Here is a 54,740-nt window from a genome sequence, read left to right as displayed (position 1 = left end):
CGCCGATGATGTGCACCTTGGTGCGCTGCTTTTGCGGCGTGCGGCTGCGCAGCGCCTCCAGTTTGGCGCTGTCGTCCCAGTCGGGTCGGCGGGGGCGTCCTGCTGCACCAGCGGGCGTGGGGGCCCGGAAGCCAGGCCGCCGCGGTGCGGCCGGTGGGGTGGCGCTGGGGCGCACCAGATCGGGCGTGCCCGGGCTTGACGGTGCGCCGGCTTCGGTTCGATCCCCGGGGCGCCGTGGCGGTGGAGCAGTGGGTCGGCCGGAGGGCTTCTGGAGCTGCATCAGCTCGCCAGGGGCCATCGGCTTGCGCATGCCGGCGGGCATGCCTGGGCGGCCCGGGGCGGCGGGGCGCCCAGGGGCTCCGGGGGCGGCGCTATCGCGGCGAATCGGTTTGCCGACCAGCTCGAGAGGGGTTGGGCCGGGACGACCTGGTGCCCCTGGCTTGCCGGGGCGAACAGGGGCCGGAGCTCCAGCCCGCTGGGGTGGTGCCGGCCGCTGGCTCAGTGGCGGGCGGCCCGCCGGAGAGGCGGGGCGGCTGCTGGTGCCGCTGCCAGCGCCGGCGGGGGCGCTGGTGGGGGCGCTGGTGGGACGTCCCACCAGTTGAGGCTTGCTGGGGGCAGGTCGAACGGGCAGCTCAGGTTTCCGACTTGGCGTGGGAGCTGCCGCTGCTGGGCGGGCTGGGGGTGGGGTGCCGGGGCGAGCGGGTTTGGAGGCAATCACAACCGGCTTGCTCGGTGCGGCCGCCGCAGGCCGGGCCGGTGCTGCGGGCTTGCTGGGTGCGGGGGGCTTGCTTGCCGCCGCAGGCTTGCTGACCACGGTTGGTTTGCTAACCACTGCAGGCTTGCTGGGAGCGGCCGGTTTGCTTGAGGAAGGCGGTTGGTTGGCTGGCTTGGCCGCCACGGGCCGGGCCGGGGGCATGGCTGGCTTCGCGGCCATGGGCGGTGCTGCGGCCGTTTGGGTTGGGGTCGCTGGCCGTGGGCCGGCGGCAGGCTTGGACGCCTCGGCAGCATCATTGGCGGCCTTCTTGACCGAGAGAATCGCCTTCGTCGGGGCGGTGGGGGCAGCGGCAGCCGCCCGGTTGCCGTTGCTGCCCGCCTCGATCAGGGAGCGGATCCGGGACGCTTCGTCGTCGCTGATCGAGCTGCTGTGGCTCTTGGCCGCAACCCCCAACTTCTCGGCGGCATCGAGCACGTCCTTGTTCTCCAGGCCCATGTCCCGGGACAGCTCATAAATTCTGACTTTGCCGCTGCTGGTCATTCAGGTCTCCATGGATCGGGGCCCAGGGGCCGCCAAGCGGGGCCAAGGGGCACACCAGGCCGCACGCACACTCTGCGGCCAATGTTCATCTTGCCTTAGAGGCGAGATCAGCGCCGGGTGTTAGGCGCTTTTGCAGGGTTTCAACGATGGAATCTGAAACCTGACAGCGCAGGGCCCGTTGCAGACGCTTGCGTCGTCTGGCCTCTTCCAGGCACACCGGATTGGGGCAGAGGTAAGCCGAGCGGCCCATGCCCTGGTCCAATCCGATTCCTCCTTCGGCCAGCCGGATCACCCGCCAGAGCTGCTGGCGATCCAGCAGCGCACGACAGGCCACACAGCGCCGAAGCACGATCCGGGGCGTCACCGGGCCTCATCCTCTGCGACGGTCTCCTGTGCGACGGCCTCCTCGGCAGCAAAATCTTGGCCGTCTTCGCCAAGGTCCTCCTCGTCTTCGGGCAGGGGGTAGAGCTCCCGCAGGCGGGCGTCTTCCTCGGCCCGGGCCGCCTGCTCGATCTCCAGACGGGCTTCGGCTTCGGCCTGGAGAGCCTCCTCCTCCTGGCGCTGGGCGATCAGCTCAGACACCACGGCATCTTCGGCGGACTGGTCGTATTCGCTGGCGTTCTTGATGTCGATCTTCCAGCCCGTGAGGCGGGCCGCCAGACGCACGTTTTGCCCTTCGCGGCCGATGGCGAGGCTGAGTTGGTCAGGGGGCACCAGCACGTGGGCGTGCTGGCCTTCCGGGTCCACCAGTCGCACCATCTCCACTCGCGCCGGGCTGAGGGAGTTGGCGATGTATTGGCCCGGGTCGGGCGACCAGCGGATCACGTCGATCTTCTCGCCGCGCAGCTCGTTGACCACCTGCTGGATGCGGGAACCGCGGGCGCCGATGCAGGCACCCACTGGGTCGACTTCGCGCTCCACGGAATCCACGGCCACCTTGGTGCGCGGCCCCACTGAGCGGGAGGGGGGATTGGCTTCCCGCGCCACAGCCACGATCCGTACCGAGCCCTCCTGGATCTCGGGCACCTCGTTCTCAAACAGGTACACAACCAGGCCGGCGTTGGAGCGGCTCACAAACAGTTGGGGGCCTCGCCGGGCCACCTCGCTCACTTCCTTGAGGAACACCTTGAAGGTGGCGTTGGCGCGGTAGTTGTCGTTGGGTAGTTGGTCGCGGCGGGGGAGCTCAGCCTCCACCTCGGGCCGGCCCAAGCCACTGCTCACAGCCATGATCACGCTCTGGCGCTCGAAGCGGATCACCCGGGCCGTGAGCACGGGGTCTTCGAGGTCGGCGAATTCCTCCTGAATCATGCGGCGCTGTTGGTCACGCAGCTTCTGGGCCAGCACCTGCTTGGTGGTGGCGGCGGCCATGCGGCCGAACTCTTCTTTTTCGGGGGTGACGTCGAGCACCACGGTGTCGCCGATCTGGGCGTCATCGGCGACCTGTTGCACCTCGGCCAGGGAAATCTGGTGGTCTTCGCTCTCCACCTCCTCGACAATGATTTTCGAGGCCAGCACCCGGTAGCCCTCCTCTTCCAGGTCGAGGCCGACGTCGAAGTTGGAGAAGTAGTCCTCCTCAAAAGGGTCTTCGCTGATTCCCAAATACAGGGTGCGGCGATAGCGCTCGTAGCCCTTGAGCAGGGCTTCACGCAGGGCGGCCTCCACAACGGCGGGTGGCAATTTCTTCTCGTCGCTGATGTCCTCGATCAGGTTGTTCAGACCGGGGAGCAAAACCAGGGCCATGGATCAGGGGTGAGAAATGGTCAGGGAGCGGTGAAGAGGCGGATCAGGTGGGCTGGGTCGGGGTGGCCAGGCAGACGCTGATCACCGAGTCCCGCGGGATGCGCTGGGTGCGGCCGCGGATGTTGAGGTGCACATCCGTTGCATCGCGCCCTAGCAGGAGCCCTTCGCGCCGCACTTCAAGGCCCTTGCTATCGCGGCAGTGCACGGCCACTGGAAATCCGCGAAAGCTGCGGAAATCCCGGTCGTCGTGCAGATCGTCGCTGACGCCAGGGCTGCTGACCTCCAGAACATAGGCGTCGCCGAGGAGCTCGGCTGCTTCAATCGCCTCGCCGAGGGGCGCGCTCAGGGAGGCGCACTCATCGAGGCTGATGTCGCTGCCATCGGCGCGTTGCACCAGCACCTGCACCGTCATGGGGATGCGGTGGGTGAACAGATGCACGCCCTTGAGCGCGAAGCCGGATTGCGCCACAGCCGCTTGGGCCAGGCGCTCCAGATCGGGCAGGAGGGGGTGGGGCAACGCTGCAGTGGGGCTGGGGGCAGGAGGCCCGCCGGCTTTTGCAGTCTGGAAAACTGCCCATCTGCACGGTCTGTTGCATGCGCCCTTGGGCGCAAAGCTGAACCGTGACGATTGGGATTGCCCGCCGGGCAAGCCATCACCCTAGGGGATGGTCCGTCCCAGGCCCCATGCCGCCCAAGGGAGGCATCTCAATCACCGGGGCTTCGGCGAAGTAGTCGCTGGGCTGCACGGTGCCGCGCTGGCCGGCGTCCTGGTTGAGGCACTGGCCCTTCTGCTCGGCGGTGCGCAGGTATTGGCAAACCCTGGCCCAGAGCTTGGCGCGCGTGCCCGGGGCGCCCTGGCTGAAATGCACCAGGTCGTTGCCGCCAACCATGCCCTGGATCTCCACCTGGCAGAGCGTGCAGCGCTGGCGGGTGCCGGGGGGGATTGCTGCCATGGCCGCCTATGCGATCAAACGCCAACTTAGGCGGATGGGCCTGGCTCAGTTCACTCTGCTGTGTTGGCGGCGTCCCTAGCCTTGGAGCCGCGATTGCAGGGCTCCTGCCCCTTTTCCGTGAATGGGTTGTCGATGAAGTGGGTGAGGGTTTGCTCCGTGCTGCTGGTTCCCCTGCTCTGGCTGGGCTCGGCAGTTGGCCTGATGGTTGCCTGGGAGGCCGGTTGGGGGGGTGGCGAGTCTGCAGCCCTGGCCCTGGAGATGCCCGCCACTGCCGTGGTGCCAACCAGTCCCGTGGTTCCAACCAGTCCCTTGGTGCCCACCAGTCCCCATAGCTTTGTGGCTGATGCGGCCCGGGCCGTGGCCCCCGCGGTGGTGCGCATCGACACCGAGCGGGAGGTGGCCCGCCAGCCCTTTGATCCCGCCCTGCTGGATCCGTTGTTGCGCGACCTGTTTGGCGATCCCTCCGGCAGCATGCGCGAGCGGGGTCAGGGCTCCGGGGTGGTGATCGATGCCGGCAAGGGCTTGGTGCTCACCAATGCCCACGTGGTCGACCAGGTGGACAGCGTTGAGGTGACCCTGGCCGATGGCCTGCACGTGGATGGGGCTGTGGTGGGGGCCGACTCGGTCACCGATCTGGCCGTGGTCAAAATTCCTGGCTCCCGGGATCTGCGCGCCGCGCCCCTGGGGGATTCCGAAGCCCTGGAAGTGGGCGACTGGGCCATTGCCATGGGCAGTCCTTACGGACTTGAGCGCACGGTGACGCTGGGGATCGTGTCAAGCCTGCACCGCAACATCAACAGCCTCGGTTTCGCCGATAAGCGCCTCGACCTGATCCAGACCGACGCCGCGATCAACCCCGGCAACTCCGGGGGGCCGCTGATCAATGCCACTGGTGAAGTGATCGGCATCAACACCCTCGTCCGCTCAGGCCCTGGTGCTGGCCTCGGCTTTGCGATTCCGATCAACCTGGCCCGAGGGGTGGCCGCCCAGCTCAGCACCGGCGGCCAGGTGGTGCACCCCTATCTCGGGTTGCAGCTGGTGCCGCTCACCGCCCGTCGGGCCCGCGACAACAACCGCGACCCCGACGCCCTGTTGCAGCTTCCGGAGCGGGATGGGGCGCTGGTGCAGCGGGTGCTGCCCGCCAGTCCGGCGGAAACGGCGGGCTTGCGTCGCGGCGATCTGGTGGTGGGCGTCGCCGACCAGCCGGTGCCCGATCCGGCCAGCCTGCTTGAGCGGGTGGAACGCAGCAGTGTTGGAGAGCCCCTGCCGCTGACCGTGGTCCGCGGCCAGCGGGAGCTCAGCCTCACGATCAAGCCGGCGGCGTTGCCCCACACCGGATGAACGCTGCTACGGTCGCGGCCCGAGAGAGGAGCACTGGATGTCGGACCTGCAGGACCGGATGAAGCAGGCCGTGGCAACCGCTGCCACCGAGCAGATCCGCAGCGGCATGGTGGTGGGCCTGGGCTCCGGCTCCACCGCGGCCCTGATGATTCAGGCCCTCGGGGCGAAGCTCAACAGCGGCGAACTCACCGATGTGGTGGGGGTCACCACATCGTTTCAGGGGGAGGTGCTGGCCGCCGAGCTGGGCATTCCGCTCAAGAGCCTCAATGCGATCGAGCGCATCGATCTCGCCATCGACGGGGCCGATGAGGTCGATCCCTCCTTCCAGCTGATCAAGGGCGGTGGCGCCTGCCACGTGCAGGAGAAGCTGGTGGCCCGCCGCGCCGAGCGCTTTGTGGTGGTGGTGGATGCCACCAAGCTTGTCGACACGCTCAACCTGGGCTTTCTGCTGCCGGTGGAGGTGCTTCCCGGCGCCTGGCGTCAGGTGCAGGCTGAGCTCGCCGCCATGGGCGGTGATGCCCAGCTGCGCATGGCTGTGAAGAAGGCCGGCCCGGTGGTGACCGACCAGGGCAACCTGGTGCTGGATGTGAAATTTGCCGGCGGGATCAGCGATCCGGCGGGCCTGGAAGCGGCGATCAATAACCTGCCCGGCGTGCTGGAGAACGGTCTGTTCGTCAACATCACCGACCAGGTGCTGGTGGGTGAAATCGTTGATGGCCAGCCGCGGGTGCGTGATCTGGTGAAGCGCTAGGCCAGCCCGCTCACGTCAGCCGGCGCCGCACCGATTCGGCGTGGCTGTGGAGTCCTTCACTCTCCGCCAGGCTGATGACGGCAGCCCCGGTGGCCTCCAGGGCCTCCCGGTTGAACCGGATCAAACTGGTGTGGCGCAGAAAGGTCTCCACGCTCAGGGCGCCGGCAAACCGTGCCGTGCCTGAGGTGGGCAGGGTGTGGTTGGGGCCGGCGAGATAGTCGCCCACGGCCTCGGGTGTGTAGGGCCCCATGAAGATGGCGCCGGCGTGCTGGATCTGCTCGGCCAGGCGCTCCGGGTCTTCGACCAGCAACTCCAGGTGCTCGGGCGCAAAACAGTCGCTGAGCCGGGCCGCCTGGGTGAGGCTGTCGCACACCACGATCAGGCCCCAGTCGTTCAGGGCCGTGCGGGTGATCTCGGCCCTGGGGTGGTTTTCAAGCTGGGCCTCCAGCGCTGCGGGTAGGGCCGCAGCCAGCGCTTCGCTGGTGGTGAGCAGGATGGCTGCGGCCAGGGGGTCGTGTTCGGCCTGGGCCAGCAGGTCGGCTGCCACTTGGTCGACGCGGGCTGTGTGGTCGGCGATCACCAGCACCTCGCTCGGGCCGGCGAGGGAATCAATCGCCACCCGGCCAAATACAGCCTTTTTCGCCAGGGTCACGTAGAGGTTGCCCGGGCCGCTGATCACGTCCACCTGGGGAATGGTTTCGGTGCCGTAGGCCAGGGCGCCGATTGCCTGGGCACCCCCCACCCGGTACACCTCCTCCACACCGGCCAGATGGGCGGCCGCCAGCACGGTGGCGTTGGGTTCGCCCCCGGGGCCGGGGGGCGTCACCATCACCAGCCGTTGCACCCCTGCCACCCGCGCCGGCACGGCGTTCATCAGCACGGTGCTGGGGTAGGAGGCCCGCCCCCCCGGCACGTAGAGGCCAGCCCGCTCCACCGGTCGCCAGCGCCGACCCAGCTGTTCGCCGTGGGGACCGGTGATGGCGAGGTCGGCGGGGAGTTGCTGCTGGTGGAAGGCCAGGATTCGCTGGTGAGCCAGGCGCAGGGCTTCCTGCAGTGGCACGGGGGTGGCCTGCCATGCCGCCGCCAGCCGTTCGCGCGGAATGCGCAGCGGATCGGGTCGCACGCCATCAAACCGTTCGGTGAGCTCCAGCAGGGCCTGATCCCCCTGGGTCTGCACCTGGGTGAGGATCGCCTCCACACGGGCCATCTCCTCCTGCATGCGGCCGCCGCTAGTGCGTTCGGCGATGGCGGCTAGGCGTTCGGCCGCTGGGCTGCCACCGGCCGAGGGCCTGGCAACGGACGAGGCGTCATCCCGCAGGCAGGTGATCGACAGAGCGGTAGGCGACGCGACCACGGGTCAGGACTGGCGGCAACACGTCGACAAGCTAGTGCGGCACTGCCTTGGCAAGGTTTTGGGGGTTGCTGGGCAGCCTGGCGGTAGGATCCGCGTTTGCCGATCCAGCGTCCGTCCGCCTGTGGCTAATAACAAGTCGTCGAAGAAGCGCATTGAAGTTGCCGAGCGCAATCGCCTCCGCAACCGCAACTACAAGTCGGCCCTGCGCACCTTGATGAAGCGCTGCTTCACCGCCTGCACCGCCTACAGCCAGGAGCCTGGCGAAACCGCCAAAACGGCCGTTCAGACCAGCATGAACGCCGCTTTCAGCAAGATTGATAAGGCCGTGAAGGTGGGTGTGCTGCACAGCAACACCGGTGCTAACCAGAAGTCGCGCCTCAGCGCGGCCGTGAAAAAAGTGATCGAGCCGGCGGTGGCCGCCAAGGCCTGAGCTCCTGCCTCGACACCTTGAGCCTCCGGTGCCCACCGAGGCAGCAGATCCTGGGAATGGCCACAATGGTTGCCATTCCCAGGATTTTGTTGTGCCATGGCTCTGAGCCCAGCCACAGCTCTGAGCCCAGCCACAGCCGTGACTCCAGCGGCGCTGGTCGACAGCCACTGTCACATCGTGTTCCGCAATTTCGACGAGGACCTCGAGGAGGTGGCCCAGCGCTGGCGGGATGCCGGCGTGCAGGCTCTGGTTCATGCCTGCGTGGAGCCTTCGGAGATTCCAGCGATCCGGGCCCTGGCCGATCGCTTTCCCGAGCTGCGCTATTCCGTGGGAGTCCATCCCCTCGATACCGAGCACTGGCGCGACGACACCGCTGGCGTGCTGCGCCAGGCCGCCCAGGCCGATTCCCGCGTGGTGGCCATTGGTGAGCTGGGCCTCGATCTGTTTCGTGACCACAACCTCGAGCAGCAGCTCGCCATGCTGGAGCCCCAGCTGGATCTGGCGGTGGAGCTGGATCTGCCGGTGATCGTGCACTGCCGCGATGCGGCCGAACCGATGTTGGCCCTGCTGCGCCAGCGGGCTGCGCGCGGTGCTTGCCCCCGCGGCGTGATGCATTGCTGGGGGGGCAACCCCAAGGAAATGGAGGGGTTTCTGGAGCTGGGTTTTTACATCAGCTTCAGCGGCACCGTCACGTTTCCCAAAGCGGAGGCCACCCATGCCTGTGCCCGGCAGGTGCCCGCGGATCGCTACCTGGTGGAAACCGACTGCCCCTTTCTGGCGCCGGTCCCCCGGCGGGGCAAACGCAATGAGCCGGCGTTCGTGGCGTCGGTGGCGGCGCGGGTGGCCGAGCTGCGTGGGGAAACCCTCACGCAAGTGGCCAATACCAGCACTTCCAATGCGGCCGAGCTGTTCCGCCTGCCGCTTCACAATGTATGATATTTCATTGGCCTGGAAGCGGAAGCGCTCCTTGTTGTCGACGTCTGCAGTCTTGAAGCAATCCCGTTGAGCAAGCCCCCTCGGGCAGCCGTTCCCCGCTCGGGGGGCGGCTGTTTGTGTGGGCGGCTGCGGGCCGTCAAGACTGCAGCGCCCGCCATGGGGTGCCCCACCGGCCAGTCCTTTCCCACCCGTTCCTGCAGGTTCACCGCATGAGCAGCGCGATCCAGGTCGCTAAGACCGTTACTTACCTGCCCGATTTGGTGGAGGTGCAGCGCGCCAGCTTCAAATGGTTCCTGGAGAAGGGGTTGATCGAAGAGCTCGAGAGCTTTTCGCCGATCACCGACTACACCGGCAAGCTTGAGCTGCACTTCATCGGTAGCGAGTACCGCCTGAAGCGCCCCCGCCACGATGTGGAAGAGGCCAAGCGCCGTGACGCGACCTTCGCGTCCCAGATGTATGTCACCTGCCGCCTGGTCAACAAGGAGACCGGCGAAATCAAGGAGCAGGAGGTGTTCATCGGCGAACTGCCGCTGATGACCGAACGCGGCACGTTCATCATCAATGGCGCCGAGCGCGTGATCGTCAACCAGATCGTCCGCTCGCCCGGCGTCTACTTCAAGGACGAGCAGGACAAGAACGGCCGCAAGACCTTCAACGCTAGCCTGATCCCCAATCGCGGTGCCTGGCTGAAGTTCGAGACTGACAAGAACGACCTGCTGCACGTTCGCGTCGACAAGACCCGCAAGATCAACGCCCACGTGCTGATGCGGGCCATTGGTCTGTCGGACAACGATGTGCTCGACAAGCTGCGGCACCCCGAGTACTACCAGAAGTCGATCGAGGCGGCCAACGACGAGGGCATTTCCTCGGAAGACCAGGCCCTGCTGGAGCTCTACAAGAAGCTGCGTCCCGGTGAGCCCCCCTCCGTCAGCGGCGGCCAGACCCTGCTGCACAGCCGCTTCTTCGACCCCAAGCGCTACGACCTGGGTCGGGTGGGCCGCTACAAGATCAACAAAAAGCTGCGCCTCACCATTCCCGATGCGGTGCGCACCCTCACCCCTGAGGACGTGCTGAGCACGATCGACTACCTGATCAACCTTGAGCTCGATGTGGGCGGTGCCTGCCTCGATGACATCGACCACCTCGGCAATCGCCGCGTCCGCTCCGTCGGCGAGCTGCTGCAGAACCAGGTGCGCGTCGGCCTGAATCGCCTCGAGCGGATCATCAAGGAGCGGATGACGGTTGGTGAGACCGAGAGCCTTACCCCCGCCCAGCTGGTGAACCCCAAGCCCCTGGTGGCGGCGATCAAGGAGTTCTTCGGCTCCAGCCAGCTGAGCCAGTTCATGGATCAGACCAACCCCCTGGCGGAGCTCACCCACAAGCGCCGCATCAGTGCCCTCGGCCCAGGCGGTCTGACCCGCGAGCGGGCCGGCTTTGCCGTGCGCGACATCCACCCCTCCCATTACGGCCGCATCTGCCCGATCGAAACGCCGGAAGGTCCGAACGCCGGTCTGATCGGTTCGCTGGCCACCCACGCCCGGGTGAATGAGTACGGCTTCATCGAAACCCCGTTCTGGAAGGTGGAGAACGGCATCGTCCACAAGAGTGGCGATCCCATCTACCTCTCCGCCGACCTGGAGGACGAGTGCCGCGTCGCCCCCGGTGACGTGCCGACCGACGCGGACGGCCGAATCACCGCCGAGCTGGTGCCGGTGCGCTATCGCCAGGACTTTGAGAAGGTGCCGCCCGAGCAGGTGGACTACGTGCAGCTTTCACCGGTGCAGGTGATTTCGGTGGCCACCTCCCTGATCCCCTTCCTGGAGCACGACGACGCCAACCGGGCCCTGATGGGCTCCAACATGCAACGTCAGGCGGTGCCCCTGCTCCGCCCCGAGCGTCCCCTGGTGGGCACGGGCCTGGAAACCCAGGTCGCCCGCGACTCCGGCATGGTGCCGATCACCCGGGTCAACGGCACGGTCACCTTTGTGGATGCCACCGCCATCGTCATCCGCGATGAGCAGGGCACCGACCATGTGCACCACCTGCAGAAGTACCAGCGCTCCAACCAGGACACCTGCCTGAACCAGCGCCCGATCGTCCGCCAGGGCGACACGGTGATTGCCGGCCAGGTGCTGGCGGATGGCTCGGCCTGCGAGGGCGGCGAGATCGCCCTTGGCCAGAACGTGCTGATCGCCTACATGCCCTGGGAGGGCTACAACTACGAGGACGCCATCCTGCTCAGCGATCGGCTGGTGCACGACGACCTCTACACCTCGGTGCACATCGAGAAGTACGAGATCGAGGCCCGTCAGACCAAGCTTGGACCCGAGGAAATCACCCGGGAAATCCCGAACGTGGCCGAGGAGAGCCTGGGTCATCTCGACGAGATGGGCATCATCCGCATCGGCGCCTATGTCGAAAGCGGCGACATCCTGGTGGGCAAGGTGACCCCCAAGGGTGAATCCGACCAGCCCCCCGAAGAGAAGCTGCTGCGCGCAATCTTCGGTGAGAAAGCCCGCGATGTGCGCGACAACTCCCTGCGGGTTCCCAGCACCGAGCGGGGTCGCGTGGTGGACGTGCGCATCTACACCCGCGAGCAGGGCGACGAGCTGCCGCCGGGCGCGAACATGGTGGTGCGGGTCTATGTGGCCCAGCGCCGCAAGATCCAGGTGGGCGACAAGATGGCCGGCCGCCACGGCAACAAGGGCATCATCAGCCGGATCCTGCCCCAGCAGGACATGCCCTACCTGCCCGATGGCACCCCGATCGACATCGTGCTCAACCCCCTGGGTGTGCCGAGCCGCATGAACGTGGGCCAGGTGTTCGAGTGCCTGATGGGCTGGGCCTCATCGCACCTCGACTGCCGCGTCAAGGTGGTGCCCTTTGACGAGATGCACGGTGCCGAGAAGAGCAAGCAGACGGTGCAGGCCTACCTGGAAGAGGCGGCCAAGCTGCCTGGCAAGGATTGGGTCTACGACCCGGAAAACCCTGGCAAAATCCAGCTGATCGATGGCCGCAGCGGCGAACCGTTCGACCAGCCGGTGACCGTGGGTTATGCCCACATCCTCAAGCTGGTGCACCTGGTGGACGACAAGATCCACGCCCGCTCCACCGGCCCCTACTCGCTGGTGACCCAGCAGCCCCTGGGCGGTAAGGCCCAGCAGGGCGGCCAGCGCCTGGGTGAGATGGAGGTGTGGGCCCTCGAGGCCTACGGCGCCGCCTACACCCTGCAGGAACTGCTCACCGTCAAGTCCGACGACATGCAGGGCCGCAACGAGGCGCTCAACGCCATCGTCAAGGGCAAGCCGATTCCCCGCCCCGGCACTCCCGAGTCGTTCAAGGTGCTGATGCGCGAGCTGCAGTCGCTTGGTCTCGATATCGCCGTGTACACCGATGCCGGCGAAGAAGTGGATCTGATGCAGGACGTCAACCCCCGCCGCAGCACCCCCAGCCGGCCCACCTACGAATCCCTCGGCGTCGCGGACTATGACGACGACTGATCGCTGATTGATCGCGGACCGCTCCTCTGGGCGTTGCCGTGCCACTCCTTCCTCTCTCGATCTCCGCGAGCTCCAAGCCGATGTCCAACAGCAACCTCCGCACCGAAAACCACTTCGACTACGTCAAGATCACCTTGGCGTCGCCTGAGCGGATCATGCAGTGGGGGCAGCGCACGCTGCCCAATGGTCAGGTGGTGGGTGAAGTCACCAAGCCCGAAACCATCAACTACCGCACGCTGAAGCCCGAGATGGACGGGCTGTTCTGCGAGAAGATCTTTGGCCCGTCCAAGGATTGGGAATGCCACTGCGGCAAATACAAACGGGTGCGTCACCGCGGCATCGTGTGTGAGCGCTGCGGTGTGGAGGTGACCGAGAGCCGGGTGCGGCGCCACCGCATGGGCTTCATCAAGCTGGCGGCACCCGTGTCCCACGTTTGGTATCTCAAGGGCATTCCCAGCTACGTGGCGATCCTGCTGGATATGCCCCTGCGCGATGTCGAGCAGATCGTCTATTTCAACTGCTATGTGGTGCTCGATCCGGGCGACCACAAGGACCTCACCTACAAGCAGCTGCTCACCGAAGATGAGTGGCTGGAGATTGAAGATCAGATCTACGCCGAGGATTCGGAGATCGAGAATGAGCCCATGGTGGGCATCGGCGCCGAAGCGCTGAAGCAACTGTTGGAAGATCTCGAGCTCAACGAAACCGCTGAGCAGCTGCGGGAGGACATCGCGGCCAGCAAAGGCCAGAAGCGGGCCAAGCTGATCAAGCGCCTGCGCGTGATCGACAACTTCATCGCCACCGGGGCCCGGCCCGAATGGATGGTGCTGGATGTGATCCCGGTGATCCCCCCGGATCTCCGCCCGATGGTGCAGCTCGACGGCGGTCGCTTCGCCACTTCCGACCTCAACGATCTCTACCGCCGCGTCATCAACCGGAACAACCGCCTGGCGCGTCTGCAGGATATCCTGGCTCCAGAAATCATCGTCCGCAACGAGAAGCGGATGCTGCAGGAGGCTGTCGACGCCTTGATCGACAACGGTCGCCGCGGTCGCACCGTGGTGGGTGCGAATAATCGGGCGCTGAAGTCACTCAGCGACATCATTGAAGGCAAGCAGGGTCGCTTCCGTCAGAACCTGCTCGGCAAGCGGGTCGATTACTCGGGTCGGTCCGTGATCGTGGTGGGTCCGAAGCTGAAGATGCACCAGTGCGGTCTGCCCAAGGAGATGGCGATCGAGCTGTTCCAGCCGTTCGTGATCCATCGCCTGATCCGCCAGAACATCGTCAACAACATCAAGGCGGCCAAGAAGCTGATCCAGCGCGCCGACGATGAGGTGATGCAGGTGCTGCAGGAGGTGATCGAAGGCCATCCGATCCTGCTCAACCGCGCTCCGACCCTGCACCGCCTCGGCATCCAGGCCTTTGAGCCGAAGCTGGTCGATGGCCGCGCCATTCAGCTGCACCCGCTGGTGTGCCCCGCCTTCAACGCCGACTTCGACGGTGACCAGATGGCTGTGCACGTGCCCCTGGCCATTGAGGCGCAGACCGAAGCCCGCATGTTGATGCTGGCCAGCAACAACATCCTGTCGCCCGCTACCGGTGAGCCGATCATCACTCCGTCCCAGGACATGGTGCTCGGCGCCTACTACCTCACGGCGGAGCAGCCCGGCTCGGTGAAGCCCGAGTTTGGCGATCGCGCCAAAACCTTCGCCAGCCTCGATGACGTCATCGACGCCTTTGAAGAAAAGCACCTGTCGCTGCACGATTGGGTGTGGGTGCGCTTCAGCGGCGAGGTTGAGAGCGACGACGAAGACAACCAGCCCCAGAAGGAAGAGACCCTCAGCGATGGCACCCGCATCGAGCAGTGGCTGTACCGCCGCGACCGTTTCGATGAAGACGGAGCGCTGATCAGCCGTTATCTGCTCACCACGGTGGGCCGCGTGGTGATCAACCACACGATCATCGACGCCGTGGCTGCGACCTGACGGCCGTTGCGAATCCAGGGTCTGGGTTCCCGTTTTTCGTTTCTCCTTTCGTCTTTCCTCCGCGCGCAGCCATGACCGCCACCCCCGCCAAGAAAACCACCAAGAAGAGCGCCAAAAAGGCCGCCGAGGCTGCTGCCCTGGAAACTGCCGCCATCGCCGCGGTAGCCGCCAGCAAAGCCCTCAGCAAGCAGGCGCCGCCGTTCCGCAATCGCGTGATCGACAAGAAGGCCCTGCGCAACCTCGTGGCCTGGGCGTACAAGCACCACGGCACCGCCGCCACGGCCTCGATGGCCGACGAGCTGAAGGACCTGGGTTTCCACTACGCCACCCAGGCGGCCGTGTCGATTTCCGTCGACGACCTGCGCATCCCCGGTGATAAGGCGGCGTTGCTGGCAGAAGCCGAAGAGCAGATCACCGAAACCGAAGAGCGCTACCGCCTCGGCGAGATCACCGAGGTGGAGCGTCACACCAAGGTGATCGACACCTGGACCGAAACGAACGAACGTCTCGTGGCGGCCGTGCGCCGCAATTTCAACGACAACGATCCACTCAACTCGGTGTGGATGATGGCCAACTCCGGCGCCCGGGGCAACATGTCCCAGGTGCGCCAGCTGGTGGGCATGCGCGGCCTGATGGCCAACCCGCAAGGGGAAATCATCGACTTGCCGATCCGCACCAACTTCCGTGAGGGCCTCACCGTCACGGAATACGTGATCTCCTCCTACGGCGCCCGCAAGGGCCTCGTTGACACGGCTCTGCGCACCGCCGACTCGGGCTACCTCACCCGGCGTCTGGTGGACGTGGCTCAGGACGTGATCGTGCGCGAGGACGACTGCGGCACCACCCGCAGCATCCCGATCGACGCCGATGAGAAGGGCGCTTTCGGCAGCAAGCTGATCGGCCGTCTAGCGGCCGAGCCGGTGGTGGCTGAAGACGGCGAAACCCTGGTGGAGCGCGATGGTGAGATCGACGCCCCCCTGTCGCGGCGGATCGAAGCCGGTGGCGTGAAAACCGTAAAGGTGCGCTCCCCGCTCACCTGTGAAGCCTCCCGTTCGGTGTGCCGCAAGTGCTACGGCTGGGCCCTGGCCCACAACCAGTTGGTGGATCTGGGCGAGGCTGTCGGCATCGTCGCCGCCCAGTCGATCGGTGAGCCTGGAACCCAGCTCACCATGCGGACCTTCCACACCGGTGGTGTGTCCACGGCTGAAACCGGTGTGGTGCGCTCCCTGGTGGATGGCACAGTTGAATTCGGTCCCAAGGCCCGGGTGCGCCCCTTCCGGACCCCCCACGGCGTGGAGGCCCAGCTCGCAGAAACCGATTTCACCCTCACCGTTAAACCCACCGGCAAGGGCAAGATCCAGAAGCTCGACATCGTCAACGGCTCGATCCTGTTTGTGGCCGACGGCGACACCGTTCCCGGTGACACGATCCTGGCCCAGATTGCGGCTGGTGTGACGGTCAAGAAGAGCGTTGAGAAGGCCACCAAGGATGTGATCTGCGACCTGGCTGGCCAGGTGCGCTATGAGGACGCGATTCAGCCCAAGGAGGTCACCGACCGCCAGGGCAACATCACCCTCAAGGCCCAGCGCCTGGGCCGGATGTGGGTGTTCAGCGGCGATGTCTACAACCTGCCCCCCAATGCCTTGCCCGTGGTAGAGGGCAACAAGGCCGTCACCACCGGTGAGATGTTGGCGGAAAGCCGCCTGGTGAGCGAATACGGCGGTGCCGTGCGCCTGCGGGAGAGCGCCGGCGACTCCCGCGAAGTGCAGATCGTTACCGCCAGCCTCACCCTCAAGGACTGCAAGTTGGTGGGCGAATCCACCCACTCCGGTGAGATCTGGCACCTGGAGGGTAAGGACAACATCCGCTACCGCCTCAACACGGCCCCCGGCAGCAAGATCGCCAATGGCGAAGTAATCGCTGAGCTGGCCGACGACCGTTTCCGCACCCAAACCGGTGGCACCGTCAAATTTGCGCCCGGCCTAGCGATCAAGAAAGCCCGCAGCGCCAAGAACGGCTACGAGGTGAGCAAGGGCGGCACCCTGCTGTGGATCCCCCAGGAAACCCACGAGATCAACAAGGACATCTCCCTGTTGATGATCGAGGACGGTCAGTGGATTGAAGCCGGCACCGAGGTGGTGAAGGACATCTTTAGCCAAACCGCCGGCATCGTCACGGTGACCCAGAAGAACGACATTCTGAGGGAAATCATTGTGCGCTCCGGCACCTTGCATCTGGTGTCCGATAGCAAGACCCTCGCCAAATATGCCGATGGCAAGATGGCGACTCCGGGCGAAGAGATCACCAAGGGGCTCAAGACCGAGGCCATGGTGTTCGTCGAGGCGGTCGATACACCGGATGGCGGCGCGCTGCTGTTGCGCCCGGTGGAGGAGTACGCCATCCCCGATGCAGCCCACCTGCCTGAGCTGGGCACGGTGAAGCAGTCCGGCGGCCCCTCGCTGAACCTCAAGGCCACCCAGCGTCTGGCCTTCAAGGATGGCGAGCTGATCAAGAGCGTGGATGGCGTTGAGCTGCTGCGCACGCAACTGATCCTGGAAACCATCGACACCACCCCCCAGATGACGGTGGATGTGGAGGCCGTGTCCGACAAGCGGGCCAAGACGATTGAGCGCCTGCAGCTCACCATCCTGGAAACCCTGCTTGTGCGGCGCGACACCCTCTCCGATGCGAGCCATGGTTCAACCCACACCGATCTTCAGGTGGAAGATGGAATCGCGGTGAAGCGTGGAGATGTGGTGGCCACCACCCAGATCCTCTGCAAAGAAGATGGGGTGGTGCAGCTGCCCGATCTGGTCGATGGCGAACTGATCCGCCGCCTGATCGTGGAGCGCGACGGCGACACCCGCACCATCGAACTGGGTTCGGCCAAGCCTGAGGTCGGCCTCGACCAGCGGATTGTGGATGGCGACCGGCTGGCCGAGGGTGTCGAAGCCCCCTGCTGCGGGCAGGTGGAGGCCATCAACGGCAGCACCCTCACCATCCGCCTGGGCCGCCCCTACATGGTGTCGCCCGACTCGGTGCTGCACGTGCGCGACGGCGAGCTGGTGCAGCGGGGTGATGGCCTGGCCCTGCTCGTGTTTGAGCGCCAGAAGACCGGTGACATCGTGCAGGGTCTGCCCCGGATTGAGGAACTGCTCGAAGCCCGCCGTCCGCGGGAATCGACGATCCTCTGCCGCAAGAGTGGCACCGTGCAGATCAAGCAGGGCGAAGACGACGACTCCATTACCGTCTCGGTGATTGAGCATGACGACGCCATCACCGAGTACCCGATCCTGCTGGGCCGCAACGTGATGGTGAGCGATGGCCAGCAGGTGAGCGCCGGTGAGTCGCTGACCGACGGCCCGATCAACCCCCACGAGCTGCTGGAGTGCTTCTTCGAAGACCTGCGCAGCCGCAAGCCCACAATGGAAGCGGCCCAGGAGGCGATCTCCAAGCTGCAGTTCCGGATGGTGACCGAGGTGCAGAACGTCTACAAGAGCCAGGGCGTCTCGATTAGCGACAAGCACATCGAGGTGATCGTGCGCCAGATGACCAGCAAGGTGCGCATTGAGGACGCCGGGGACACCACCCTGCTGCCCGGTGAGCTGATCGAGCTGCGTCAGGTGGAGCAAGTAAACAGCGCCATGGCGATCACCGGTGGGGCTCCCGCCGAATTCACGCCGGTGCTGCTGGGCATCACCAAGGCCTCGCTCAACACCGACAGCTTCATCTCGGCGGCCTCCTTCCAGGAGACCACCCGGGTGCTCACCGAAGCTGCCATCGAGGGCAAGAGCGACTGGCTGCGTGGCCTCAAAGAGAACGTGATCATCGGTCGTCTGATCCCGGCTGGTACCGGCTTCAGCGGCTTCGAAGAGGAGCTGCGGGCTGAGGCCGGCCCCCATCCCGACATCCTCGAGGAAGATGCCATGGGCTATCGCCGCATGCAGAACCTGCGTCCCGACTACACCGTCGAGATGCCGGCTCCGGCCGCGTCGATGGCAGTGCTTGACGATCCCTCCGATGCGGATCTGGAGGCCACCCGCAGCCGCCATGGCATCGAGGCCAGTGCCAGCGGGCTGGCGGCGTTCACCCGCCCCAACCTGGATGACGCCCTGGAGGAGGAGCTGATCGCCGATCCTGCAGCTCTCGAGGGTCTTCAGGAAGAGGGACTGCTCACCGATGAGTGATCACCATGGCTAATTCCCTGCGCACCAGCCTGAACACGCCGGTGCCCCAGCGCCGGCTGCCCCACTTCGGCTTCCACACCCACACCGAGCTGCTCAATGGCCGCCTGGCCATGCTGGGCTTTATTGCCCTGGTGGCCGTGGAATGGAAGCTGGGGCACGGGCTGCTGATCTGGCCTTGAGCACCGAGCCGGCTGCGCCTGCCTTGCCCCTGTTGGGGATGGGCCTGCCGGCGCTGGAGCACTGGGCTACCGCCCACGGCCAGGCCGCTTTCCGCGGCCGTCAACTGCACGACTGGCTCTACGCCAAGGGGGTTCGCAGCCTCGAGGGGGTGACTGTGTTGCCCAAAGCCTTTCGCGAGCACCTCGCGGCCCAACCCCCTTCTGGGGCCTTCGATTGGATCGGCCGCTCCCGGGAGCTGCACCGCAGCGTGGCCCGCGATGGCACCACCAAGCTGTTGCTGGGCACGGCCGACGGCCTCAGCATCGAAACCGTTGGCATCCCCGCCGAGGGACGGCTCACGGTTTGCGTGAGCAGTCAGGTGGGCTGCCCGATGGCCTGCCGCTTCTGCGCCACGGGCAAGGGCGGCCTGCAGCGCTCTCTGGCGGTGCACGAGATCGTCGACCAGGTGCTCAGCGTGCGCGAGGTGATGGATGCGCGCCCTAGCCACGTGGTGTTCATGGGCATGGGCGAGCCCCTGCTCAACAGCGAGGCGGTGCTGGATGCGATCCATTGCCTCTGCACCGACCTGGGCATGGCCCAGCGCCAGATCACGGTGAGCACCGTGGGGGTGCCGAAAACCCTGCCCACCCTGGCCGAGCGGGCCCTGGAGCGCCTGGGCCGCGCCCAGTTCACCCTGGCGGTGAGCCTGCATGCGCCGGATCAGCGGCTGCGCGAAGAGCTGATCCCCACAGCCCATGCCTATCCGCTCGAGGCCTTGCTGGACGACTGTCGCCGCTATGTGGCCATCACCGGCCGGCGGGTGAGTTTTGAATACATCCTGCTGGGCGGGCTCAACGACCAGCCCCGCCATGCCGTCGCCCTGGCCCAGCTGCTGCGGGGCTTCCAGAGCCATGTCAATTTGATTCCCTACAACCCGATCGCCGAGGAGGAATTCCAGCGGCCGGCTCCCGGCGCGGTGGAGGCCTTTCGCCAGGCCCTGCAGCAGCGTCATGTGGCCGTGAGCGTGCGCGCCAGTCGGGGTCTCGATGCCGACGCCGCCTGCGGCCAGCTGCGCCGGCGGCTTGAGGGGAGCCTGCAGCCGGCTTGATCAGGTGGGGTCTTTGGCGGGATCGAAGGCCCCCTTGGCCCCGTCGCCGTTCCAGGGGGTGAGCCAGGCCATCAGCAGGAAGGCCGGCAGGGAGGAGGCCACGGTGAGCAGGAAGAAACTGCTCCAGCCCACACCTTCGGCCACAAAACCAGCTTGGCCGGAGAGCACCGAGCGGCTCAGGGCGTAGACCCCAGAGAGCAGGGCGTACTGGGTGGCGGAGAAGCGGGGGTTGCAGAGGCTCATCAGCAGGGCCACGAACGCAGCGCCCACCAGCCCGCCGCCCAGGTTTTCCAGCCCCACCGCCATCAGCAGGGCCGGCATGCCGCCCTTGAAGCTCGCCAGGCCCCAGTAGGACAAGTTTCCCGCCGCCCCCACCAGGGCAAACACCCAAAGCGATCGGTTCATGCCCAACCTGGCGAACAGGATGCCGCCGAGGATCGTGCCGACGATGGTGGCGCCGATGCCCCAGCCGGCCAGCACCGAGCCCACCACCTCCGGCGGGAATCCCTGCTGGATCAGGAAGGGCACGGCCATCACGTTGAGTAGGCCATCGGGCCAGCGGTAGAGCAGCACCAGGGCCAGCAACATCAAGGCTCGGCCAGGGCCGGTGCGGTGCAGGAACTCCCAGGCCGGCCCTGCCACCGCCTGGCGCAGGCTGGACACCTGGTGCTGGATCGGCGGCAGTTTCGGGGCCGTCAGGGTGAAGGGCACCACCAGCAGCATCAGCACCGCCGAGCCAAGGAAGGCCAGGGGCCAGCCGCTGCGGCCGGCCAGGATGAAGCCCCCGGCGCCGATGGCGAGCATGGCGCCGCGGTAGCCGAGGTTGGTGGCGGCGGCGCCGCCACCCCGCTCCCGTTCGGGCAGCAGGTCGGTGCGGTACGCATCCACCACGATGTCCTGGGTGGCGCTCACCAGGGCCAGCAGCAGGGCCATCAGGCCGACGGCCGTCAGGCTGGCGGGATCCTGGCTGGGCCGCAGCAGGGCCATGGCAGCGATCACCAGCACCAGCAGCAGCTGCAGCAGCAGCAGCCAGCCCCGCCGCCGGTCGGGCCAGGGGATCGGCCAGCGATCCAGGGCCGGCGCCCAAAACATCTTCAAGGTGTAGGGCAGTTCGGCGTAGGCCAACAGGCCGATCAGCCCGAGCGGCACGCCGGAGGCGGTGAGCCAGCCCTGCAGGAGCTTGGTGCCCACCATGTAGGGCGTGCCGCTGGCCACCCCTTCGGCCGCCACCGCGGTGAGGCGCCGCCAGGTGCCGGAGGACGGGGCCATCAAGCGGGGGCAGTTCGGCGAACACTAGGGGCGATGATGGGTCCAGGCGCTCGCTCACCCCCAAGGCTGTGCAATTTTTTCGCTCCACCCTGCTGCCGGCCGCCATCGTGGTGCTGTTTGGATTGGCGCTCTTTGCCGTGAGTGCTCGGATCTGGTTGCCCGGCGACATGGCTGCCCCCGCCCCGATCGGCTGAGTCCCCGTCGTGAGCCTTTCCCTGCAGCCCGATCAGCCCCAGCCTGACCAGCCGTCAGGGCCCTTCGGCGACAGTCCCCAGCAGCTGCACCTCGACCCTGAGGTGCTGGCCCAGGAATTGGCGGAGGAGCTGCTCGGCGATCCCCTCGACGACCTGGAGACCAGCGATCCAACGGCCAGCGACGTGGCCGCTGAATGCGACCAGGGTTTGGTGTTGTTGCGCGCTGAGGCTGGCGGCAGCACCCACGAGCAGTGCATGCAGGGGTTGCGCATCTTTTGTGAGCACCGCGATCCGCGGGCCCTGCCGCTGCTGTTGCCCCTATTGGCGGTGAGCTGCCCGATCCTGCGGATGAGTGCGGTGTATGCCCTGGGCCGCAACCCCAGCCCCCTGGCGGTGGAGCCGCTGCTGGCCCTGCTGGGCTCCGACGACAACGGCTATGTGCGCAAGGCGGTGGCCTGGAGCCTGGGCAACTACCCGGATGCGCCGGTGCTCAATCCCCTGATCCGCTCGCTCCAGGTGGATATCGCCGCCGTGCGCCTCTGGGCTGCGAGCTCTCTGGCGGAGGCGGGCTCCACCGGAGCGGCGAAGGCCGATCCGGCGGCGGCCCAGTTGCTGCTGAGCTTGCGCATCGATAGCGAGCCGGCCGTGCGCAGCAACAGCGCCTGGGCCCTGGGTCGCCTCTATGGCGACCTGGTGCAGCCCCGCCAGCAGGTGGTGGTGGAATCGCTGTTGCACGCCATGCTTCACGACGCGGAGCCGAGCGTGCGCGATGAGGCGCGGCTGGCCCTCGAGCAGCTGGAGCAACCCGAGGTGCTCGAACGCCTGCAGACGCTGGTGGATGAGGGCCTGCTCAGCTGACGCTGACGAAGCTGACGCGTCCCCGGGCCCAGCCTCTCGCCCAGCCATCAGAAATCGCGGCTAACATGTACAAACCTGTCCAGGCCTGGGATGGATCAGTACACCATCCGTTTTCGGATCCGGCCCGATGGCCGCGTTGAAGAGTTGGTGGAAGGGGTGCGGGGGTTGGGTTGCGAGCAGCTCACCGAGCGGATCGAGGCCCGGCTCGGGGCTGTACAACAGCGTGAGCGCACGGCCGCGGCCTTCCAGTCCCACGACCAGGTTCAAGGCGAGGTCCAGCCCCTGGGGCAATCCCTAGCCAATCCTACTTCCCTGTAAACCGTCGCTCCCCCCAACCGATGTCGCACTTCAGCACGATCAAAACCGAGCTTCGCGATCGCCAGGCCCTGCTGGAGGCGCTCCGGGATCTGGGCCACGACCCTCGCGAGGGCGCCTTGCCGGTGCGCGGCTACCGCGGCCAGACGCTGGAGGCCCAACTGGCAGTGGCCCAGCCCAACGGCGCCGACATCGGGTTTCGTTTCAACCCGGAAACCGGGAGCTATGAGCTCGTAACAGACCTGGATCTGTGGAAGCAGCCGGTGCCGGTCGAGCGCTTCATCGCCCAGCTCAACCAGCGCTATGCCCTGCGCACCATCCTGGCGGCCACCGCCGAGGAGGGCTTCCAGGTGAGTGAGCAGATCCAGCAACAGGACGGCACTATTGAGCTGGTGGTGACCCGCTGGGCCTAGCTGTTGTGAGCTCCTCCGGCAGGGTGGATCCAGCACTGGCTTTCACAGTGATGCCCCCAGGGGCCGAGGCGCAGCGCACCGGCCTGGAGCCTCTGCTCGGAGGCTCCCTGCGTCAGAAAGCGGTGTGGGTCGATGAGGCGGTCTGCATCGGCTGTCGCTACTGCGCCCATGTGGCCACCAATACGTTTGTGGTGGAGCCCGATTGGGGGCGCTCCCGCGCCATCCGCCAGGACGGTGACACCACCGAGCTGATCCAGGAGGCTATCGACACCTGTCCCGTCGATTGCATTCATTGGGTGGCCTACGAGCAGCTGCCTAGGCTGCAACAACAGCTGGCGGATCAGGAGATCCTGCCCCTGGGGGTCCCCTCTCCAGCGCGTCCCAAGCGCACCCTGCCGCGGCGGGAGCCGTCCTGATGCTTCCCACCCGGCGGTTCGGCCGCACCGAGCTGGCCATGCCGGTGCTCTCCCTGGGCTGCATGCGCTTTCAGCAGAGCTGGACCGACCTGCCGCCCGATCAGATCACCGCGGCGAGTCAGGCCAACCTGCGCACCATCCTGGAGAAGGCGGTGCCGGCGGGCTTCCACCACATCGAGACGGCCCGTCACTACGGCACCTCGGAGCGGCAGCTGGGCTGGCTGCTCGACCAGGTGCCCGATCCCCTGCGCATCCTGCAGACCAAGGTGCCGCCCCACCCGGAGCCGGAGGCCTTTGAGGCCGAGCTGCGCACCAGCTTTGAGCGCCTCGGGGTGGCGTGGGTGGATCTGGTGACGCTCCACGGCCTCAATCAACCGGAGCACCTCGAGCAGAGCCTGCGGCCCGCCGGTTGCCGCGAGGTGCTGCGGCGCTGGCAGGCCGAGGGCCGGATCGGCCATGTGGGCTTCTCCACCCACGCTCCCCTGCCCCTGATCTGCGAGGCGATCGCCAGTGACGCCTTCGACTACATCAACCTCCACTGGTATTTCATCCGCCAGGACAACCGCCCTGCCATCGCGCTGGCCCAGGCCCACGACATGGGGGTGTTTGTGATCAGCCCCACCGACAAGGGCGGCCATCTGCATACGCCCTCCGCTCGCCTGAGCGCCCTGTGCGCGCCGCTGCACCCGATCACCTTCAACGATCTGTTCTGCCTGTCTGAATTGGGTTCTGCAGGGGTGCCGGCGGTCCATACCCTCAGCGTCGGAGCAGCCCGTCCTGAAGATCTCGACCTGCACATCGAGGCAGTGGCGCAGCTGGACCAGGCCAGTGCCCTGGTGCCCCCGGTGCTCGAGCGCCTGGAGCAGGCCCGCCGGGACGCCCTTGATCCGGCCTGGCTGGCCAGCTGGGAGCAGGGCTTGCCGGAGTGGTCTGAGGTGCCGGGGCAGATCAACGTGCAGGTGTTGCTCTGGCTGCACAACCTCCTCGAGGCCTGGGATCTCGAGGGCTTTGCCCGGGCCCGCTACGGGTTGCTCGGCCAGGGCGGCCACTGGTTTCCCGGCCGCAATGCCGACCTTCTCGACGACGCGGTGAGCGAGGCGGAGCTGCGGGCCGCTCTCGCCCGCAGCCCTTGGGTCGATCAGATCCCCGCGATCCTGCGGGGCCTGCGCAGCCGCCTGGGCGGCCAGACCGTCACCCGGCTGATGGGCTCGTGACGGCTGCCGTTGTGGCTGCGGCTCCCAGCGGTTGCTTGGCCGGGACTCCGACCGCTCGGGGGTAGGCGGGGGGACAAGGGGCTAGGGGCTTCACCAGCAGCGCGTGGCGAATGCCCCGGCCGTGGGGGAGTTCCCGATTCAGGCACTGGTCGGTGCGGGCCTTCAGGGGGGCCAGGGCGGCGTCGAGCTCGCGCTGATCCGCCGGCGACCACTGGCCGCGATACAGCAGCGCCAGGCCGTTGGGGTGCAGCAGTGGCACCAGGTATTCGGCCACCACCGGCGCACTGGCCACAGCCCGGGCCAGGGCCCAGTCGAATTGGCCGCGGCAGGCCTTCTGCCGCCCTGTGCGTTCAATCCGCTCGCAGCGCAGCTGCACCCGTTCGCCCAGCCCCAGGGTGTCGGCCATGGCCTGCACGGCCTCCACCTTGCGGCCCACTGAATCCACCAGGGTCAGCTGGGCCTGGGGAAAGGCGATCGCCACCGCCAGGCCGGGGAAGCCGCCGCCGGTGCCCACATCGATCAACCGGAGGGGCGCCTGGGCGGCCTCCGTCTGCAGCAGGGGCACCAGGGGCCAGAGGCTGTCGAACACCTGGGCGATCCAGAAGTCGTCGCCTTCCACCAGCCGGGTCAGGTTGAGCTTGCGGTTCCACTGGCGCAGCTGCTCCTGCAGCTCGGCCAGCAGCTGCTCCTGGCCGGAGCTGGGCTGCCAGCCGAGTTCTTGCCAGAGGGCGTTGCCGGTGAGGGTGGGGGCCATCCAGCCTGGCAGTGGGGTTGTGATCTCTAGGATCCCGCAGAACGGATCTCCCCGCCGGATCTCGCAGTCCCGCTTCCCTTGCCGCTGCCGTCTCCTTGGCCAGCTCCTCTTCCAGCCCACCACCCAGCTCGCCATCCAGCTCCCGGCCCAGCCACTACGCGCTGCTGCAGGTGCCGGAGACGGCCTCGCGCCAGGAGCTGCGCCAGGCCTTCCGCGGGTTGAGCAAGCGGTATCACCCCGACACCACCGTTTTGCCGGCAGGCGAAGCGGCCGCTGCCTTTCAGCGCCTGCAACAGGCCTATGCGGTGCTCAGTGATCCTGTGTTGCGCCAGCGTTACGACGCCCAGCTCCATCCCTCCCCAGCACCGTTGCCGCCATCCCCGCCGTCGCTGGCGGGTGATGTCCCTCGGCCGACCTCGGTGCGTCGGGATCTCTCCGGCGGGGAGTGGTTAGCCCTGCTGCTGCTGGGGTTTGCCCTGGTGCTGAGCCTGGTGCTTGGGGTGGGTGTGGCCTGGATGCGCGGTGCCGAGCTGGTGCAGTGGCCCAGTTGGTGGACGCAGGCGCAGGCCGCCAATGCCACCGGCGCCATGACAGGGTTGGCGCCATGACCGAGTTGCCCAGCCCCCAGACCCCGCTGTATCACCATCCGCTCCCGGCCCTGGAGCTCTGGCTGGAGCAGCTGGGTGCCCGGCGCCAGCGGGCCAACTCCTGCCTCTGGGACCTGCATCGTCCCGATTGGAGCGCCCTGGTGGAACTGGAGGTGGAGGAACTCAAGGTGAGCTGGCACCGCGACGGCGAAGTGTCGGTGCGCCACTTTCCCTACGGCCTGTCGCGGGCGGATGCCGAAGCGGTGATCCTGGCCGGTCCTTAGGGGTCCAGCGCTTTCTCTGATCCGTTCAGGGGGCAGGCCCAGGCTCGGTGATAGAGGTCAGCGCCAGAGCTCAGCGGCAGATGTCACTGCGGCGCTCGCTGGCCGTGGACACGGGTCCGCAATTGACCCAGCGCACCAGCGAATCCTCCACGTCGGTGAACAGCACCAACACACCACCGCACAACAGCACCAGCACGCCACTCACCAGCCAGTGTTGTTTGGTCATCCGGGTTGCATGCTTATCGGTGGGTGGCCAAAGCCTTGATGAAAGTATCGCCCAGCCGTTGGATCTGCCATTGGCGGGCCAGCTCCCCGGCGGTGAGGGGCTCCAGCGGTGGCAACTGGGCCAGCACGGGCGTCTGGGCCAGGGCGGCCAGGGTGCGGGGGTTGTCGGGGTGGAGCGGCCCGTTGAGCACCAGGCCCAGAAGCGGAATGCCGCGGCGGCGCAGGGCTTCCACCGACAGCAGGGTGTGGTTGAGGGTGCCCAGGCCGCTGCGGGCCACCAGCAGCACCGGCAGCCCCCAGGCGGCCAGCTGCTCGATCTGCAGCCAGTCGCGGCGCAGCGGCACCAGCAGCCCGCCAGCGGTCTCCACCACCAACGGGGCATTCACCACCGGCAGGGCCAGTCGGGCCGGGTCGATCGTGAGGCCCTCCTGCTCGGCGGCCCAATGGGGCGACACCGGCGTCTGCAGTCGGTAGGCCTCCCGCAGCAGCCGTTCGGCCGGTAGCTGCAGCAGGGCCTGCAGCCGACCGCTGTCGCCGCCCCCCTCGAGGCCGCTCTGCACGGGCTTCCAGTAGTGAGCGCCCAGGCCCTGCACCACCAGGGCGCTCACCACCGTTTTGCCCACGTCAGTGTCGGTGCCGCAGATCACCAGCTGGGGGTGGCGGTGGTTCATGGGCTGGGGGCTTGGTTGGGGCGTTGGCCCAGCAGCAGCAACACCTCCCAGCTGACTTGGCCGTCGCTGGGCCAGCAGTCGAGCAGCCGGCGCAGTTGGGCTGGGCTCAGGCGGCCCGAGCGGCTGGTGCCCGCTCCGAGGGTTTTCAGCTGCTGCAGGAAGCCCAGGCCGCTGCCGTAGCCGCGGCTGAACTGCAGCCGGTGGCAGTGGCGCAGGCGCAGCCCCCCTTGGGCGCTGGCGGCCAGCAGCGCTTCGGCATTGGGCAGATCCAGGGCCGTGCAGGGCACGCCGGCAGCGGCGGCGGCGCGGTGCCACTGGGGGAAGCTGCCGCTCGTGGGCACGGCCACTGCCAGCCAGCCACCGGGTTGCAACTGGCCGCACCAGTGCCGCAGATGGCGGGCGGGATCGTCGAGCCACTGCAGGGCAAAGCTGGAGGTGAGCAGGGCGGCGTGCTGCAGCTGCTCGGGCAGGGGCTGGTTGAGGTCCCACACCAGTTGGTTGCTGGGGGCCGCCAGGGGGTTGTGGCTTAGCAGCGCGGGGCAGAGATCCAGCTGCAGCAGGGGTTGGTGGTCGCCCTGGTGGCGCAGGGCCTGCCCCACCAGTCCACTGCCGGCGCCCAGGTCGGCCCGTGGACCGTCGGGCAGGGGCAGCGCTCGGCAGAGGTGGGCCAGGCGCCAGGCCACCCCCTGCTGCAGCCGGGCCTGCTGGGTGTAGTGGTGGGCCTGCCGCGCGAAGCGGGCACTCACCTGGTGGCTGAAGGTTGGATTGGGGGCGGCAGCTGGGTTCATGCCAGAGCCTCGATCCAGCTGCACACCAGGGGCATCAACGCCGGGCTCAGCAGGCAGTGCCCCACCCCGGCCAGGCTGAGCCGGTCGGCGGTAGGCAGGGCGTCGCGCAGCAGCGCGCGCGCCTCGGGCACCACGATCTGATCGGCGCCCCCCTCCACGATCAACACCCGGGCGCGGGCCGGAAACGCCGGGGGCAGGCCGGCGGTGGCGGCCAACAGGGCCAGGTCTTGCGCCAACCGTTGCCGACCGGCTTCGGTCAGGGGGGCCGCGGTGATGCCAGGCGGCAGCAGGTTGACCGGCTGGGGGGCTGCCGCCCGCTCCAAAAAGCTCTCCAGCATGGCGCCGGCCTGGGCGGAGGCCAGCTGCTCGGCCATGGCCGCCACCGCGGCGCGCAGCCGGCGGCCGGCGGGACCCTCGGGCACGAAGCGGCCGAAGCTGGCTAGCAGCACCACCGCGTCGGCTTGCTCCAGCACGGCGGGCGGCACCAGATGGGGGCCGAGCGAGTGGGCGATCAGCACCCGCGGCCCAGCTCCCTGCTGCCAGGCCACAGCCTTGGGGGGCTGCTGTCCGTAGCCCCGTTCGCCGCACTGCCAGCCCCAGCTGCGCTGCTGCCAGGCGGCCTGGAACGGTTCCCAGCCCTGGGCATCGCCGGCCCAGCCGTGCATGGCGATCACCTGCATGGTGGGTCTCCCAGGGCGGCCAGCAACCGCCTTAATGTGCCGGCTGGCAGGTCGTGACGCAGCACCAACCGCAAGCGCGCCGTGCCCTCCGGCACGGTGGGCGGGCGGATCGCCACGCTCAACAGTCCGGCGGCCTCCAGCCGGTGTTGCAGGGCCAGGGCGGCGCGGTCGTCGCCTACCAGCAGCGGCAGGATCGGCCCCACCCCGGGGGGACGCGGCCAGCCCGCGGCCTCCAGGGCGGTGCGCCAGCGCTCGGCTCGTTGCAGCAGCGCCGGGCCATTGGGCTCGGCCTGGATCTGGTGCAGGGCGGCCAGGGCGCCGGCGGCCAGGGGCGGAGCCAGGGCGGTGGTGTAGCGGAAGGGTCCGCTGAACTGCAGCAGCCACTCCATCACCAGGGTGTCGCCAGCCAGAAACGCCCCGCCGCTGCCGAAGGCTTTGCCGAAGGTGCCGCTGATCAGGGCGATCTCCGGCTGCCCCCCCTCCCCATTGAGGCCATAGCCCAGCCCCCGTCCGCCGGGGCCGAGCACCCCGAGGGCATGGGCTTCATCGAGCAGCAGCGCGGCGCCGTGGCCAGCGCACAGGGCCGCCAGGGCCGCTACATCTGGACTGGAGCCCTCCATCGAGAACAGGCTTTCGCTCAGCACCAGCAGCCGTTGGTTGGGGCGTTCCCGTCGGGCGGCCTGGAGCCGACGATCCAGATCGGCCAGGTTGTTGTGGGCAAAGCGCTGCAGCCCGGCGCCGCTGGCCCGCACCCCCGTGAGCAGGGACTGGTGAATGAGCCGATCGGCCAGCACCAGGCTGTGGCGATCGACCAGAGCGGCCACGGCCGCCAGGTTGGACTGGAAGCCGCTGGGGAACAGCAGCGCCCGCTCGCGGCCCAGCCAACGCGCCAGGGCCGCTTCCAGTGCGGCATGGGCCGGCCGGCTGCCGCTCACCAGCCTTGAGGCGCCGGCGCCCACGCCCTCCCCCGCGGCGGCGGCCTGGGCCGCGGCCACCAGGGCGGGGTGGCGGCTCAGTCCGAGGTAGTCGTTGCTGGCCAGATCGAGCAGGGGGGCTGCGGCGCTGGTTCGGAGGGCTGCGGCGTCAGCGGGTTCAAAGCTGCGCAGGGCGCGCCGGCGCTGCTCGGGAAGGTCCGCGAGCTGGCGCTGCAGCTCCTGCCGCCAGTGGGCGGACGGGTCGCTGCTCTCTGATGCGCTCCATCCCAATGGCCTTGATCCCAATGATCCGACCGCAGTGGCCAAACGCTAGATCGCGCCTGGGACAGGGCGGGCACTAACGGTTTGAACGTGCCCGTGCCCAAGGTCCTGGTGTGCCTTCCCCGGGAAGCTCATCTCTGAGGGCTTTGCGACCTGTTGAACGTTCTGTTTCACAAACCCAAATCGCCTCCAACCCCCCCCTCCCCCGTGCGTTCAGCCCTCTCCCTCCCGAAGCCCCTCTCCGCCGGCCGGCACCTGGGGGTGCGGCTGGATCCTGAGCTGGAGGCGAGTCTGCAGCTGGTGGCGGCTCAGACCGGTTCCAGCGTCAGCGATTGCGTGCGCCATGCCTTGCGGCTGTATCTGCGTCCATTTCGCGATGGCGAGGAGTGTCGCCGCCAGTCGCGCCTGGTGGCCCGATGGGAGGCCTGTGATGCGCAGCTGGCCCGGCTGCCCTGCTGGAGTGATTGGACCCCATGACGGCCCCTAAGACCCAACCCCAACGGCAGCCTGTGATCCCCTTGCGCCGTGGGGCGGTGGTGCGACTGGGTAATCCTGTGGCGAGTGGTGATCCCCAGCGGCGGCTGGCCGTGGTGGTGCAGGCCGATCGCTGGCTGAGCGATCATCCGACCCTCACCTGCTGTCCGCTCACCACCCGGATGCTGGAGGCCCCGCTGCTGCGCTTGTCCCTGGAGCCCTCAGCGGTCAATGGCCTGCCGCGGCCAGCCCAGCTGATGGTGGACAAGCTGTTCACGGCATCGCGGCCCCAGGTGCGCGCGCTGCTGGGCCTGTTGCAGGGGGAGGAGCTGGCCCGGTTGGAACGGGCGCTGCGCCAGTGGCTGGAGTTGGCTTGAGCCGGATCACCCCCGTGCCGGCCACCGGTGCGCAACGCGCAAGGCTGCGTCCCTCAGCCGGGGCCCATAGGATCACTCCATGCCCCAGTCTGCGCCGGTGTCTGCAGCCCTCGATCCGGCGGCAATTTTTCCCTTTCCGCTCGACGACTTCCAGTTGGAGGCGATCGATGCCCTCAACCAGGGCCACTCGGTGGTGGTGAGCGCTCCGACGGGTTCGGGCAAGACGCTGGTGGGCGAATACGCCATCTACCGAGCCCTGGCCCACGGCCAGAAGGTGTTTTACACCACGCCGCTGAAGGCACTCTCCAACCAGAAGCTGCGCGATTTCCGCGCGCAGTTTGGCGCCGACAAGGTGGGCTTGCTCACCGGCGACCTCAGCCTCAACCGTGAGGCCCAGGTGGTGGTGATGACCACCGAGATCTTCCGCAACATGCTCTATGCGGAAGTGGATGGGGGAGACGATCCGCTCGAGGGCGTGGAGGCGGTGGTGCTCGATGAGTGCCACTACATGAACGACTCCCAGCGGGGCACCGTGTGGGAGGAATCGATCATTCACTGCCCGCCGCCGGTGCAGCTGGTGGCCCTCTCGGCCACGGTGGCCAATGCCGGCCAGCTCACCGATTGGATCGAGCGGGTGCACGGCCCCACCCGCCTGGTGTTCAGCGACCACCGGCCGGTGCCGCTCGCGTTCAGCTTCTGCAGTGCCAAGGGCCTGCACCCCCTGCTCAACGAGGAGGGCACCGGGCTCCATCCCAACTGCAAGGTGTGGCGGGCCCCCAAGGGCAGCCACCGCAAGGGCCCGAAAACGCCCAAGCCGCCCCAGCCCGAGGCGCCGCCGCTTGGCTTTGTGGTGGCCCAGATGGCCGAGCGCGAGATGCTGCCCGCCATCTATTTCATCTTCAGCCGCCGCGGCTGCGACAAGGGGGTCAAGGAGCTTGGCAAGGCCAATCTGGTGACCCCGGCGGAGCAGGCACGCATCAAGGCCCGGCTCGACGCCTTTGTGGCGGCCACCCCCGAGGCGGTGCGGGAGGGCGGCCACGCCGAGGCGCTGCTGCGGGGCATAGCCGCCCACCATGCCGGCGTGCTGCCGGCGTGGAAGGAACTGATCGAGGAGCTGTTCCAGCAGGGCTTGATCAAGGTGGTGTTCGCCACCGAAACCCTGGCCGCCGGCATCAACATGCCGGCCCGCACCACGGTGATCTCGGCGCTGTCCAAGCGCACTGAGCGGGGCCACCGGGCACTGATGGGCAGTGAATTCCTGCAGATGGCCGGCCGTGCCGGCCGGCGGGGCCTCGACTCCCAGGGTTATGTGGTGACGGTGCAGAGCCGCTTTGAGGGGGTGCGCGAAGCGGGCCAGCTGGCCACCGCGCCTGCCGATCCGCTGGTCAGCCAGTTCACGCCCAGCTACGGCATGGTGCTCAACCTGCTGCAGCGCTACGACCTGGCCAAGGCCAAGGAGCTGGTGGAGCGTAGCTTCGGGCGCTATTTGGCCACCTTGGATCTGGCTGAAGACGAGGCCCGGATCGCCCAGCTGATGCAGCAGCTCGAGGGCCTCGAAGATGGCTCCGGCGAGGTGCCCTGGGACGACTTCGAGGACTACGAGAAACAGCGGGGGCACCTGCGCGAGGAGCGCCGCATCCTGCGGATCCTGCAGCAGCAGGCCGAGGAAACCCTCGCCCATGAGCTCACCCTGGCCCTGCAGTTCGCCAGCGAAGGCACCCTGGTGAGCCTCAAGGCCCCTCAGCTGCGCGGCCGGGTGACACCAGCGGTGATCGTCGAGAAGGTGAAGGGGCCGGGCCAGTTCCCCCTGCTGCTCTGCCTCACCGACGACAACGTATGGCTGCTGCTGCCCTGCGGCGCCGTGGTGGCCCTGCATGCCGAGCTCAGCTGCCTGCAGGTGGGCCAGGTGGAGGCGCCCGAGCTGCGCCATGCCGGCGAGCTGCGCCACGGCGACCAGGCCAGCGGCGGCCTCGCCCTGGCGGTGGCCCACATGGCCAGCCGCCACGACATGGTCACCCCCCAATACGACCTGGCGGGCGAGGTGCAGGCCCACGCCCAGCTGGTGCATGACCTGGAGGAGCAGCTGGAGCTGCATCCGGCCCACCGTTGGGGTGACCGCCGCCAGCTCAAGAAGCACCGCCGGCGCATGGAGGAGCTGCAGCTGGAGATCGACGAGCGCCAGCGGCTGCTGCACTTCCGCTCCAACCGCCACTGGGACACCTTCCTGGCCTTGATCGAGGTGCTGCGCTTCTTCGGGGCCCTGGCGGGGGCCGATGGGCTGGAGCCCACCGAGGTGGGCCGCACCGTGGCGGCCCTGCGCGGCGACAACGAGCTGTGGCTGGGGCTGGCGTTGATGAGTGGCCACCTCGATGAGCTCGATCCGCCCCAGCTGGCGGCGGTGTTTGAGGCGATTTCCACCGAGGTGAATCGGCCGGATCTCTGGTGCGGCTACCCGCCGCCCCCGGCTGCCGAGGAGGCCCTGCACGATCTGCGCGGTCTGCGCCGGGAGCTGGAGCGCCAGCAGGAGCGCGCCAAGGTCACTTTCCCGCTCTGGTGGGAGCCCGAGCTCACCGGCCTGGTGCACGCCTGGGCCAAGGGGGCCAGCTGGAGCGACGTGATCGCCAACACCTCCCTCGACGAAGGCGATGTGGTGCGGATCCTGCGCCGCACGGTGGATCTGCTGGCCCAGGTGCCCTACTGCGAGGCGATCAGTGAGCAGCTGCGCACCAAAGCCCGCGCCGCCCTGAAGGCGATCAACCGCTTCCCGGTGTGCGAGATCGAAGATCTGCTGGCCAGCGGCAACGGCCAGCTCGACCCGGCCACCGAACGCCCCCAGGCCTGAGGTTGGTGGGCAGTAACCCGTGATCAACTCCGCCCGCATCCGCATCATCGCCGTGGGCAAGGTGCGCAAGGGTTGGGTGCAGGAGGGAGTCGCTCTCTACCGCAAGCGCCTGCCAGGACTGGTGATCACGGAGCTCAAGGACTCCACGATGGTCAAGGAAGCTGCGGCGATCACGGCGGCCCTCCAAGCTGATGAACGGCTGGTGGTGCTTACCGAAGAGGGCCGCAGCGTCGATTCGCTCAGCTTCGCCGAGCAGCTGCGCGATTCAGGCTCGGATCGCCTCGCCTTCGTGATCGGCGGCGCCGATGGGCTGGACCCAGGGCTCAAGGCCAGAGCCAGCTGGCGCCTCAGCCTCTCACCGATGACATTCCCCCACGAGCTGGCCCGACTGCTGCTGCTGGAGCAGCTCTATCGCGCCACGTCAATCCTCCAGGGTGGCCCGTATCACAAGGCTTAGTCGCGCGGCTCTGTCGTGATCGTCAGGCAGCGGATGCGTGGCGACCCTGCTGTGATCCCAGCGAGAAGGCGCGGCAACGCTTCGGGATTGGTTGGCACCGGCTCAGGCTGTGGAGGCCGAGACCGAACGATGTCGAGCAGCAACGGCTCCTTCCAGCTCACCTCCCCTGGGTTTGTCGATGGGGGCAGGATTCCTTCGATCCACTGTGCCGATGGCCTGAATCTCTCCCCGCCGCTGCGCTGGCACGGAGCACCGAGCTCCACCGTCAGCTTTGCGCTGGTTCTGGAGGATCCCGATGCGCCGGGGGGCACCTGGGTGCACTGGGTGCTGTTCAACCTCCCGGCTGAGCACCAGGGCCTGCCGGCCGGCCTGGATCGGGCACCCCAGCTTCCCAGTGGCGCCTGCCACGGTGCCTGTTGGGGCGTCGCCGACTTCCATCGCATCGGCTACCAGGGGCCGGAGCCGCCACTGGGGCAGACCCATCGCTACATCTTCAGCCTGTTTGCCCTCGACACCAGCCTGGATCTGGAGCCTGGCATCACGGTGGCACAGCTCCAGCAGGCCATGGCCGGCCATCAGCTGGCTACGGCCCAGCTCACGGGGGTTTACAGCCGCTAGTGCTGCACCCCCTCTGGGGCCCAGCGCTGAGACGCTCAAAACCCCAGCCGCTCCCAGATCACGCCCAGGTTCTCCTGGTGCAGGTCGGTGGAGAAGCAGTCGGCCAGCTGCTCGAGGCTGAGGCGGCTGGTCACCTCACCGTCGGCCTCGAGGTTGGCGCGGAAGTTGCCCCCCTCGGTGTTCCAGGCGGTGTGGGCGTTGCGCTGCACGATCCGGTAGGCATCTTCGCGGTTGATGCCGCTCTCCACCAGGGCCAGCAGCACCCGCTGGCTGAACACCACGCCGCCGTAGACGTTCATGTTGCGGGCCATGTTGTCGGGGTAGACCCCCAGGCCCTTCACCACGTCGGTCATCTCCCGCAGCATGAAGTGCAGGGTGGCCGAGCAGTCGGGCAGCATCATCCGCTCCACCGAGCTGTGGCTGATGTCGCGCTCGTGCCAGAGGGCGCAGTTTTCCAGGGCCGCCACTACGTAGCTGCGCAGCACCCGCGCCAGGCCGCTGATGCGCTCGCTGCGGATCGGGTTGCGTTTGTGGGGCATGGCCGAGCTGCCCTTCTGCCCCTTGGCGAAGTTCTCTTCCACCTCGAGCACATCGGTGCGCTGCAGGTTGCGGATCTCGGTGGAGAAGCGCTCCAGGGCGGCGCCCACCAGGGCGAGCGTTTGCACGTATTCGGCGTGGCGATCGCGGGAGATCACCTGGGTGCTGGCCGTATCCGGCTCCAGGCCGAGCTTGGCGCAGGCGATCGCTTCCACCTGGGGGTCGGTGTTGGCGTAGGTGCCCATGGCACCGCTGATCTGGCCCACGCTCACCACCCGCTCGAGGCGCTCCAGCCGGTCGCGGTTGCGCTCCACCTCCGCCAGCCAGCCCGCCACCTTGAAGCCGAAGGTGATCGGCTCGCCGTGGATGGCGTGGGAGCGGCCGATCATCACCGTGCCCTTGTGGGCGCGGGCTAAAGCCCTAAGGGCGTCTGCGAGAGCGTCAAGCTCGGTGCGCAGCAGCTGCACCGAGGCCTTCAGTTGCAGTGCCAGGCCCGTGTCGAGCACATCGGAGCTGGTCATGCCCACGTGGATGTGGCGCCCGGCGTCACCCACGTGCTCGTTCACGTTGGTGAGAAAGGCGATCACGTCGTGCCGCACTTCCGCCTCGATCTCGAGGATGCGCTCGACGCTGAAGCTGGCCTTCTGCTTGATCGTGGCCACGGCCTCGGCGGGCACCCGGCCCAGCTCGCAGTTGGCTTCGGTGGCGGCGATCTCCACATCCAGCCAGCTCTGGAACTTGGCTTCCTCACTCCAGAGGTTGCCCATTTCGGGCAGGGTGTAACGCTCGATCAAGGCCGCGTTTGGCTCACGTCCAGACCAATGTATGGGTGCGTCCCCTGGGGACTGGTTAGGCCGCAGTTGTCAGGCCGCCGCAGTCAGGCGACGGTGCTCCACTTCCCAGTGCACCTGATGTCCCCAAGCCTGCTGGCGCACCCAGCAGCGTTCGCCGCGGCACTGGATCAGTTGGAAGGGAGGCAAATCATGCGGTTGGTTGCGCAGTTTGACGAAGCTGCCGGGGTAGAGCAGCTCCAGCACGTTGTTGGTTTTTTGGGCGCGGTGGATCAAGGTGGCCATCGCTGCCGCTTCGAAGTTGAGAGACATCCTCCGCTGAGTTTTGAGCGGGAGACGGGCTTGCTTGGAATGTGTTCCGTTTGCGTTGTGGTTTGATCACAAAAGCGCGAGTGCCATGGCCCGCAAACAACGCCTGGATCTGGAGCTGGTGGCCCGCGGCCTGGCCGCCAGCCGCCAGCAGGCCCAACAGCTGATTCGGGCCGGGAGGGTGCGGCAGGGCGATCGTGTGCTCGACAAGCCGGGCACGGAGGTGTTGCCGGAGGCGGAGCTGCTGGTGCAGCAGCCGCCCCGGTTCGTCTCCCGCGGTGGTGAGAAGTTGCTCGAGGCGCTGGCGCACTTTCCGCTGCAGGTGGAGGGCCGCGTTTGCCTCGATGGCGGCATCTCTACCGGCGGCTTCAGCGACTGCCTGCTTCAGCACGGCGCCGCGCGCGTCTATGGCATTGATGTGGGTTACGGCCAAACCGCCTGGAGCCTGCGCAGCGATCCCCGAGTGGTGCTGCGCGAGCGCACCAACCTGCGCCACCTCAGCCCCGCAGACCTCTACGGCCCGGAGGACCCTTTGCCCGATCTGGCGGTGGCCGATGTGTCGTTCATCTCCCTGGCCCTGGTGTTGCCGGCCCTGCTGGGCTTGCTCCAGAACGAGGTGCCCGTCGATCTGGTGCTGCTGGTCAAGCCCCAGTTCGAGGTGGGCAAGAGCCGCGTCGGCAAGGGCGGGGTCGTGCGCGATCCCGTCGCCCACTGCGATGCGATTGCGGGGGTGATTGCGGCGGCCGGGGCGTTGGGGCTGAAGGCCTGCGGCCTGGTGGCGTCGCCGATCACCGGGCCCGCCGGCAACCACGAATACCTGTTGTGGCTGCGGCGCTTGGGCGTTGTTCAACACGATGTTGCACAAACCGCAAACCCCCAACAGGCAAACCCCCAACAGGTAAACCCCGAACAGGCAACCCCTGCTCCGCTAGCCACGGCGACCGTGGGCCCCGCCCAGATCAAAGCCCTGGTGGCCAGCACGCTGACCACCAGGGCTCGAGGGGATGGCTGAACGGCGCTGGTGCCGACAAGCTCAGCTCAGATCAGATGGCGCCGCTGTCGCGGTCGCCGGTGCGGATGCGGATCACCGAGTCGATCGTGCTGACGAAGATCTTGCCGTCACCGATTTCGCCGGTACGGGCCGCGTCCTGAACCGCTGAAATCACGGTATCGACTTTGTCGTCGTCGACGACGATTTCCAATTTCAGCTTCTGCAGGAACTCCACGGTGAATTCCGAGCCGCGGTAGCGCTCCACCTGGCCCTTCTGACGGCCAAATCCGCGCACCTCGCTCACGGTCATGCCCACGATCCCCGCGTTCACCAGCGCGATCTTGACGTCCTCGAGCTTGAAGGGACGAATGATGGCCTCAACTTTTTTCATAGGAACAGCTCGGGCTAAATAGAAGTCTCTCAGGAAATCCCTGCCGGTGGGAGGGAATCGCCCCATTAGGCCCGAGCTTTGCGGGGGTCGTCGTAGCGGTTGTTACCGGCGGGGGCGCTCGCGCGGGGCGCCGGAGTGGCTTCCCGGTTCTTTCTAGGATCGCCGTGCACGCCGTGCACGCCGGGCCTCTGGCCGGGCCGTTTCCCCTTTCCATGTCCTCCAGCTCCGCAGCTCCCGCCAGCCCTGATCGCACCCAAACGCCGCTCTATGGCGAGCGGGCCATCGCCGAGGCGGAGCTGATCTGCTTCGACAATCCCCGGCCCGGACGCCCCTACGAGATTTCGATCGAGCTGCCCGAGTTCACCTGCAAGTGCCCGTTTTCGGGCTACCCCGACTTCGCCGTGCTGCGTCTGCTCTATCAGCCTGGCCCCCGGGTGGTGGAGCTCAAGGCGATCAAGCTCTACGTGAACAGCTACCGCGACCGCTCCATCTCCCATGAGGAGGTGGCCAACCGCATTCTCGACGACCTGGTGGCCGCCACCGATCCCCAGTGGATGCAGCTGGAAGCCGACTTCCATCCCCGCGGCAACGTGCACACCGTGGTGCGGGTCAGCCACGGCACGCGGCTGCCCTGCTGACGGGCCACCTCAGAGCTGGCTCAGGAGCTGGGGTAGTTCGGTGGCAAAGCCGGTGAGGTTGCGGTTGCACAGCCCGGCCACGTGCAATTGGCCCTGCTGGCCCGGTTGCTCCTCGGCGATCGCCCACAGCTGACGGGTGGCCAGCAGGCTGAGGCCTCCACCGGCCAGGGCGATGGCAAAGCCGGCATAAACGAGGGGCACGCCCGGATCCCGCTTCAGCAGGATGCCGCTGGCGGGCAGCACGCTCTCCACCCGGATCGGCAGACCCTTCACCTCCACGGGTTCACCACCGGGGGCGATCTGGCTGAGCAAGCTGCCATCGGCGCCGTACACATCCACTGGCCCCTGCTCACTGCTCAGGCTGAGCAGCACCGGCTCGCTGCCATCGGGCCGGGTTGGCAGCACCAGCCCCCACACCTGCTCGCCCAGCTGAGGGAAGCTCTGCAGCGGCAGTTGCAGCAGCGGACTCTTGCCCAGTTGCACCGTGATCGCCGCCAGGGCCCAGTCGGCCTGATAGAGGGTCACTCCCTGGAAGCGCAGCGGATGGTTGACGCTGATTTGCGCCTGCTTCAGCAGGCTGCCTTCGCTGCCGTCGCCCTCAAGGATGCGCAGCTGGGACGTGAATTGCTCTGGTCGGCCGGCGGGATCCCGTTGGATGGCGAAGCGGTCGAGGGCGAGAGTGAGCCGGCTGCTGCCGCGGCTGTCCATCAGCTCGAGGCTGCGGCCGGGGGCCAGGTATTGCTCGGCCCGCTGACCGCCTACGGCCCCCCAGGCGGCACCCAGCATCAACACCACCATGCCGGCATGGACGAGCATGGGGCCCACCCGGCCCACCACCCCCTTGCGGGCCGCCAGGCGCCCCTCCTGGAGCTGGATCTGCCAACCCTGACGCTGCAGCAGCTGGGCCAGCGTGTCCAGGCTGGAGCTGGGGCTAGGGGTGGGCAGGGTTTCGGCCACGCTCAATTTGCTGAGCTGGCGAGGGGAGCGGTAGTCGATCCAGCGCAGGGCGGCCTGCAGGGCGGGCCACTGGCGGCGCCAACTGCAGAGCAGCAGTGACAGGGCCAGCCAGGCCAGCAGCCCTAGAAACCAGCCGCTGGAAAAGACATGGTCGAGCTGCAGGGCCATCACCCCATCGCCGCCCAGCAGGCCCAGCCAGGGTTGGGGGTCGTAAAGCCGGTGATAAAACTCGGCGGTTTCCTGCTGCGGGATGGCCGTGCCAACCCCGCTGGCGACGGCAATCACCAGCAGCAGCACAATCGCCAGGCGCAGATCGGAGATCCAGCCCAGCACCCGGGTGAAGCCTCTGATGGAGCTGGTCATCGCCAGTTGGCCACCAGGGTGAGGGCACCGGTGGTGACCAGCACCACGCCGCTGATCGGTGGCACCCATTGACCCACCCGGCGAAGGCTGAGTAGGTGCGGCAAACTGGCCGCCGCGGTGCCCGCCAGCAGCAGCGGCACGACCTGGCCCGCGCCGAAGCTGGTCAGCAGCAGCATCCCCACCAGGGGTTTGCCGCTTTGGGCTATCCAGGCCAGCAGCACCGCTAACACCGGCGTGGTGCAGGGGGTGGCCGCCAGCCCGAAGGCCAGGCCCGCAGCCATCGGCGCCAGTGGCGCCGGCACGCGGCGACGCCACACCTCCGGATCGGGGCCGGCGGGCAGGGGCAGCTTGAGCAGGCCAAGCAGGTTGAGCCCCATCAGCAGGGCCAGCACCGCCACCACAGTCGGAATCAGGCCAGGAATCTGGCCATAGATGCGGCCCAGCAGCCCACTCACCAAGCCCAGCAGCACCAGGGCCGCCACAATCCCTGCAGTGAAGCTGAGGCTGCGCAGCCAGGGGGTCTGACGCTGGGCCAATGCAGCACTGCCGGTTTCGTTGCTGAAGCCGGCCAGGTAGGCCAGGGTGATTGGCAACAGCGATAGGGAGCAGGGGCCCAGGCTGGTGAGCAGCCCGCCTGCAAACACCACGGCCACGGTGCCGGGTGAGGGGCTGGCCAGGGATTGCTGCAGCAGCGCCTCGCTGGTGCGGGCCCAATCGGCCAGTTGGGGCCCAAGGCTAATCATCTGGTCAGCCTATCGGGCGGCTGCGGTGCGCCGGCGGCGGGGGGTGGAGGCGAGGCCGCCTGCTTCCAGCGAGCAGCGGATCAGCAGGCCGCACACCAGCAGGCTGGCCAACAGCGAGTTGCCGCCGTAGCTGATCAGCGGCAAGGGCAGGCCGGTGGTGGGCATGGCGCCACTGGCCACCGCAATGTTGAGAATCGATTGACCCACCAGCAGGGTGGTGCAGCCGATGGCGATCAGGCGCTGCTGGTTGCTGCGGCAACTCAGAGCTACCCGCAGGCCCACAAAACCAAACAGCAGCAGAAACAGCAGCAGCACCACCGATCCCACAAAGCCAAACTCCTCGGCAAACACAGCGAAGATGAAATCGGTGCTCTGGATCGGCAGGTATTGCAGTTTCTGGGTGGATAGGCCAAAACCCTCCCCCAGAACGCCTCCCGAGCCGATGGCCAACAGGCTCTGCACCAGCTGGTAGCCATCTCCCTGGGCATCGCGCCACGGATCGAGAAACGACGCCACCCGCAGGCGCTGATAGTTGTTCATCAGGATGCTGGCGCTGCCGAGCAGACCCCCGGCACCGGCGGCCCCCAGCAGCAGGGGTAGAGAGAGGCCGCCGGCCAGCGCCATCAGCCAGAGCAGCAGGCCGGAAAGGGCGGCGGTGCTGAGGTTGGGCTGCTTGAGGATCAGCAGAATCAGCGCCCCGAACACCCCAAGCCACAGCAGCTTCTGATCGCCGCCGATGCGCTTCCAGTGGGCAAACAGCGCAGCCCCCTGCAGCACCAGGAAGGGCTTCACCAATTCCGACGGTTGCAGCTGGACGGGACCGACCACCAGCCAGCGGCTCGCCCCATTGACGGTGCTGCCGACCACCAGGGTGGCCGCAATCATGATGATGCCGACCCAGAGCCCCAGGGGGGCGAGGTGCAGCCAGCGCCGCAGGCTGGTGCGTAGGCCGAGCCAGAGCAGGCCCCAGCTGGCCACCATCCAGATGAGCTGGCGCTTGAGATAGAAGGCTCCATCGCCCATTTCCCGTTCCGCCACCCACCAGCTCGCTGAGGTGAGCACCAGCAATCCGATCACGCTCCAGAGCGCCACCATGCCCAGCAGCAGCCGCGCCTCTGCGGGCCACTGGTCCCAGGGCAGGGGCAACAGGCCTCCGCCGATGCTGCGGCTTGGCGAGGCGTTGCTGCTGGTGGTGTGGGTTGCGGTTCGGGCCAAGACAAGGAGTAAGGAGTGCCGGAGCGGCACCATCCTGAGGCCCTATTGAGCCGTGTTTGGGTGGTGGTTGTCGAGCCCCTTCGAGCCAATCGGTACCCAATAAAAAAGCCCAGCGAATGCCGGGCATGTGGGAGTTGTGTGGCCAGACCAGTGGAGCTTGACGAGACTCAGTTGCCGACGTTTTGTTGGCGACGGCCAGTGGCCAGTTCCACCTTGAGGATCTTGCCGCCCTGCTTCATGATTCGCTGCTGCTCAGCGAACCAGCTGTCGTAGGGCACCCATTTCGTGAAATAGGTGTTCTGCAGCTCGCGCTGGGTGCGGCTTTTCTCCGGACAGGGGATGCAGGCCGTGATCTTGAACAGACGCATGGTGGTGATCCTCGGGGTGTGCCGCTGGCAGGGGATCAGTTGCCCAGGCCGGAGCAGATGTAGTCGAAATACACCCCCATTTCACGGCCAGCATCCGGACCCACGAGGGCAGCCGTGGTTTCCTTCATGGCCTGGATCGACTGCACGGTGGCGCCGATGGGCACGCCCAGGGAGTTGTAGGTCTCCTTGAGGCCGTTCAGCACGCGCTCGTCGAGGATTGAGGTGTCACCCGCCAGCATGGCGTAGGTGGCGTAACGGAGGTAATAATCCAGGTCGCGGATGCAGGCCGCATAGCGACGGGTGGTGTACATGTTGCCGCCGGGACGGGTGATGTCCGAATACAGCAGCGACTTGGCCACGGCCTCTTTGATGATGGCTGAACCGTTGGCGCTGATGGTGGCAGCAGCCCGAACCCGCAGCTCACCGCTGGCGAAGTACTGCTCCAGGCGGCCCATGGCCGAACCGTCGAGGTACAGGCCCTGGACGTCGGCCTGGTTGATGACGTTAGTGATGGCGTCTTGCATGAATCCGGCTTGGGTGGCGGGGAATGGGGAAGGAACGTCGCCTCAGGAGAGGGCGCCGATGACGTAGTCGAAGTAGAAACCGGCTTCTTCAGCGTCAGAGCCCGTGAGCAGGCCCATGGCGGCGTTCTTCATTTCCCGCACGGACTCAGCCATGGCGTCCAGGGGAGTGCCGAGGGAGCGATACATCTCCTTGGCGCCGATGATGCCGATCTCTTCGATGGGCGTCACGTCACCGGCGATGATCCCGTAGGTCACCAGGCGCAGGTAGTAGTCCATGTCGCGAAGGCACGAAGCGGTCATCTCCTCGCCGTAGGCATTGCCGCCAGGGGAGATGACGTCGGGACGCCGCTGGAACAGGGCTCCGCCTGCGGTTTTCACGATGCGCTCGCGGCTCTCGCTAAGAACCTGAGCCACGCGAAGACGACGTTGACCAGCGCCCACGAAGGACTTGATCTGGTCGAGTTCGCCAGGGCTGAGGTAGCGGGCTTCGGCGTCCGCGTTGATGATCGAGTTGGAGACGATGCTCATGCAGTTCTGCCTCGAAACAAGCGGCCGCCTTGACGGAGACCGATATCCGGTGGGTGAGGGAAGGATCGACTCGCGCCGATCGTCGAATCATTCTGCGCTAAGCCCCCGCACAGCCCTTGGCAGCGGTAACAGTTCTTCACGGCGCTTTTGACTCGAAGATCCCTTGGGCTGCAATGGTTTTGGTCGATGTTGTTCATAGCGACCGACCGCAGCAATTGTTCATTATTCAGTGGGGCTGATTGGCGCACTTGTTTCACGGTGTGAATCAAAAGTTGTGGCAATTGATGTTTCTGAACATGAAAAAACCCCCCCCCGAAGCAAATTCGGGAGGTGGGAAGGTTCGTTAGTGGCCCCGTTGGCCCCTGCCTGTCGATTCAGATGGGGGCTTTCGGCCGAGGGGTGAGGCCGGCGTTGCCCCCATACAGCTCTGCGGTGCGGTTCACCGTGCTGAGGGGGATGCCATCGGCAGTTGCCAGGCCGCGCAGATAGGGAACGGTGTCCTGGCCAAAGGCTTGGCCATATTCTTCACTGCTCAGCAGGGCATCGACGGCCGCCTGTTGGCCTAGGCTGGCTCGTGTGGCCAGGAATGCACTCACTTCCTGGGGCTGGGCGGCCCGTCCGAGCAAGGCGAGGTAGGCGGCTGACGCTGCCCGAAGCAGCGCCATGCGGTTGAGGCGCTGTTGGAAGAGGTCACTGCCAGCGATCTGGGTGACCAGTTCGGCCACGGTGAGCTGCTGGTTGCGGAATTGGGATTCCGCATCGCCCAGCCGCTCGGCGGCAAATGGAACCCGGTTGAGCAGTTGCTTGTAGACGCTCTCCAGGGCCTCCTGAACTTGGGTTTCGCTGCTGGTGCGGCCCACCTGCACGGGCCTGCCAACGCTCTGGCGACGGCTGAAGCCCTGGGGGCGGCCCGGTTGAATCGCCTTGGCCATCGCTGCGCCAGGTTGGCTGGCGAGTCCGCTGGTCTGGCCGCTGCCCACGGAGGCCCGCCAATTGCCGCTGATCGGGGTCCGCGTGCTGGGGGTGGAGGGTGGGCTGCCGCCGGGCGTTGAGGTCCAGAACCCTGTTGTGGTGGCTGGGGCTTGGTTCCAGCGCCGGGTCGGGGCTGGTGCTTGGCGAATGCTGCCGGGGCCCGTGGGAATGGCCGTTGCCGGGGCTGCCATCGTTTCCCCACCGGCGATCTGGGCGCTCCATCCACCCATCACCACGCGGGGGCGATCGGCCAGGTTGCGCGACACCGTGTCAGTGGTGGTGCGCAGGGTCTGGGGAGCGGCCACATCAGGGCGTTTGCCCGGGGTGATGTCGGCATAGGCCGCCGCATTGAAGGGCCGGTTGAGGGCTGGCACTTGGCGGGCATTGCGATCGCCGGCGGTGATGAACCGCTCATAAGGAACGGTGTCCTCGCCGAAGCAATCGTTGTATTCCCGGCTGTTCAGCATCTTGTCGACGACGCCGTAGAAGCCCGAGCGGGCGGCGGTGTCGAAGTAGGCGTCGATTTCCCAACGCCCGAAGCTGGGGCGGCCCAGGATGCGGCGGTGCATCACCTCGATCGCTTTGGTGATGTAAAGGCCACTCCAGTAGCGGCGCCGGAAGGCGGTGGAGCGGGCCACCTGACGCACGAATTCGCGCAGGCTGATGTCGCCGTTTTCGAGCTTGATTTCCTCGACTTTGTTGCGTTCACCGGCATAGCCAGCGGTGCCGAGGATCTGCACGTACACCGCGTTGATCACCGCCTGGGTGCTGGCCTCTGTGCCGCGCACGCTGGGCTGACCGCCGCGGCGGGGCACGGAACTGCCGCCGGTGGCGATCTGCTGCAGCCGCACCACCTTCGGGCCCACGCGGCGAGGCATGGCCTTGCGGAACTGGACGCTGTCCATCTGGCCCGGCTGGGCCAAGCCGTTGCCGATCAGGATCCGACGGCTGTCGTAGCCGTAGGGCGCTGGGCGGGTGGCCACCGAAGCGGTGCCAGAGGGGAAGATGGCGCCGTAGTTGAGGGCCAGCGGGTCATTGCCGCCGCCGTAGACGTGCTGGTCGGGGAAGGGCTGGCGGTAGGAGGCGTAGAGGGTGACGTACTGGGGGGCGCCTTCAAACGGTGCGCTGAAGCGGAACAGCTTGCGGTTGGACCCCCAGCCGGCGCTCTCCTGGGCTTCTTCACCCAGATCCCGCAGGTAGGGCACGGTTTCCTCCCCGAACACCCGGGCGTACTCGATGGTGTTGATCAGGGCATCCACGAGGCCGTTGAGCCCCTGGGCGCTGACGATGTCGAAGTAGCGGGTGAACTCCTCGCGGGAGCTGATGCCCCGGCCGAGGAAGTGGCGGAAGGCCAGCTCGACGGCCCGGCTGTTGGAGAAGCGGCCGAAGAATTGCTGTCGGTATTCCTTGCTACGGCCGAGGGCGCGGATGAACTCGCGCATCGACAGCTGGCCCTGGCGCACCTGGGTGGCCTCCACCGGGCAGGGCATCTGGCTGTAGGCCTTGGCGATGTCGCGTTCAAACACCTGGCGATAGGCCGCGCGGATCACCTCGGCCTTTTGAGCGCCACTGAGGCGCTGCCGCATGATGAAGCGCTGCTTGCCATCGGCTGCGAGGGCGTAGGTGGCCGGCAGCTGCAGACCCTGGTTCTCAGGGCTGCCGAGGCGCTGGCGGGTCGAGGGGGTGGGCACCTCCAGCTCGGCGATCAGCACGTTGAAGTACTGAATCACCAGCTGGCGGGCCTGGGGATTGTCCTTGCAGAGGCCGGCGGCGGCGGCGCGCATCTCCTGCAGCGCCACATTGGTGGCGGCCAGGGAGCAGGCCTTCTCGAGCACGTCGCGCAGGCCGCGGGTGTTGACGGCCAGGATGCTGGGATCGCCAGCCACCAGGGCATAGCCCAAGTAGCGCAGGAACCAGGCCATGTCGCGCAGCGATTTGCGCATCCGGTCGGTGCCGTAGCGGCCCACCGCGATCGGGCTGAAGCCGGTGGGCAGCACCACGCGCACGTCGGCATCGCCGCCGGCGCCCTCGAGCAGACGGGTGATCAGGTTGCCGCCGGAGCTGTCGGTGCCCTGGGCGAAGGTTTGCACCGAGCGCTGGAAGGCGGCCTGGTCGGCGGCGAGGGGCGTTTCATTGCCGCTGGCTTTAGCGGAAATGCTTAGGGGCGCATCCAGATAGGAGAGCGGCGTGCCGCCGGCAAAGATCCGGTTGGCCGCCTTGGCCACGATGAAGTCGGCATTTTCCGAGATCCGGCGCGCGGCCTCCAGCCGCTGCTGACCGCTCTGGAAGAAGGCCACCAAAGTGTCGAGTTCCCCGCCGTCGGGGAAGCGGTCCTGTTGCTCCGCCTGACGGACGCTGGAGAGCGGCAGGGTGTCGTAGCGCTGGGGGGAAACCCTGGTGCTGCCGCTGCTGGCGGTCACGGTCATTGACGAGAGCGAACCGGGCTGGGCCACATTACGGCGGGCCCTCTGGGCCTTCGTCGGGCCATGAACAAATGTTTGCAGCCGCGTCGGGGTCCGCTGTTTGGATCGGGCGCGCAGGCATGAAAAGCTCGGCCGGTTGCCGTTCACGATTCCTGTGCCTGCCCCCGTGCCCGCCAGTGATGCCGCCACGCCAGTGGTGAGCGCCTTCTACGACCGCTTCCCCTACCCAGGCGATCCCCTTCAGGACGGCCCTCCACCGGGATACAACTGGCGCTGGTGCGTTGACAGCGCCTGGGCCGCCGCCTTCGGTGGCCTTCCGTCCCGCCCCAGCAGCGGCCCGCGCAGCTGGCGGATCCTCGATGCCGGCTGCGGCACCGGCGTCAGCACCGACTACCTCTGCCATCTGAATCCCGGTTCCTCGGTGCTGGCGGTGGACATCAGTCCGGGCGCTCTTGAGGTGGCGAGCTCGCGCACCCGCCGCTCCGGGGCCGCAGCCCAGGTGCGCGAGCTGCGCATCGAGCAGCGCAGCCTGCTCGACCTGGCCGGGGAGGGTCCGTTCGACTACATCAATTCGGTGGGGGTGTTGCACCATCTGCGCCAGCCGGAAGCCGGCCTGCGGGCCTTGGCGGGGCTGCTGCGGCCCGGTGGCCTGCTCCATCTTTTTCTGTACGCCGACGGTGGTCGCTGGGAAATTCACCGCACCCAGCGGGCCCTGGCGCTGCTGGGTGCAGGAACAGGCGATGAAGGCCTGCGCCTGGGCCGGCAACTGCTGGCGGAGCTGCCCGAAACCAATCGGCTGCGCCGCCACCACGAGCAGCGCTGGGCCCTCGATACGACGGCCGATGCCAACTTCGCCGACATGTACCTCCACCCCCAGGAGACCAGTTACAACCTGGACCGCCTGATGGTGTTCGTGGCCGCAGCTGGTCTCGAGTTCGTCGGGTTCTCCAACCCGGAGGTGTGGGATCCGGCGCGGCTGCTGCAGGGTGACCTGCTGGAGCGGGCCCAGGCCCTCAGCCCTCGCGATCAGTGGACTCTGGTCGAGGAGCTCGACCCCGACATCAGTCACTTCGAGTTTTTCTTGAGCCAGGGTGCGGTCTGCCTCCCGGACTGGGGTTCCGATGCTGCCCTCCTGGCCGCCCGTGCTGAGGTCAACCGCTGCCTCTGGGGCTGGCCATCGACCAGTCTGATGGGCCCCGATCTGATGCCACTCAGCCTCAGCGCGGAGGGCCTCAGCCTGATGCGGGCACTGGAGGCCGCCCCAGAGCTGGCGATCGACGAGCTGCCCCTGGATTGGCCCCTTGCTCAGCGGCTTGCGGTGGCCCGTCAGCTGCTGGAGCAGCGCGTGTTGCTGCCCGTGCTTTGACCCGCACGTGATAGATTCCGCGCGCCTTTTCAGGGGTTGAACGCGGTTGTCAGTTTCCCTCCCCTGCTCCTCCGTTCCCGACTCCGGGAGTGCCGCTCTGCCGGCCTCTTCCGTCTGCGTGGACCTGGAGCAGATGGTGGACTCCACCGCCGTATCGATCCCTGTGGTGGTGGCACCTGCGGCGCACGATCGTGCCTCGGCCGACCCCAGCACCAGCGCTGATCCCAGCAATGGAATGGGCGATTACTTCCGGCTCCAACGGCGGTTGTTGCTGGCCACCATGCTGCTCTCCGCAGCGGCCGTGGTCGTCACCGCCCTCGTCGGTTCCCTTGCCACGGCCTTCAGCCTGTTGGTGGGTGCCCTGGCTGGATTGCTCTACCTGTGGCTGTTGAGCCGCAGTGTCACCCGGCTGGGGGAAAACTCCCGCCGCTTGAGCAGGGCCCAGCTGCTCGTGCCGGTCGCTCTGGTGCTCGTCTCCACCAGGGTCCCCCAGCTCTCCACCCTGCCGGCCCTGTTGGGCTTCCTGCTCTACAAACCGGCGGTGATCCTTCAGGCCGTCTTCGACTCCTGATCCCCACACCGTTCCGTCGCTCCGGCGACCCCGAACTCCCCTTCGCTGGCTCCGATGCCTCTCCTTCTCCCCTTTGCTGAACTGGAGGTTGGTCAACACCTCTACTGGCAACTCGGCAACCTCAAGATCCATGGCCAGGTGTTCCTGAGCTCGTGGGTTGTGATCGGTGCCCTTTTGGCCCTGGTGGTGGTCGGCACCCGCAAGTTGGAGCGTGATCCCCGCGGCACCCAAAATCTGCTCGAGTTCGTGTGGGATTACATCCGCGACCTCTCGCGCGAGCAGATCGGTGAGAAGGCCTACCGCGACTGGATGCCCTTCATCGGCACCCTGTTTCTGTTCATCTTCGTGAGCAACTGGGGCGGAGCCTTGGTGCCCTGGAAGCTGATCCACCTTCCCAGCGGCGAGCTCGGTGCTCCCACCGCCGACATCAACACCACGATTGCGCTGGCGCTGCTCGTGTCGCTGGCCTATTTCTATGCCGGCTTGAGCCGCAAGGGTCTGCGTTACTTCGAGTACTACGTGGAACCCACCCCGATCATGCTGCCGTTCAAGATCGTCGAGGATTTCACCAAGCCTCTCTCCCTCTCCTTCCGTCTCTTCGGCAACATCCTGGCCGACGAGTTGGTGGTGGCGGTGCTGGCGTTCTTGGTGCCCCTGATCGTGCCCCTGCCGGCCATGTTCTTGGGACTGTTCACCAGCGCCATTCAGGCCCTGATCTTCGCCACCCTTGCCGCCTACTACATCGGTGAGGCGGTGCACGAGGAGCATCACTAGGTGCTTCCACTCAGCAGGGTTGCTCAGGCGCTCTGCTAAATCTCACTCGCGCAGGTCCGGATGCACCCCGGGCCCATTCCTTCGGGGATGTCCCAGGCGCAGGGTTTCAATCCCGGTCCACTACGCGCTGTCAAGGCGCCTCCCATCCCCCACTCCACCATGGATTCCATCACCTCCGCTGCGTCTGTTGTGGCCGCTGGCCTGGCTGTCGGCCTCGGTGCCATCGGCCCCGGCATCGGTCAGGGCACCGCAGCTGGCGGCGCCGTTGAAGGCATTGCACGTCAGCCCGAAGCCGAAGGCAAGATCCGCGGCACCCTGCTGCTGTCTTTGGCCTTCATGGAAGCTCTCACCATCTACGGCCTCGTGGTCGCCCTGGTGCTGCTGTTCGCCAACCCCTTCGCCGGTTGATCGTTGCGTGAGTGGACGGAAGGTGGGGGCTTGAGCCCCTGCCCTCCCAGCCTCACGACCGCCCATCCCGCTCGATCGTTCCAGCGCCCTCGCCCCAATGACCAGCTGGCTTCTGCTCGCCGAAGCAGGTGTCCCGGAGGGAGGTCTGTTTGACCTCGACGCCACACTCCCGCTCATGGCGGTGCAGGTGGTGCTCCTCACCTTCATTCTGAATTCGTTGTTCTTCCGCCCCGTTGGCCGGGCCGTGGAGGACCGCGAGAGCTTTATTTCCACCAGTCGCGCCGACGCCAAGCAGAAGCTGGCTCAGGTTGAACGGCTGGAGTCCGACCTCAAGGAGCAGCTCAAGGACGCGCGTCAGCAGTCCCAGAAGCTGATTCAGGAGGCGGAACAGGAAATGGATCGTCTCTACCGCGATGCCCTGGCGGCCGCTACAGCGGATGCCAATGCATCCCGGGAGCAGGCTCGCCGCGAGATCGATGCCCAGAGGGATCAGGCGATGACCCAGCTCAACAAGGATGCCGACAAGCTCGGTGACCTGATCGTGTCCCGCTTGCTGGCCACCTCATGACCCACCTGCTGCCACCCTTGCTCGCCAGTCACGGCGGCTTTGGTCTCAATCTCAACCCGTTTGAGACCAACATCATCAACCTGGCGATCGTCATTTTTGGCCTCTGGAAGTTTCTGCCCGGTTTCCTGGGCGGCATCCTGGAGCGCCGTCGCAACGCCATTCTGAGCGACCTTCAGGACGCTGAAGAGCGTCTGGCCTCCGCCACCACGGCCCTGGCCCAGGCCCAGGAGGACCTGGCGGCTGCTCAGCAGAAAGCTGACCAGATCCGCACGGATGGTCAGGCCCGCGCCCAGGCGCTGCGCCTGGAGAGTGAAAAGCGCACCATTGAGGAGATGGCCCGCCTCAAGCAGGGTGCCATGGCCGATCTCAGCTCTGAGGCGGCCCGGGTTACAGACCAGCTGCGCCGTGAGGCTGCCAACCGCGCCATCGCCAAAGCGCTCGCCACCCTCCCTGGGAAGCTCGATGCCGATGCGCAAGCGCGGTTGATCGATCAGTCCATCACCACCCTGGGGAAAGCCTGATGCCACTCCTCAACTCGATTGCCACCCCCTACGCCGAAGCCCTGCTGCAGGTTGCTGAGTCGCGCAAGGAAACCGACACCGTAGCTGACCAGGCCAAGGGTGTGTTGGCGGTGCTCAACTCCAGCCCTGAACTGCGCGCAGCTCTCGCGTCTCCAGTGCTTGAGCCCGAGGCCAAGAAGGCCGCGCTGGCCAGCCTGTTCAACGACCAGGTGACTCCATCTTTTCAGAACCTGCTCAAGCTGCTGGCGGATCGTCAGCGCCTGCCCATGCTCGATGCGGTGCTGGCTCGTTTCCTTGAGCTCTACCGAGAGCTGCGCAACATCACCCTGGCCAAGGTCACCTCGGCCGCAGTGCTCACCGAAGAGCAACAGGCTGTGCTCAATCAAAAAGTGCAGGCGATCGCCGGTTCTAAGGCCGTGGAATTCGACCTCGCAGTGGACCCCAACCTGATCGGTGGCTTCATCGTCAGCATGGGTTCCCAGGTGATCGACGCCAGCCTTTCCGGTCAGGTGCGCCGCCTCGGGCTGGCGCTGGCCCAGGTGAGCTAGCTCGGCTGCCAATTCCGGCCTTTCGGTCACCCCTTCTCCGCTTCAACGCCTCCCCTTTCATCAGCTCCCCCTGTGGGGACTTCCTCCCATGGTTTCCATCCGCCCCGACGAGATCAGCGCCATCCTCAAGCAGCAGATTGAGGACTACGACAAGTCGGTCTCGGTCAGCAACGTCGGAACCGTGCTGCAGATCGGCGATGGCATCGCCCGCGTGTATGGCCTGCAGCAGGTGATGGCCGGCGAGCTGGTGCAGTTTGAAGACGGCACCGAAGGTATCGCCCTCAACCTCGAGGACGACAACGTGGGTGTGGTGCTGATGGGCGAAGGCCGCGGCATCCAGGAAGGCAGCACCGTTAAGGCCACCGGCAAGATCGCCGCCGTGCCCGTGGGCGACGCCATGCTCGGCCGGGTGGTGAATTCCCTCGGCCAGCCGATCGATGGCAAGGGCGACATCGCCACCACCGAAACCCGCCTGATCGAATCGATGGCGCCTGGGATCATCCAGCGCAAATCGGTGCACGAGCCCATGCAAACGGGCATCACCGCCATCGACGCGATGATCCCCATCGGCCGTGGCCAGCGCGAACTGATCATCGGCGACCGCCAGACCGGCAAGACCGCCATTGCGATCGACACGATCATCAACCAGAAGGGTGAAGACGTTGTCTGCGTCTATGTGGCCGTGGGCCAGAAGGCTGCTTCCGTGGCCAACGTGGTGGAAGTGCTGCGCGAGAAAGGCGCCCTCGACTACACCATCGTGGTGGCCGCCAGTGCCTCCGAGTCGGCCGCACTGCAATACCTCGCTCCTTACACCGGCGCAGCCCTGGCTGAGTCGTTCATGTACAAGGGCAAAGCCACCCTGGTGATCTACGACGACCTCACCAAGCAGGCCCAGGCCTACCGCCAGATGTCGCTGCTGCTGCGCCGTCCCCCCGGTCGTGAGGCCTACCCCGGCGACGTGTTTTATTGCCACAGCCGCCTGCTGGAGCGCGCCGCCAAGCTGAGCGATGCCATGGGCAAGGGTTCGATGACCGCCCTGCCAATCATCGAGACCCAGGCCGGAGACGTGTCGGCCTACATCCCCACCAACGTGATCTCGATCACCGATGGTCAGGTGTTCCTCAGCTCCGACCTGTTCAACTCCGGTCTGCGCCCCGCCATCAACGTGGGCATCTCGGTGAGCCGGGTGGGCGGTGCCGCCCAGACCAAGGCCATCAAGAAGATCGCCGGCACCCTGAAGCTGGAACTAGCCCAGTTCGACGAGTTGGCCGCGTTCTCCCAGTTCGCCTCCGACCTCGACGCCGCCACCCAGCAGCAGCTGGGGCGTGGCAAGCGCCTGCGCGAGATCCTCAAGCAGCCCCAGTTCAGCCCCCTGATCCTGGCCGAGCAGGTCGCCGTCGTGTATGCCGGTGTCAAGGGCTTGATCGATGAAGTGCCCGTGGAGTCGGTCGTGCAGTTCTGCCGCGAGCTGCGCGACTACCTCAAGAGCAACAAGGCCGACTACATCTCCAAGGTGCAGACCGAGAAGCAGCTCAGCGACGAAGCTGAGGCCCTGCTTAAGGATGCGATCAACGAGGTGAAGTCGACCATGCTCGCCTCCGTTTGAAGAGGGGGAGTACCGATGGCAAACCTCAAGGACATCCGCGACCGGATCAGTTCGGTCAAGAACACCCGCAAGATCACCGAGGCCATGCGTCTGGTGGCGGCCGCCAAGGTGCGCCGTGCCCAGGAGCAGGTGCTGCGCAGCCGGCCCTTCGCCGACCGCCTCGCTCGCGTGCTGGAAAATCTCCAGTCGCGCATGCGCTTTGAAGATGCCGATGCTCCCCTGCTGGAGCAGCGCGATGTGGCCACTATTACCTTGATGGCGGTGACCGGCGATCGCGGTTTGTGCGGCGGCTACAACGCCAACATCATCAAGCGCACCGAGCAGCGCGTTGCTGAGCTCAAGGGCCAGGGCTATGCCGTGGATCTGGTGTTGATCGGCCGCAAGGCGATCACCTATTTCCAGAATCGCGCCAGCCAATACACCATTCGGGCCACCTTCACGGGCCTCGAGCAGGTTCCCAAGGCGAATGAGGCGATGGGCATCGCCAACGAGGTGCTGGCGGAGTTTCTCGCCGGCACCACCGACCGGGTGGAGATCATCTTCACCAAGTTCATCAACTTGGTGAGCTCCAAGCCGGTCATCCAGACCCTGCTGCCCCTGGATCCCCAGGGCATTGCTATCCCTGAAGACGAGATCTTCCGTCTGACCACCCGGGATGGTCAGCTGGGTGTGGAAGTGGGTACGGCCGCCAACGCGCAGCCCAAGCTGCCGTCCGACATCGTGTTCGATCAGAGCCCGGATCAGCTGCTCAATGCGCTACTGCCGCTGTATCTGGAAAACCAGTTGCTGCGCTCCCTCCAGGAGGCTGCTGCTTCCGAGCTCGCCAGCCGGATGACGGCCATGAACAACGCCAGCGACAACGCCAAGGCGCTCGCCAAGACCCTCACCCTCGACTACAACAAGGCGCGTCAGGCGGCCATCACCCAGGAGATCCTGGAAGTGGTGGGCGGCGCCGCGGCCATGGCCTGAGCACAGCCTCTTCACGCTGCCGTCAGCGCTCCATCCCCGAACTCCCCGCCACCGCGTGGAGGTCGGGGATTTTTGTGCGCTGCTGCGGCTGAGATGCTGGAGCGGAATCCCTGTGCGTTGTGGAGGAGCCGATGCTCCAGCCGTTGCCTGCCGCTGCCGGGCTGGCGATCGAGACCCTGTTCCCCGTGGCGCTCGGACGGGTGCAGCTGTTGCCCGATCCACTCGAGACGGCGCTTCAGATTCAGGCGATGAATAGCCTCAGAGGTGAGGCTGGCTCGAATCCGGATCCCGGCTGTGCCTGGACGGGGGATCTCAACGGCGTGTGGCAGCTGCAGCGCCATCGCGTCTTTGCGCCCTTGATCGCCGTTCTGGCTGGTCACGCGCAGGCCTACCTGCAGCAGCTCGGCTTTGATCACGCCAAGACGGCCCTGCACATTCAGCGCTGCTGGCCGGTGCTCAGCGAGGCGGGGCAGGTGGTGGGCCGGCACCACCACCCCAATGCCCATCTCAGTGCCATCTACTACCTCAATGGCGATGGCACCGGGCGCAGCGGTTGTCTGCGCCTGTGGCCGAAGCGGCAGATCAACGAGCTGGTGCCGGGCATGGCCGTGGGGCACGGCGGTCCCCTCGCCCCCTCGCCCTGGACCGCTCCCTGGGTGGATGTGGCTCCCCAGGCCGGCCTGCTGCTGCTGTTCCCCAGCTGCCTGGATCACGCCGTGCTGCCCAACGAGGACCCCGACGATCTGCGCTGCTCCCTCAGCATCGATTTCGCTTTGAGCGCACCTGCCGCTGAGGCCGGAGCTACGCCGCCGGAATACCTGGCCCCCCACCCCAGCCAGTGGCAGGAGTTGTGAGCCCGCCCGCCGGGTGCGTGGAGGCGGGCTGGGAAGATGGGGCATCGCAGCTCCGATCCGGCCCCTCCCGTGACCGATCCCCAGACCTTCACGATCACCGCCGCATTTGAAGGCGCCCAGCACACTTTCCCCTGCCGCAGCGACCAGACCGTGCTGGCCGCGGCCGAGGCGGCCGGCGTGCCCCTGCCCAGCTCCTGCTGTTCGGGGGTGTGCACCACCTGTGCGGCGCTGATCAGCGAGGGCAGCGTGCACCAGCCCGACGCCATGGGCGTCAAGGCCGAGCTGCAGCAGCAGGGCTATGCCCTGCTCTGCGTCTCCTTTCCCCTGGCGGATCTCAAGCTCCAGGCGGGGATGGAGGACGCCCTCTACGAAGCCCAGTTCGGCCAATACCAGAAGTGAGCAGCTCGGCGCTCAGCCTGCGCCCCGTCACCTTGCGTCTCCCCCGCGGCCCCGGCTCGCTGCTGGTCCAGATCG

Annotated in this window: 59 protein-coding genes (2 of these 59 only partly in view); 36 read left to right on the top strand and 23 right to left on the bottom strand. The window is 66.9% G+C overall.

Features of this window, described 5'->3' with window-relative positions; translation table 11 throughout:
* The 5 genes from infB to KBY65_RS03255 all read right to left on the bottom strand — a co-directional run.
* Positions 1-1,255, bottom strand: the 5' end (the start) of a protein-coding gene (infB, locus tag KBY65_RS03275; protein WP_255000494.1) for a translation initiation factor IF-2. It extends 2,009 nt beyond the left edge of the window; 1,255 of the gene's 3,264 nt are visible here — the first part of the coding sequence; its start codon is at positions 1,253-1,255; its stop codon lies off the left edge, out of view.
* 85 nt (positions 1,256-1,340) lie between these two features.
* A complete protein-coding gene (locus KBY65_RS03270; protein ID WP_198953901.1) occupies positions 1,341-1,619 on the bottom strand; it encodes a YlxR family protein in 279 nt (92 codons plus the stop codon).
* Entirely contained in the window at positions 1,616-2,995 is a 1,380-nt protein-coding gene (gene nusA, locus KBY65_RS03265) for a transcription termination factor NusA (RefSeq protein WP_094561563.1), read from the bottom strand. The genes KBY65_RS03270 and nusA overlap by 4 nt, the downstream gene beginning before the upstream one ends.
* Positions 2,996-3,038: 43 nt before the next feature.
* On the bottom strand, positions 3,039-3,512 hold the full coding sequence (gene rimP, locus KBY65_RS03260; protein ID WP_254988502.1) for a ribosome maturation factor RimP: 474 nt from the start codon (positions 3,510-3,512) through the stop codon (positions 3,039-3,041).
* Positions 3,513-3,648: 136 nt separating this feature from the next.
* A complete protein-coding gene (locus KBY65_RS03255; protein ID WP_254988503.1) occupies positions 3,649-3,948 on the bottom strand; it encodes a hypothetical protein in 300 nt (99 codons plus the stop codon).
* Between the two features lie 201 nt (positions 3,949-4,149).
* Here KBY65_RS03255 and KBY65_RS03250 point away from each other — a divergent pair, with 201 nt between their 5' ends.
* The gene (locus KBY65_RS03250) at positions 4,150-5,289 is read left to right on the top strand and encodes a trypsin-like peptidase domain-containing protein (RefSeq protein ID WP_409996056.1); all 1,140 of its coding nucleotides are present in this window, start codon (positions 4,150-4,152) and stop codon (positions 5,287-5,289) included.
* A gap of 37 nt (positions 5,290-5,326) precedes the next feature.
* A complete protein-coding gene (gene rpiA, locus KBY65_RS03245) occupies positions 5,327-6,040 on the top strand; it encodes a ribose-5-phosphate isomerase RpiA (protein WP_254988505.1) in 714 nt (237 codons plus the stop codon).
* A 10-nt stretch (positions 6,041-6,050) separates the two neighbouring features.
* On the opposite strand, the gene hisD is transcribed toward rpiA, so the two are convergent.
* The gene (gene hisD / locus KBY65_RS03240; RefSeq protein WP_261356095.1) at positions 6,051-7,358 is read right to left on the bottom strand and encodes a histidinol dehydrogenase; all 1,308 of its coding nucleotides are present in this window, start codon (positions 7,356-7,358) and stop codon (positions 6,051-6,053) included.
* Between the two features lie 157 nt (positions 7,359-7,515).
* On the opposite strand from hisD, the gene rpsT reads away from it, so the two are divergent.
* The 7 genes from rpsT to rlmN all read left to right on the top strand — a co-directional run bounded on the left by rpsT (position 7,516) and on the right by rlmN (position 19,699).
* Positions 7,516-7,824, top strand: coding sequence for a 30S ribosomal protein S20 (rpsT, locus tag KBY65_RS03235; RefSeq protein ID WP_094561558.1), 309 nt, complete (start codon positions 7,516-7,518; stop codon positions 7,822-7,824).
* A 96-nt stretch (positions 7,825-7,920) separates the two neighbouring features.
* Positions 7,921-8,760, top strand: a complete 840-nt coding sequence (locus KBY65_RS03230) for a TatD family hydrolase (RefSeq protein WP_094561557.1) — start codon at positions 7,921-7,923, stop codon at positions 8,758-8,760.
* Positions 8,761-8,969: 209 nt separating this feature from the next.
* Positions 8,970-12,260, top strand: a complete 3,291-nt coding sequence (rpoB, locus tag KBY65_RS03225; protein WP_255000492.1) for a DNA-directed RNA polymerase subunit beta — start codon at positions 8,970-8,972, stop codon at positions 12,258-12,260.
* An 80-nt stretch (positions 12,261-12,340) separates the two neighbouring features.
* Positions 12,341-14,245, top strand: coding sequence for a DNA-directed RNA polymerase subunit gamma (locus tag KBY65_RS03220; protein WP_255000491.1), 1,905 nt, complete (start codon positions 12,341-12,343; stop codon positions 14,243-14,245).
* Positions 14,246-14,316: 71 nt separating this feature from the next.
* A complete protein-coding gene (locus KBY65_RS03215) occupies positions 14,317-18,432 on the top strand; it encodes a DNA-directed RNA polymerase subunit beta' (protein ID WP_255000490.1) in 4,116 nt (1,371 codons plus the stop codon).
* A gap of 5 nt (positions 18,433-18,437) precedes the next feature.
* Positions 18,438-18,611, top strand: coding sequence for a chlorophyll a/b-binding protein (locus KBY65_RS03210; RefSeq protein ID WP_255000489.1), 174 nt, complete (start codon positions 18,438-18,440; stop codon positions 18,609-18,611).
* 38 nt (positions 18,612-18,649) lie between these two features.
* Positions 18,650-19,699 (top strand): 23S rRNA (adenine(2503)-C(2))-methyltransferase RlmN, encoded by a 1,050-nt coding sequence (rlmN, locus tag KBY65_RS03205; protein WP_094561569.1) that lies wholly within the window; start codon positions 18,650-18,652, stop codon positions 19,697-19,699.
* Here rlmN and KBY65_RS03200 read toward each other — a convergent pair whose 3' ends face one another.
* Positions 19,700-20,968 carry an AmpG family muropeptide MFS transporter gene (locus tag KBY65_RS03200; protein WP_255000488.1) on the bottom strand — a complete coding sequence of 423 codons (1,269 nt, stop codon included), beginning with the start codon at positions 20,966-20,968 and terminating at the stop codon, positions 19,700-19,702.
* Positions 20,969-21,036: 68 nt separating this feature from the next.
* On the opposite strand from KBY65_RS03200, the gene KBY65_RS03195 reads away from it, so the two are divergent.
* From KBY65_RS03195 to KBY65_RS03170, 6 genes are all read left to right on the top strand, one after another.
* Positions 21,037-21,162, top strand: a complete 126-nt coding sequence (locus KBY65_RS03195) for a hypothetical protein (protein WP_254931229.1) — start codon at positions 21,037-21,039, stop codon at positions 21,160-21,162.
* Positions 21,163-21,246: 84 nt separating this feature from the next.
* Positions 21,247-22,020: a HEAT repeat domain-containing protein gene (locus KBY65_RS03190; protein ID WP_094561568.1), complete on the top strand. Its 774-nt coding sequence runs from the start codon at positions 21,247-21,249 to the stop codon at positions 22,018-22,020.
* 90 nt (positions 22,021-22,110) lie between these two features.
* Positions 22,111-22,338: a DUF2997 domain-containing protein gene (locus KBY65_RS03185; RefSeq protein WP_094561552.1), complete on the top strand. Its 228-nt coding sequence runs from the start codon at positions 22,111-22,113 to the stop codon at positions 22,336-22,338.
* A 20-nt stretch (positions 22,339-22,358) separates the two neighbouring features.
* Positions 22,359-22,748 carry a DUF1257 domain-containing protein gene (locus KBY65_RS03180; protein WP_255000486.1) on the top strand — a complete coding sequence of 130 codons (390 nt, stop codon included), beginning with the start codon at positions 22,359-22,361 and terminating at the stop codon, positions 22,746-22,748.
* 50 nt (positions 22,749-22,798) lie between these two features.
* Positions 22,799-23,164, top strand: coding sequence for a ferredoxin (locus KBY65_RS03175; RefSeq protein ID WP_255000485.1), 366 nt, complete (start codon positions 22,799-22,801; stop codon positions 23,162-23,164).
* Entirely contained in the window at positions 23,164-24,378 is a 1,215-nt protein-coding gene (locus KBY65_RS03170) for an aldo/keto reductase (RefSeq protein ID WP_254988513.1), read from the top strand. Before KBY65_RS03175 ends, KBY65_RS03170 begins: the two co-directional genes overlap by 1 nt.
* Here KBY65_RS03170 and rsmG read toward each other — a convergent pair.
* Positions 24,356-25,132, bottom strand: coding sequence for a 16S rRNA (guanine(527)-N(7))-methyltransferase RsmG (rsmG, locus tag KBY65_RS03165; RefSeq protein ID WP_094561548.1), 777 nt, complete (start codon positions 25,130-25,132; stop codon positions 24,356-24,358). The genes KBY65_RS03170 and rsmG overlap by 23 nt on opposite strands.
* A gap of 95 nt (positions 25,133-25,227) precedes the next feature.
* Between rsmG and KBY65_RS03160 the strand changes: the two genes are divergently transcribed.
* Both KBY65_RS03160 and KBY65_RS03155 read left to right on the top strand, forming a co-directional pair.
* Complete coding sequence (locus KBY65_RS03160) at positions 25,228-25,740, top strand: J domain-containing protein (protein WP_094561547.1); 513 nt, start codon at positions 25,228-25,230, stop codon at positions 25,738-25,740.
* Positions 25,737-26,003: a DUF3143 domain-containing protein gene (locus KBY65_RS03155; RefSeq protein ID WP_094561546.1), complete on the top strand. Its 267-nt coding sequence runs from the start codon at positions 25,737-25,739 to the stop codon at positions 26,001-26,003. The genes KBY65_RS03160 and KBY65_RS03155 overlap by 4 nt, the downstream gene beginning before the upstream one ends.
* Before the next feature lie 70 nt (positions 26,004-26,073).
* Here KBY65_RS03155 and KBY65_RS03150 read toward each other — a convergent pair whose 3' ends face one another.
* From KBY65_RS03150 to KBY65_RS03130, 5 genes are read right to left on the bottom strand one after another with little or no spacing between them, the layout of a single operon-like run.
* A complete protein-coding gene (locus KBY65_RS03150; protein ID WP_198953899.1) occupies positions 26,074-26,229 on the bottom strand; it encodes a hypothetical protein in 156 nt (51 codons plus the stop codon).
* A gap of 13 nt (positions 26,230-26,242) precedes the next feature.
* Positions 26,243-26,899, bottom strand: a complete 657-nt coding sequence (gene bioD, locus KBY65_RS03145; RefSeq protein ID WP_094561545.1) for a dethiobiotin synthase — start codon at positions 26,897-26,899, stop codon at positions 26,243-26,245.
* Positions 26,896-27,687, bottom strand: coding sequence for a methyltransferase domain-containing protein (locus KBY65_RS03140; protein WP_254988514.1), 792 nt, complete (start codon positions 27,685-27,687; stop codon positions 26,896-26,898). Before KBY65_RS03140 ends, bioD begins: the two co-directional genes overlap by 4 nt.
* Entirely contained in the window at positions 27,684-28,367 is a 684-nt protein-coding gene (locus KBY65_RS03135) for an alpha/beta fold hydrolase (protein ID WP_255000483.1), read from the bottom strand. Before KBY65_RS03135 ends, KBY65_RS03140 begins: the two co-directional genes overlap by 4 nt.
* Positions 28,358-29,518 carry an aminotransferase class I/II-fold pyridoxal phosphate-dependent enzyme gene (locus KBY65_RS03130; protein WP_409996616.1) on the bottom strand — a complete coding sequence of 387 codons (1,161 nt, stop codon included), beginning with the start codon at positions 29,516-29,518 and terminating at the stop codon, positions 28,358-28,360. Before KBY65_RS03130 ends, KBY65_RS03135 begins: the two co-directional genes overlap by 10 nt.
* 252 nt (positions 29,519-29,770) lie before the next feature.
* Here KBY65_RS03130 and KBY65_RS03125 point away from each other — a divergent pair, with 252 nt between their 5' ends.
* The 5 genes from KBY65_RS03125 to KBY65_RS03105 all read left to right on the top strand — a co-directional run bounded on the left by KBY65_RS03125 (position 29,771) and on the right by KBY65_RS03105 (position 34,331).
* On the top strand, positions 29,771-30,040 hold the full coding sequence (locus KBY65_RS03125) for a ribbon-helix-helix protein, CopG family (protein ID WP_255000481.1): 270 nt from the start codon (positions 29,771-29,773) through the stop codon (positions 30,038-30,040).
* Entirely contained in the window at positions 30,037-30,414 is a 378-nt protein-coding gene (locus KBY65_RS03120; protein WP_233128708.1) for a type II toxin-antitoxin system PemK/MazF family toxin, read from the top strand. Before KBY65_RS03125 ends, KBY65_RS03120 begins: the two co-directional genes overlap by 4 nt.
* Before the next feature lie 79 nt (positions 30,415-30,493).
* Positions 30,494-33,256: a DEAD/DEAH box helicase gene (locus KBY65_RS03115; protein WP_255000480.1), complete on the top strand. Its 2,763-nt coding sequence runs from the start codon at positions 30,494-30,496 to the stop codon at positions 33,254-33,256.
* A 22-nt stretch (positions 33,257-33,278) separates the two neighbouring features.
* Complete coding sequence (locus KBY65_RS03110) at positions 33,279-33,713, top strand: 23S rRNA (pseudouridine(1915)-N(3))-methyltransferase RlmH (protein WP_094561376.1); 435 nt, start codon at positions 33,279-33,281, stop codon at positions 33,711-33,713.
* A gap of 129 nt (positions 33,714-33,842) precedes the next feature.
* Positions 33,843-34,331 (top strand): YbhB/YbcL family Raf kinase inhibitor-like protein, encoded by a 489-nt coding sequence (locus KBY65_RS03105; RefSeq protein WP_254988517.1) that lies wholly within the window; start codon positions 33,843-33,845, stop codon positions 34,329-34,331.
* Between the two features lie 35 nt (positions 34,332-34,366).
* Here KBY65_RS03105 and purB read toward each other — a convergent pair whose 3' ends face one another.
* Both purB and KBY65_RS03095 read right to left on the bottom strand, forming a co-directional pair.
* Positions 34,367-35,662: an adenylosuccinate lyase gene (gene purB / locus KBY65_RS03100; protein WP_255000479.1), complete on the bottom strand. Its 1,296-nt coding sequence runs from the start codon at positions 35,660-35,662 to the stop codon at positions 34,367-34,369.
* 69 nt (positions 35,663-35,731) lie between these two features.
* A complete protein-coding gene (locus KBY65_RS03095; RefSeq protein ID WP_255000506.1) occupies positions 35,732-35,944 on the bottom strand; it encodes a hypothetical protein in 213 nt (70 codons plus the stop codon).
* 112 nt (positions 35,945-36,056) lie between these two features.
* Between KBY65_RS03095 and KBY65_RS03090 the strand changes: the two genes are divergently transcribed.
* Positions 36,057-36,980 carry a TlyA family RNA methyltransferase gene (locus KBY65_RS03090; protein ID WP_255000478.1) on the top strand — a complete coding sequence of 308 codons (924 nt, stop codon included), beginning with the start codon at positions 36,057-36,059 and terminating at the stop codon, positions 36,978-36,980.
* 31 nt (positions 36,981-37,011) lie between these two features.
* On the opposite strand, the gene KBY65_RS03085 is transcribed toward KBY65_RS03090, so the two are convergent.
* On the bottom strand, positions 37,012-37,350 hold the full coding sequence (locus KBY65_RS03085; protein ID WP_255000477.1) for a P-II family nitrogen regulator: 339 nt from the start codon (positions 37,348-37,350) through the stop codon (positions 37,012-37,014).
* 212 nt (positions 37,351-37,562) lie between these two features.
* Between KBY65_RS03085 and queF the strand changes: the two genes are divergently transcribed.
* Positions 37,563-37,988, top strand: a complete 426-nt coding sequence (gene queF / locus KBY65_RS03080; protein ID WP_094561364.1) for a preQ(1) synthase — start codon at positions 37,563-37,565, stop codon at positions 37,986-37,988.
* A gap of 9 nt (positions 37,989-37,997) precedes the next feature.
* Here the strand turns inward: queF and KBY65_RS03075 are convergent, their stop codons facing one another.
* From KBY65_RS03075 to KBY65_RS03045, 7 genes are all read right to left on the bottom strand, one after another.
* Positions 37,998-39,308, bottom strand: a complete 1,311-nt coding sequence (locus tag KBY65_RS03075) for a cytochrome c biogenesis protein ResB (RefSeq protein WP_094561363.1) — start codon at positions 39,306-39,308, stop codon at positions 37,998-38,000.
* Positions 39,305-40,051 carry a cytochrome c biogenesis protein CcdA gene (locus tag KBY65_RS03070; protein WP_255000476.1) on the bottom strand — a complete coding sequence of 249 codons (747 nt, stop codon included), beginning with the start codon at positions 40,049-40,051 and terminating at the stop codon, positions 39,305-39,307. Before KBY65_RS03070 ends, KBY65_RS03075 begins: the two co-directional genes overlap by 4 nt.
* Positions 40,052-40,060: 9 nt before the next feature.
* Positions 40,061-41,212 (bottom strand): FtsW/RodA/SpoVE family cell cycle protein, encoded by a 1,152-nt coding sequence (locus KBY65_RS03065; protein WP_255000505.1) that lies wholly within the window; start codon positions 41,210-41,212, stop codon positions 40,061-40,063.
* Positions 41,213-41,433: 221 nt separating this feature from the next.
* Complete coding sequence (locus KBY65_RS03060) at positions 41,434-41,634, bottom strand: phycobilisome linker polypeptide (protein WP_094561360.1); 201 nt, start codon at positions 41,632-41,634, stop codon at positions 41,434-41,436.
* 35 nt (positions 41,635-41,669) lie between these two features.
* Positions 41,670-42,158, bottom strand: a complete 489-nt coding sequence (apcB, locus tag KBY65_RS03055) for an allophycocyanin subunit beta (RefSeq protein ID WP_094561359.1) — start codon at positions 42,156-42,158, stop codon at positions 41,670-41,672.
* A 42-nt stretch (positions 42,159-42,200) separates the two neighbouring features.
* Positions 42,201-42,686, bottom strand: coding sequence for an allophycocyanin (locus KBY65_RS03050; RefSeq protein ID WP_094561358.1), 486 nt, complete (start codon positions 42,684-42,686; stop codon positions 42,201-42,203).
* Between the two features lie 374 nt (positions 42,687-43,060).
* Entirely contained in the window at positions 43,061-46,084 is a 3,024-nt protein-coding gene (locus tag KBY65_RS03045) for a phycobilisome rod-core linker polypeptide (protein WP_255000475.1), read from the bottom strand.
* 133 nt (positions 46,085-46,217) lie between these two features.
* Here KBY65_RS03045 and KBY65_RS03040 point away from each other — a divergent pair, with 133 nt between their 5' ends.
* From KBY65_RS03040 to KBY65_RS02985, 12 genes are all read left to right on the top strand, one after another.
* Entirely contained in the window at positions 46,218-47,447 is a 1,230-nt protein-coding gene (locus tag KBY65_RS03040) for a class I SAM-dependent methyltransferase (RefSeq protein ID WP_255000474.1), read from the top strand.
* A 46-nt stretch (positions 47,448-47,493) separates the two neighbouring features.
* Positions 47,494-48,018 carry an ATP synthase subunit I gene (locus tag KBY65_RS03035; RefSeq protein ID WP_255000473.1) on the top strand — a complete coding sequence of 175 codons (525 nt, stop codon included), beginning with the start codon at positions 47,494-47,496 and terminating at the stop codon, positions 48,016-48,018.
* Between the two features lie 54 nt (positions 48,019-48,072).
* Positions 48,073-48,792 (top strand): F0F1 ATP synthase subunit A, encoded by a 720-nt coding sequence (gene atpB, locus KBY65_RS03030; protein WP_094561356.1) that lies wholly within the window; start codon positions 48,073-48,075, stop codon positions 48,790-48,792.
* A gap of 159 nt (positions 48,793-48,951) precedes the next feature.
* Positions 48,952-49,200: an ATP synthase F0 subunit C gene (gene atpE, locus KBY65_RS03025; protein ID WP_010315318.1), complete on the top strand. Its 249-nt coding sequence runs from the start codon at positions 48,952-48,954 to the stop codon at positions 49,198-49,200.
* Positions 49,201-49,297: 97 nt separating this feature from the next.
* Positions 49,298-49,768, top strand: coding sequence for a F0F1 ATP synthase subunit B' (locus KBY65_RS03020; protein ID WP_094561355.1), 471 nt, complete (start codon positions 49,298-49,300; stop codon positions 49,766-49,768).
* Positions 49,765-50,289, top strand: coding sequence for a F0F1 ATP synthase subunit B (locus KBY65_RS03015; RefSeq protein ID WP_409996615.1), 525 nt, complete (start codon positions 49,765-49,767; stop codon positions 50,287-50,289). The genes KBY65_RS03020 and KBY65_RS03015 overlap by 4 nt, the downstream gene beginning before the upstream one ends.
* A complete protein-coding gene (gene atpH / locus KBY65_RS03010) occupies positions 50,289-50,837 on the top strand; it encodes an ATP synthase F1 subunit delta (RefSeq protein WP_255000472.1) in 549 nt (182 codons plus the stop codon). The genes KBY65_RS03015 and atpH overlap by 1 nt, the downstream gene beginning before the upstream one ends.
* An 88-nt stretch (positions 50,838-50,925) precedes the next feature.
* Complete coding sequence (gene atpA, locus KBY65_RS03005) at positions 50,926-52,443, top strand: F0F1 ATP synthase subunit alpha (RefSeq protein ID WP_255000471.1); 1,518 nt, start codon at positions 50,926-50,928, stop codon at positions 52,441-52,443.
* A 15-nt stretch (positions 52,444-52,458) separates the two neighbouring features.
* Positions 52,459-53,412, top strand: coding sequence for a F0F1 ATP synthase subunit gamma (locus KBY65_RS03000; protein WP_255000470.1), 954 nt, complete (start codon positions 52,459-52,461; stop codon positions 53,410-53,412).
* Between the two features lie 131 nt (positions 53,413-53,543).
* Positions 53,544-54,266 carry a TIGR02466 family protein gene (locus KBY65_RS02995; protein WP_094561373.1) on the top strand — a complete coding sequence of 241 codons (723 nt, stop codon included), beginning with the start codon at positions 53,544-53,546 and terminating at the stop codon, positions 54,264-54,266.
* A 36-nt stretch (positions 54,267-54,302) separates the two neighbouring features.
* Entirely contained in the window at positions 54,303-54,665 is a 363-nt protein-coding gene (locus KBY65_RS02990) for a 2Fe-2S iron-sulfur cluster-binding protein (protein WP_198953888.1), read from the top strand.
* Positions 54,662-54,740, top strand: partial view of a hypothetical protein gene (locus KBY65_RS02985; RefSeq protein ID WP_254988526.1) — the 5' end (the start) only. 116 nt of this gene lie beyond the right edge of the window; 79 of the gene's 195 nt are visible here — the first part of the coding sequence; the start codon lies at positions 54,662-54,664; the stop codon falls past the right edge of the window. Before KBY65_RS02990 ends, KBY65_RS02985 begins: the two co-directional genes overlap by 4 nt.

The organism is Cyanobium sp. Alchichica 3B3-8F6 (genome assembly GCF_024346435.1).
GTDB lineage: Bacteria > Cyanobacteriota > Cyanobacteriia > PCC-6307 > Cyanobiaceae > Cyanobium_A.
Note: the sequence above shows the minus strand (reverse complement) of the source record. Positions and strands in the feature narration are given on the sequence as shown.

Excerpts from the sequence above, each read along its gene's own strand:
- KBY65_RS03085 (WP_255000477.1), bottom strand. The coding sequence starts at position 37,350 with ATGAAAAAAGTTGAGGCCATCATTCGTCCCTTCAAGCTCGAGGACGTC.
- nusA (WP_094561563.1), bottom strand. The coding sequence starts at position 2,995 with ATGGCCCTGGTTTTGCTCCCCGGTCTGAACAACCTGATCGAGGACATC.
- KBY65_RS03155 (WP_094561546.1), top strand. The coding sequence starts at position 25,737 with ATGACCGAGTTGCCCAGCCCCCAGACCCCGCTGTATCACCATCCGCTC.
- bioD (WP_094561545.1), bottom strand. The coding sequence starts at position 26,899 with ATGAACCACCGCCACCCCCAGCTGGTGATCTGCGGCACCGACACTGAC.
- KBY65_RS03250 (WP_409996056.1), top strand. The coding sequence starts at position 4,150 with ATGGTTGCCTGGGAGGCCGGTTGGGGGGGTGGCGAGTCTGCAGCCCTG.
- KBY65_RS03200 (WP_255000488.1), bottom strand. The coding sequence starts at position 20,968 with ATGGCCCCGTCCTCCGGCACCTGGCGGCGCCTCACCGCGGTGGCGGCC.
- atpH (WP_255000472.1), top strand. The coding sequence starts at position 50,289 with ATGCCACTCCTCAACTCGATTGCCACCCCCTACGCCGAAGCCCTGCTG.
- KBY65_RS03180 (WP_255000486.1), top strand. The coding sequence starts at position 22,359 with ATGTCGCACTTCAGCACGATCAAAACCGAGCTTCGCGATCGCCAGGCC.
- KBY65_RS03000 (WP_255000470.1), top strand. The coding sequence starts at position 52,459 with ATGGCAAACCTCAAGGACATCCGCGACCGGATCAGTTCGGTCAAGAAC.
- KBY65_RS03045 (WP_255000475.1), bottom strand. The coding sequence starts at position 46,084 with ATGACCGTGACCGCCAGCAGCGGCAGCACCAGGGTTTCCCCCCAGCGC.
- KBY65_RS03230 (WP_094561557.1), top strand. The coding sequence starts at position 7,921 with ATGGCTCTGAGCCCAGCCACAGCTCTGAGCCCAGCCACAGCCGTGACT.
- KBY65_RS03210 (WP_255000489.1), top strand. The coding sequence starts at position 18,438 with ATGGCTAATTCCCTGCGCACCAGCCTGAACACGCCGGTGCCCCAGCGC.
- KBY65_RS03170 (WP_254988513.1), top strand. The coding sequence starts at position 23,164 with ATGCTTCCCACCCGGCGGTTCGGCCGCACCGAGCTGGCCATGCCGGTG.
- KBY65_RS03075 (WP_094561363.1), bottom strand. The coding sequence starts at position 39,308 with ATGACCAGCTCCATCAGAGGCTTCACCCGGGTGCTGGGCTGGATCTCC.
- KBY65_RS03255 (WP_254988503.1), bottom strand. The coding sequence starts at position 3,948 with ATGGCAGCAATCCCCCCCGGCACCCGCCAGCGCTGCACGCTCTGCCAG.
- KBY65_RS03115 (WP_255000480.1), top strand. The coding sequence starts at position 30,494 with ATGCCCCAGTCTGCGCCGGTGTCTGCAGCCCTCGATCCGGCGGCAATT.
- apcB (WP_094561359.1), bottom strand. The coding sequence starts at position 42,158 with ATGCAAGACGCCATCACTAACGTCATCAACCAGGCCGACGTCCAGGGC.
- queF (WP_094561364.1), top strand. The coding sequence starts at position 37,563 with ATGTCCTCCAGCTCCGCAGCTCCCGCCAGCCCTGATCGCACCCAAACG.
- KBY65_RS02990 (WP_198953888.1), top strand. The coding sequence starts at position 54,303 with ATGGGGCATCGCAGCTCCGATCCGGCCCCTCCCGTGACCGATCCCCAG.
- KBY65_RS03050 (WP_094561358.1), bottom strand. The coding sequence starts at position 42,686 with ATGAGCATCGTCTCCAACTCGATCATCAACGCGGACGCCGAAGCCCGC.
- atpA (WP_255000471.1), top strand. The coding sequence starts at position 50,926 with ATGGTTTCCATCCGCCCCGACGAGATCAGCGCCATCCTCAAGCAGCAG.
- KBY65_RS03090 (WP_255000478.1), top strand. The coding sequence starts at position 36,057 with ATGGCCCGCAAACAACGCCTGGATCTGGAGCTGGTGGCCCGCGGCCTG.
- atpE (WP_010315318.1), top strand. The coding sequence starts at position 48,952 with ATGGATTCCATCACCTCCGCTGCGTCTGTTGTGGCCGCTGGCCTGGCT.
- rlmN (WP_094561569.1), top strand. The coding sequence starts at position 18,650 with ATGGGCCTGCCGGCGCTGGAGCACTGGGCTACCGCCCACGGCCAGGCC.
- KBY65_RS03185 (WP_094561552.1), top strand. The coding sequence starts at position 22,111 with ATGGATCAGTACACCATCCGTTTTCGGATCCGGCCCGATGGCCGCGTT.
- KBY65_RS03140 (WP_254988514.1), bottom strand. The coding sequence starts at position 27,687 with ATGAACCCAGCTGCCGCCCCCAATCCAACCTTCAGCCACCAGGTGAGT.
- rpoB (WP_255000492.1), top strand. The coding sequence starts at position 8,970 with ATGAGCAGCGCGATCCAGGTCGCTAAGACCGTTACTTACCTGCCCGAT.
- rsmG (WP_094561548.1), bottom strand. The coding sequence starts at position 25,132 with ATGGCCCCCACCCTCACCGGCAACGCCCTCTGGCAAGAACTCGGCTGG.
- rpiA (WP_254988505.1), top strand. The coding sequence starts at position 5,327 with ATGTCGGACCTGCAGGACCGGATGAAGCAGGCCGTGGCAACCGCTGCC.
- KBY65_RS03105 (WP_254988517.1), top strand. The coding sequence starts at position 33,843 with ATGTCGAGCAGCAACGGCTCCTTCCAGCTCACCTCCCCTGGGTTTGTC.
- KBY65_RS03220 (WP_255000491.1), top strand. The coding sequence starts at position 12,341 with ATGTCCAACAGCAACCTCCGCACCGAAAACCACTTCGACTACGTCAAG.
- KBY65_RS03070 (WP_255000476.1), bottom strand. The coding sequence starts at position 40,051 with ATGATTAGCCTTGGGCCCCAACTGGCCGATTGGGCCCGCACCAGCGAG.
- KBY65_RS03150 (WP_198953899.1), bottom strand. The coding sequence starts at position 26,229 with ATGACCAAACAACACTGGCTGGTGAGTGGCGTGCTGGTGCTGTTGTGC.
- KBY65_RS03095 (WP_255000506.1), bottom strand. The coding sequence starts at position 35,944 with ATGGCCACCTTGATCCACCGCGCCCAAAAAACCAACAACGTGCTGGAG.
- KBY65_RS03215 (WP_255000490.1), top strand. The coding sequence starts at position 14,317 with ATGACCGCCACCCCCGCCAAGAAAACCACCAAGAAGAGCGCCAAAAAG.
- KBY65_RS03015 (WP_409996615.1), top strand. The coding sequence starts at position 49,765 with ATGACCCACCTGCTGCCACCCTTGCTCGCCAGTCACGGCGGCTTTGGT.
- KBY65_RS03120 (WP_233128708.1), top strand. The coding sequence starts at position 30,037 with ATGACGGCCCCTAAGACCCAACCCCAACGGCAGCCTGTGATCCCCTTG.
- KBY65_RS03020 (WP_094561355.1), top strand. The coding sequence starts at position 49,298 with ATGACCAGCTGGCTTCTGCTCGCCGAAGCAGGTGTCCCGGAGGGAGGT.
- KBY65_RS03135 (WP_255000483.1), bottom strand. The coding sequence starts at position 28,367 with ATGCAGGTGATCGCCATGCACGGCTGGGCCGGCGATGCCCAGGGCTGG.
- KBY65_RS03060 (WP_094561360.1), bottom strand. The coding sequence starts at position 41,634 with ATGCGTCTGTTCAAGATCACGGCCTGCATCCCCTGTCCGGAGAAAAGC.
- KBY65_RS03175 (WP_255000485.1), top strand. The coding sequence starts at position 22,799 with ATGCCCCCAGGGGCCGAGGCGCAGCGCACCGGCCTGGAGCCTCTGCTC.
- KBY65_RS02995 (WP_094561373.1), top strand. The coding sequence starts at position 53,544 with ATGCTCCAGCCGTTGCCTGCCGCTGCCGGGCTGGCGATCGAGACCCTG.
- atpB (WP_094561356.1), top strand. The coding sequence starts at position 48,073 with ATGCCTCTCCTTCTCCCCTTTGCTGAACTGGAGGTTGGTCAACACCTC.